This is a genomic window from Helicobacter sp. MIT 05-5293 (genome assembly GCF_000765665.2).
Classification (GTDB): Bacteria; Campylobacterota; Campylobacteria; order Campylobacterales; family Helicobacteraceae; genus Helicobacter_C.
Genome location: NZ_JROZ02000001.1, coordinates 403,701 through 461,371 on the forward strand (window position 1 = coordinate 403,701; position 57,671 = coordinate 461,371).

At 38.3% G+C, this 57,671-nt stretch carries 50 protein-coding genes and 1 tRNA gene (2 of these 51 cut by a window edge); 35 read left to right on the forward strand and 16 right to left on the reverse strand.

What is annotated here, in order from left to right:
- The 9 genes in view from leuS to LS68_RS02125 are tightly spaced (at most 27 nt apart) and all read left to right on the forward strand, a layout consistent with a single transcriptional unit that may run on beyond the window.
- Window positions 1-2,102: the 3' portion of a leucine--tRNA ligase gene (leuS, locus tag LS68_RS02085; protein WP_052100205.1), read on the forward strand. It extends 436 nt beyond the left edge of the window; 2,102 of the gene's 2,538 nt are visible here — the last part of the coding sequence; the start codon falls outside the window, past its left edge; the stop codon is at window positions 2,100-2,102.
- A 1-nt stretch (window position 2,103) separates the two neighbouring features.
- Window positions 2,104-2,607: an LPS assembly lipoprotein LptE gene (lptE, locus tag LS68_RS02090; RefSeq protein WP_052100206.1), complete on the forward strand. Its 504-nt coding sequence runs from the start codon at window positions 2,104-2,106 to the stop codon at window positions 2,605-2,607.
- Window positions 2,607-3,653, forward strand: coding sequence for a hypothetical protein (locus tag LS68_RS02095; protein WP_034370118.1), 1,047 nt, complete (start codon window positions 2,607-2,609; stop codon window positions 3,651-3,653). Before lptE ends, LS68_RS02095 begins: the two co-directional genes overlap by 1 nt.
- Window positions 3,647-4,837, forward strand: coding sequence for a Mur ligase family protein (locus LS68_RS02100; protein WP_034370121.1), 1,191 nt, complete (start codon window positions 3,647-3,649; stop codon window positions 4,835-4,837). Before LS68_RS02095 ends, LS68_RS02100 begins: the two co-directional genes overlap by 7 nt.
- Window positions 4,828-5,724 carry a M23 family metallopeptidase gene (locus LS68_RS02105; protein ID WP_241993647.1) on the forward strand — a complete coding sequence of 299 codons (897 nt, stop codon included), beginning with the start codon at window positions 4,828-4,830 and terminating at the stop codon, window positions 5,722-5,724. Before LS68_RS02100 ends, LS68_RS02105 begins: the two co-directional genes overlap by 10 nt.
- A 27-nt stretch (window positions 5,725-5,751) precedes the next feature.
- Complete coding sequence (locus tag LS68_RS02110) at window positions 5,752-6,657, forward strand: M23 family metallopeptidase (RefSeq protein ID WP_034371124.1); 906 nt, start codon at window positions 5,752-5,754, stop codon at window positions 6,655-6,657.
- Window positions 6,615-7,040 carry a polymer-forming cytoskeletal protein gene (locus LS68_RS02115; protein WP_034370124.1) on the forward strand — a complete coding sequence of 142 codons (426 nt, stop codon included), beginning with the start codon at window positions 6,615-6,617 and terminating at the stop codon, window positions 7,038-7,040. The genes LS68_RS02110 and LS68_RS02115 overlap by 43 nt, the downstream gene beginning before the upstream one ends.
- 18 nt (window positions 7,041-7,058) lie before the next feature.
- A complete protein-coding gene (mfd, locus tag LS68_RS02120) occupies window positions 7,059-10,088 on the forward strand; it encodes a transcription-repair coupling factor (protein WP_034370126.1) in 3,030 nt (1,009 codons plus the stop codon).
- Window positions 10,060-10,278, forward strand: coding sequence for a hypothetical protein (locus LS68_RS02125; RefSeq protein WP_034370129.1), 219 nt, complete (start codon window positions 10,060-10,062; stop codon window positions 10,276-10,278). The genes mfd and LS68_RS02125 overlap by 29 nt, the downstream gene beginning before the upstream one ends.
- 19 nt (window positions 10,279-10,297) lie before the next feature.
- Here LS68_RS02125 and LS68_RS02130 read toward each other — a convergent pair whose 3' ends face one another.
- From LS68_RS02130 to LS68_RS02140, 3 genes are read right to left on the reverse strand one after another with little or no spacing between them, the layout of a single operon-like run.
- Entirely contained in the window at window positions 10,298-11,119 is an 822-nt protein-coding gene (locus LS68_RS02130; protein WP_034370132.1) for a ferritin-like domain-containing protein, read from the reverse strand.
- A complete protein-coding gene (locus tag LS68_RS02135) occupies window positions 11,119-12,252 on the reverse strand; it encodes an MFS transporter (RefSeq protein WP_034370135.1) in 1,134 nt (377 codons plus the stop codon). Before LS68_RS02135 ends, LS68_RS02130 begins: the two co-directional genes overlap by 1 nt.
- A 19-nt stretch (window positions 12,253-12,271) precedes the next feature.
- Entirely contained in the window at window positions 12,272-13,480 is a 1,209-nt protein-coding gene (locus LS68_RS02140) for a phosphoglycerate kinase (RefSeq protein ID WP_138090804.1), read from the reverse strand.
- 97 nt (window positions 13,481-13,577) lie between these two features.
- Here LS68_RS02140 and hypF point away from each other — a divergent pair, with 97 nt between their 5' ends.
- The 7 genes from hypF to hypE are packed head-to-tail and all read left to right on the forward strand — an operon-like array spanning window position 13,578 to window position 21,669.
- A complete protein-coding gene (gene hypF, locus LS68_RS02145) occupies window positions 13,578-16,037 on the forward strand; it encodes a carbamoyltransferase HypF (RefSeq protein ID WP_138090807.1) in 2,460 nt (819 codons plus the stop codon).
- Complete coding sequence (hypB, locus tag LS68_RS02150; protein WP_034370141.1) at window positions 16,037-16,786, forward strand: hydrogenase nickel incorporation protein HypB; 750 nt, start codon at window positions 16,037-16,039, stop codon at window positions 16,784-16,786. The genes hypF and hypB overlap by 1 nt, the downstream gene beginning before the upstream one ends.
- A 9-nt stretch (window positions 16,787-16,795) precedes the next feature.
- A complete protein-coding gene (locus LS68_RS02155) occupies window positions 16,796-17,059 on the forward strand; it encodes a HypC/HybG/HupF family hydrogenase formation chaperone (protein ID WP_034370145.1) in 264 nt (87 codons plus the stop codon).
- A complete protein-coding gene (locus tag LS68_RS02160) occupies window positions 17,056-17,823 on the forward strand; it encodes a glycosyltransferase family 25 protein (RefSeq protein ID WP_158621812.1) in 768 nt (255 codons plus the stop codon). The genes LS68_RS02155 and LS68_RS02160 overlap by 4 nt, the downstream gene beginning before the upstream one ends.
- A complete protein-coding gene (gene hypD, locus LS68_RS02165; RefSeq protein WP_034371524.1) occupies window positions 17,817-18,944 on the forward strand; it encodes a hydrogenase formation protein HypD in 1,128 nt (375 codons plus the stop codon). Before LS68_RS02160 ends, hypD begins: the two co-directional genes overlap by 7 nt.
- Complete coding sequence (locus LS68_RS02170) at window positions 18,944-20,653, forward strand: AAA domain-containing protein (RefSeq protein ID WP_034371521.1); 1,710 nt, start codon at window positions 18,944-18,946, stop codon at window positions 20,651-20,653. Before hypD ends, LS68_RS02170 begins: the two co-directional genes overlap by 1 nt.
- A complete protein-coding gene (hypE, locus tag LS68_RS02175; protein WP_034372489.1) occupies window positions 20,653-21,669 on the forward strand; it encodes a hydrogenase expression/formation protein HypE in 1,017 nt (338 codons plus the stop codon). The genes LS68_RS02170 and hypE overlap by 1 nt, the downstream gene beginning before the upstream one ends.
- A 74-nt stretch (window positions 21,670-21,743) precedes the next feature.
- On the opposite strand, the gene LS68_RS02180 is transcribed toward hypE, so the two are convergent.
- The 3 genes from LS68_RS02180 to secA all read right to left on the reverse strand — a co-directional run bounded on the left by LS68_RS02180 (window position 21,744) and on the right by secA (window position 25,924).
- On the reverse strand, window positions 21,744-21,989 hold the full coding sequence (locus LS68_RS02180) for an RNA-binding protein (protein ID WP_034371518.1): 246 nt from the start codon (window positions 21,987-21,989) through the stop codon (window positions 21,744-21,746).
- A gap of 93 nt (window positions 21,990-22,082) precedes the next feature.
- Entirely contained in the window at window positions 22,083-23,363 is a 1,281-nt protein-coding gene (locus LS68_RS02185) for an ABC transporter permease (RefSeq protein ID WP_034371515.1), read from the reverse strand.
- Window positions 23,363-25,924 (reverse strand): preprotein translocase subunit SecA, encoded by a 2,562-nt coding sequence (secA, locus tag LS68_RS02190; RefSeq protein ID WP_034371512.1) that lies wholly within the window; start codon window positions 25,922-25,924, stop codon window positions 23,363-23,365. The genes LS68_RS02185 and secA overlap by 1 nt, the downstream gene beginning before the upstream one ends.
- A 125-nt stretch (window positions 25,925-26,049) precedes the next feature.
- Here secA and lolA point away from each other — a divergent pair, with 125 nt between their 5' ends.
- The 3 genes from lolA to LS68_RS02205 are packed head-to-tail and all read left to right on the forward strand — an operon-like array spanning window position 26,050 to window position 29,690.
- The gene (gene lolA / locus LS68_RS02195; RefSeq protein WP_034371509.1) at window positions 26,050-26,583 is read left to right on the forward strand and encodes a LolA-like outer membrane lipoprotein chaperone; all 534 of its coding nucleotides are present in this window, start codon (window positions 26,050-26,052) and stop codon (window positions 26,581-26,583) included.
- Window positions 26,584-26,609: 26 nt separating this feature from the next.
- Window positions 26,610-28,085, forward strand: coding sequence for a chorismate-binding protein (locus LS68_RS02200; protein ID WP_241993648.1), 1,476 nt, complete (start codon window positions 26,610-26,612; stop codon window positions 28,083-28,085).
- A 3-nt stretch (window positions 28,086-28,088) separates the two neighbouring features.
- On the forward strand, window positions 28,089-29,690 hold the full coding sequence (locus LS68_RS02205) for a bifunctional anthranilate synthase component II/anthranilate phosphoribosyltransferase (RefSeq protein ID WP_034371506.1): 1,602 nt from the start codon (window positions 28,089-28,091) through the stop codon (window positions 29,688-29,690).
- 74 nt (window positions 29,691-29,764) lie between these two features.
- Here LS68_RS02205 and traF read toward each other — a convergent pair whose 3' ends face one another.
- Window positions 29,765-31,531, reverse strand: a complete 1,767-nt coding sequence (traF, locus tag LS68_RS02210) for a conjugal transfer protein TraF (RefSeq protein ID WP_138090813.1) — start codon at window positions 31,529-31,531, stop codon at window positions 29,765-29,767.
- Between the two features lie 184 nt (window positions 31,532-31,715).
- Here traF and LS68_RS02215 point away from each other — a divergent pair, with 184 nt between their 5' ends.
- Both LS68_RS02215 and LS68_RS02220 read left to right on the forward strand, forming a co-directional pair.
- On the forward strand, window positions 31,716-32,333 hold the full coding sequence (locus LS68_RS02215) for a tetratricopeptide repeat protein (RefSeq protein ID WP_138090816.1): 618 nt from the start codon (window positions 31,716-31,718) through the stop codon (window positions 32,331-32,333).
- Window positions 32,330-32,941, forward strand: coding sequence for a tetratricopeptide repeat protein (locus tag LS68_RS02220; protein ID WP_034369632.1), 612 nt, complete (start codon window positions 32,330-32,332; stop codon window positions 32,939-32,941). Before LS68_RS02215 ends, LS68_RS02220 begins: the two co-directional genes overlap by 4 nt.
- A gap of 26 nt (window positions 32,942-32,967) precedes the next feature.
- Here the strand turns inward: LS68_RS02220 and purH are convergent, their stop codons facing one another.
- Window positions 32,968-34,503 carry a bifunctional phosphoribosylaminoimidazolecarboxamide formyltransferase/IMP cyclohydrolase gene (purH, locus tag LS68_RS02225; protein WP_138090819.1) on the reverse strand — a complete coding sequence of 512 codons (1,536 nt, stop codon included), beginning with the start codon at window positions 34,501-34,503 and terminating at the stop codon, window positions 32,968-32,970.
- A 63-nt stretch (window positions 34,504-34,566) separates the two neighbouring features.
- Here purH and LS68_RS02230 point away from each other — a divergent pair, with 63 nt between their 5' ends.
- From LS68_RS02230 to LS68_RS02265, 8 genes are all read left to right on the forward strand, one after another.
- A complete protein-coding gene (locus LS68_RS02230) occupies window positions 34,567-35,436 on the forward strand; it encodes a 3'-5' exonuclease (RefSeq protein ID WP_034369901.1) in 870 nt (289 codons plus the stop codon).
- Window positions 35,437-35,676: a hypothetical protein gene (locus LS68_RS02235; protein ID WP_034369898.1), complete on the forward strand. Its 240-nt coding sequence runs from the start codon at window positions 35,437-35,439 to the stop codon at window positions 35,674-35,676.
- Window positions 35,677-35,686: 10 nt separating this feature from the next.
- Window positions 35,687-36,325, forward strand: a complete 639-nt coding sequence (gene hisH / locus LS68_RS02240) for an imidazole glycerol phosphate synthase subunit HisH (protein ID WP_034369896.1) — start codon at window positions 35,687-35,689, stop codon at window positions 36,323-36,325.
- A 125-nt stretch (window positions 36,326-36,450) separates the two neighbouring features.
- On the forward strand, window positions 36,451-37,896 hold the full coding sequence (locus tag LS68_RS02245) for a catalase (RefSeq protein WP_034369894.1): 1,446 nt from the start codon (window positions 36,451-36,453) through the stop codon (window positions 37,894-37,896).
- 154 nt (window positions 37,897-38,050) lie between these two features.
- On the forward strand, window positions 38,051-38,986 hold the full coding sequence (gene trxB, locus LS68_RS02250) for a thioredoxin-disulfide reductase (RefSeq protein ID WP_034369893.1): 936 nt from the start codon (window positions 38,051-38,053) through the stop codon (window positions 38,984-38,986).
- A 9-nt stretch (window positions 38,987-38,995) separates the two neighbouring features.
- Window positions 38,996-39,769, forward strand: a complete 774-nt coding sequence (gene dapB, locus LS68_RS02255; RefSeq protein WP_034369891.1) for a 4-hydroxy-tetrahydrodipicolinate reductase — start codon at window positions 38,996-38,998, stop codon at window positions 39,767-39,769.
- Between the two features lie 60 nt (window positions 39,770-39,829).
- Window positions 39,830-41,239: an amidophosphoribosyltransferase gene (gene purF, locus LS68_RS02260; RefSeq protein ID WP_034369889.1), complete on the forward strand. Its 1,410-nt coding sequence runs from the start codon at window positions 39,830-39,832 to the stop codon at window positions 41,237-41,239.
- On the forward strand, window positions 41,239-42,201 hold the full coding sequence (locus LS68_RS02265) for a TIGR01212 family radical SAM protein (protein ID WP_034369887.1): 963 nt from the start codon (window positions 41,239-41,241) through the stop codon (window positions 42,199-42,201). Before purF ends, LS68_RS02265 begins: the two co-directional genes overlap by 1 nt.
- On the opposite strand, the gene LS68_RS02270 is transcribed toward LS68_RS02265, so the two are convergent.
- Both LS68_RS02270 and gap read right to left on the reverse strand, forming a co-directional pair.
- Window positions 42,198-43,454, reverse strand: coding sequence for a glucose-6-phosphate isomerase (locus LS68_RS02270; RefSeq protein WP_034369885.1), 1,257 nt, complete (start codon window positions 43,452-43,454; stop codon window positions 42,198-42,200). The two genes, LS68_RS02265 and LS68_RS02270, sit on opposite strands and share 4 nt — an antisense overlap.
- A 9-nt stretch (window positions 43,455-43,463) precedes the next feature.
- On the reverse strand, window positions 43,464-44,450 hold the full coding sequence (gene gap, locus LS68_RS02275) for a type I glyceraldehyde-3-phosphate dehydrogenase (protein WP_034369882.1): 987 nt from the start codon (window positions 44,448-44,450) through the stop codon (window positions 43,464-43,466).
- 112 nt (window positions 44,451-44,562) lie between these two features.
- Here gap and LS68_RS02280 point away from each other — a divergent pair.
- Window positions 44,563-44,639, forward strand: a tRNA-Arg gene (locus tag LS68_RS02280).
- Window positions 44,640-44,679: 40 nt separating this feature from the next.
- Here the strand turns inward: LS68_RS02280 and LS68_RS02285 are convergent.
- From LS68_RS02285 to nrfH, 4 genes are all read right to left on the reverse strand, one after another.
- Window positions 44,680-45,078 carry a diacylglycerol kinase gene (locus LS68_RS02285; protein ID WP_034369881.1) on the reverse strand — a complete coding sequence of 133 codons (399 nt, stop codon included), beginning with the start codon at window positions 45,076-45,078 and terminating at the stop codon, window positions 44,680-44,682.
- A gap of 4 nt (window positions 45,079-45,082) precedes the next feature.
- On the reverse strand, window positions 45,083-46,096 hold the full coding sequence (locus LS68_RS02290; RefSeq protein ID WP_034369879.1) for a hypothetical protein: 1,014 nt from the start codon (window positions 46,094-46,096) through the stop codon (window positions 45,083-45,085).
- A 120-nt stretch (window positions 46,097-46,216) separates the two neighbouring features.
- A complete protein-coding gene (locus LS68_RS02295) occupies window positions 46,217-48,067 on the reverse strand; it encodes an ammonia-forming cytochrome c nitrite reductase subunit c552 (protein ID WP_034369876.1) in 1,851 nt (616 codons plus the stop codon).
- A gap of 17 nt (window positions 48,068-48,084) precedes the next feature.
- Window positions 48,085-48,594 (reverse strand): cytochrome c nitrite reductase small subunit, encoded by a 510-nt coding sequence (nrfH, locus tag LS68_RS02300; protein ID WP_034369874.1) that lies wholly within the window; start codon window positions 48,592-48,594, stop codon window positions 48,085-48,087.
- A gap of 157 nt (window positions 48,595-48,751) precedes the next feature.
- Between nrfH and pgeF the strand changes: the two genes are divergently transcribed.
- Complete coding sequence (gene pgeF / locus LS68_RS02305; protein WP_034369872.1) at window positions 48,752-49,543, forward strand: peptidoglycan editing factor PgeF; 792 nt, start codon at window positions 48,752-48,754, stop codon at window positions 49,541-49,543.
- Window positions 49,544-49,592: 49 nt separating this feature from the next.
- Here the strand turns inward: pgeF and LS68_RS02310 are convergent, their stop codons facing one another.
- Window positions 49,593-50,951, reverse strand: a complete 1,359-nt coding sequence (locus tag LS68_RS02310) for an MATE family efflux transporter (RefSeq protein ID WP_034369870.1) — start codon at window positions 50,949-50,951, stop codon at window positions 49,593-49,595.
- Window positions 50,952-51,010: 59 nt separating this feature from the next.
- Window positions 51,011-51,343: a histidine triad nucleotide-binding protein gene (locus LS68_RS02315; protein ID WP_199741462.1), complete on the reverse strand. Its 333-nt coding sequence runs from the start codon at window positions 51,341-51,343 to the stop codon at window positions 51,011-51,013.
- Between the two features lie 129 nt (window positions 51,344-51,472).
- On the opposite strand from LS68_RS02315, the gene pheS reads away from it, so the two are divergent.
- The 4 genes from pheS to LS68_RS02335 all read left to right on the forward strand — a co-directional run.
- Complete coding sequence (gene pheS, locus LS68_RS02320) at window positions 51,473-52,474, forward strand: phenylalanine--tRNA ligase subunit alpha (RefSeq protein ID WP_081950869.1); 1,002 nt, start codon at window positions 51,473-51,475, stop codon at window positions 52,472-52,474.
- On the forward strand, window positions 52,474-54,876 hold the full coding sequence (pheT, locus tag LS68_RS02325; protein WP_138090825.1) for a phenylalanine--tRNA ligase subunit beta: 2,403 nt from the start codon (window positions 52,474-52,476) through the stop codon (window positions 54,874-54,876). The genes pheS and pheT overlap by 1 nt, the downstream gene beginning before the upstream one ends.
- A 146-nt stretch (window positions 54,877-55,022) precedes the next feature.
- Entirely contained in the window at window positions 55,023-56,984 is a 1,962-nt protein-coding gene (tkt, locus tag LS68_RS02330) for a transketolase (RefSeq protein WP_052100115.1), read from the forward strand.
- Window positions 56,981-57,671: the beginning of a PD-(D/E)XK nuclease family protein gene (locus tag LS68_RS02335; RefSeq protein ID WP_034369385.1), read on the forward strand. The gene runs 1,595 nt beyond the window's last position; the window shows 691 of its 2,286 coding nt (coding positions 1-691); it begins with the start codon at window positions 56,981-56,983; the stop codon falls past the right edge of the window. The genes tkt and LS68_RS02335 overlap by 4 nt, the downstream gene beginning before the upstream one ends.

Here is a 57,671-nt window from a genome sequence, read left to right on the forward strand (position 1 = left end):
GATTTGAGCAAGAATTTTTTATCAAAATGTGGGAAAAAGGTCTCATCTATCGTAAAGAAGCTTATTTGAATTGGTGTCCTAAAGACCAGACCGTGCTTGCTAATGAGCAAGTGATTGAGGGGAAATGTTGGCGTTGTGATACGCCTGTGGTGCAAAAACAAATGTTTCAATATTATATTAAAATCACAGATTATGCTGACGAACTTTTAGAAGATTTGGAGAGTTTAGAGGGGCATTGGCCTACACAAGTGATTACTATGCAAAAAAATTGGATTGGTAGGTCAAGAGGTTTGAATTTTCGTTTCGAGCTAGATTCTCATACTAAAGAACAATTGGATCATCAAATCACGCATCTTGAAGTCTTTACAACACGCGCCGATACGATTTATGGCGCGACTTATTGTGCTATCGCTCCAGAACACCCGATTGTGCAAAAAATTTGTGAAAAAGGGATTTTAGAATCTGATGTATTGAGTGCAATTAAAGCAATGCAGAATAGCTCAATTAAAGAGAGGGCTTTGAGTGAAAAAAGCGGTGTGCCTTTGAATCTGTTTGTGATTCACCCTTTGACGCAAGAGCGTTTGCCAATATGGGTGGCGAATTTTGTCTTAATGGACTATGGAAGTGGGGCGGTGATGAGTGTGCCAGCCTATGATGAAAGAGATTTTGAATTTGCTAAAAAATATCACTTGCCTATTAAACTCGTGCTTGCTACACCCGAAATGCAAGGAATGGATTCTTATCGTATTGATAACGATTTACAAAAAGCCATCATACATGAAGGGGCAATGATAGGAGGGAGATTCAATGGATTAATCGGCGATGAGGCGAGAGAACAAGTCATTAAATATTTTGAGGAACAACAATGGGGAGAAGGTGTCATTAATTATCGTTTGCGTGATTGGGGCGTATCTCGTCAGCGATATTGGGGTGCGCCTATTCCTATGGTGCATTGTGAAGAGTGTGGCATTGTGCCTGAAAAAATAGAGAATCTGCCTATTGTTTTGCCTGAAGATGTAAATATTGATGGTGAGGGTAATCCTCTTGACAAACACCCTGCTTGGAAGCAATGTCTTTGTCCAAAATGTGGCAAACCTGCGCAAAGGGAAAGTGATACAATGGATACTTTTGTGCAATCAAGCTGGTATTTTTTGCGTTATAGCACGCCACCATCATTGTGGGAGAAACAAGCCTTTGATGAGGCAAGTTTGCGTTATTGGCTTAATGTCGATGAATACATTGGCGGCATTGAACATGCCATTTTGCATTTGCTTTATGCGCGATTTTTTACAAAAGTGTTGCGAGATTTGGGTTATATTCATATTGATGAACCTTTTGCAAATCTTCTTACACAAGGTATGGTGCTTAAAAATGGTGCAAAAATGAGTAAGAGTAAGGGTAATGTTGTCGATCCTAATAGTTTGGTCGCTCAATATGGTGCGGATACAGCAAGGTTGTTTGTGTTATTTGCTGCACCGCCAACACGAGAGCTTGAATGGAATGATAGTGCTGTGGAGGGTTCGTTTAGATTCTTAAAGCGTCTGTGGGATCGTTCGATGTATATTTTGCCTGATTTTGCCCAGTCTGATGCTTCGGCATTGATAGATTCTCAAACTTGCAGTCTTAACAAAGAAGAAAAAGAGGCGCGTAAGAAAGTCTATGAAGCTTTGCAAAAAAGTCATGAAATTTTTAGTAAGAAACAAAGTGGCTACGCATTTAATACGCTGATTGCTGCAAGTATGGAAGCTTTTAATGCTTTGAGTAAGCAAGATAATCCACGAGTGTGGAGTGAGGGCTATTATATTTTATTGCATATTTTAGAACCCATTGTGCCTCATATTTGTTGGGAATTGAGTGAGCGATACTTTATGTGCAAAAATTTTCAATCTATTCCTGTGGATAAAACGGCTTTGGAGAGTCAAAGTGTGGTTTATGCTATTACGATTAATGGTAAAAAACGCGCAGAAGTGGAAATGACATTAGATTTAGATCAAGGACAAATCTTAGAAAACGCACGCGCAAGTGTGGCTAAATGGCTCAAAGATGCAAATATCAAAAAAGAGATAGTTGTGCCTTTTAAGCTTGTAAATTTTGTGATTTGATATGCGTGTATTGATTGTATGGTTTGTATTGATAGTATTTGCAGGTTGTGGTTATAAACCTGTAAGTGCTTATACAAAAAATATCTTTGAGGGTGGAGTGTATGTAGATATTGATGTGTCTGCTTTCATTCCAGAATCAAGCGTAAGTATTAAAGACGCTGTCAATGATGCAATTGTGAAGAGATTTCATAGTAAATTAATGAAAAAGGAAGAGGCTCAAAGTTATTTTAAAATCATTGTCCAATCTATCACGCAATCCCCGATTGCCTACAATCAAGATGGGTTTGTGAGTTTTTATCGCACAACGGTGGTGCTTGATATTCATTTTCATAACAATGCAAATGTTAGCTTTGATGTAACCAATACGGGGTATTATGATTATAGTGCGGATTATACTTCTACGGTTGCTTTGGAAAATTATCGTTTAGAATCTATCTCTAATGCCGCTGCTCAAGCTTTGGATAAATTTATTTCACAAGTTGCTTATTATGGAGAATTTTATTAATGGGTGTTCGCAAAATTTCTCAAAAGGCTTTGGAAAAGTTACGACTTAAAAATACACCACCGACACCTAATGCGTATTTTGAAGCATTTTATGAAGTCGCAAAAGCTGAAGGTGAGAAAGAATTTGATTGGCGTTTATCGTGGCTTAAAAAATTTGACAAAGACACACAGAATCGACTAAAAAATGCCAAAAATCCTAATGAATTTATTGAGACACTTGCTAAGATTCTTAAAGAACATAAAGAATCTGACATAACAAGGCATGAGCATTATCTTAAAGCTTTATCTCAAGTATTATTAAGTGCTATTACAGATGTGCTTTCAGCAAGTGCGAAAAATCGATACCATGTGCTGTTTAAACAAAATGCACTCAACAGCTCCAAGGCAACACAAAGGCTTTATCGGTATTGGGAGGCTTTTCGAAAGTCTCAACTGCATACGAATGTGCTAAAAAAAATCGTAGGGATTATTGTCAAAAGTTTGCGCATTTCTGGGTTTCATAAAGTCGCAAACAAAGATACTTCTAAGATTCTTGCTAATCTTGCGATGCACCCTGAAAGCTTGACTGATTTGCGTATGCTTGAGTATTTGGAAACACAATTAAATCTTTTTTCTCCCCAAACTTTAAGTGAGCAAAAGCTTGATTCTGAAATTTCAGAGAATCTTTCTGCGTGCGAATCGAAGACACAAACTTATTGTGTAGTGATTTTTCAAGTGGATTATCAAGATTCACAAGATAGCTCATTTTTTGAATATGTCGATGCGCAGGAAAAAGCAATCAAGATTCTTAAAACCATGTGTGTGCAAAAACTTGGTGAGAGCATTTTACTTAAACATCAAGGCAATCGATTTGCATTTTTATTCCCATTCACGACCGATGCCGAGTTATTGGATAAAATCACACCCATTCAACAACAGCTCCAAGCTCAAAAATTTTCTTATAAGGGTGTGATGTTTAGTTTTCGATTCAGTATTAAGATTTTGCAACGCAAAAATTTTGAAAGTTTTGAAAAAATGAGCGAAGAATTGCGTAAAGAATTATGCTAAAGCACGAAAAAACCCCACCAGCTCTCCAAGAATGGCTTATTTCAAAAGGAGAAGAATATGCGCCTTTTGATCCTTTGCGCGCAAAAAGGATTTATGATTTTCTCAAACCTTATTTGAATCTGAAGTGTCGCATCATTCATTTGATTGGCACAAATGGCAAGGGAAGCACAGGGCGTTTTATTGCAATGGGATTGGAGCAGCATCATAAAAAGGTTTTGCATTTTAGCTCCCCGCATCTTTTTGATTTTACAGAGCGATTTTATTGCAATGGCAAAGAAATTGACGCGTGGCAATTGGAGCAAGCACATCAAGAGTTGTGGCAATTTGATATTGTGCATCAGGCAAGTTATTTTGAATATGCGACTTTTCTAGCTTTGATTCTTGCGCGTGAATGTGAGTATTTGGTATTTGAGGCAGGGCTTGGTGGCGAATTTGATTCGACAAGTGTCGTAGAATCTGATGTGAGTGTTTTTACATTGATTGGCACAGATCATCAAGAAATCTTAGGAGAGAGTATTGAACAAATTGCTCAAACAAAGTTTCGTGCAATGGGTCAAAATGTGATTTTAGCGCAACAATATGATGATAGAGTGTATCGCATTGCGTATGAGATTGCGCAAGAAAAAGGAGCATCAATGCGTAAGGTTTTAGGGAAACAGCATTATGCGGATTTAGCCTTTCAAGAGTATGTCCAAAGGTATGATTTGCCGACTTTTTTGCAAGACAATCTTTGTAGTGCGATTGAAGTTTTGCATTTTTTTGGAATGAAATTTGATTTTGAGAATCTTAAAAAGCTGTCATTGCGTGGGCGTTTTGAGATGATTACCCCCCGCATTATCGTTGATGTGGGGCATAATATTGATGGAGCAAGGGCAATAAGGGCTAAATTTAGGGAAAAATCGGTGATTTTAGTGTATAATAGCTACAGGGAAAAGAATATTGAAGCAATCTTAAGGGAACTTTTACCAATTATTAAGAAAGTTTTAATAATATCTGTAGAAAATTTTCGCATTTGTCCTCGATATGAAATCACCAAGATTCTTGAAAAATACAAGATTGATTATGGAGAGTTTTGTATTAAAAAGATGAGAGATGATGAAAGTTATTTAGTTTTTGGCTCTTTTAGCGTAGTGCAAGAGTTTTTGAAGAAATACCAAGAAACAAGGAATACAAAGTGGAAATAAAAGATAAACTAACAATTTCTATTATTGATGATAATGGTTCAAGACAATTTGACATTCATCGTTTAGTGCAGAGGATATTATTATTTGCATGTATCGGGTTTATTTCAATTATTATTTTATATTTTGTAACTGCACAATTTTTAATCAATGAACTTGATAAGATTCTCCAAAATAATAATCAAGCTAGAGAAAACTTCCAAAGTATTTATGAAAAAAATAGTGAATTAGAACGCAATATTGATTATAAGACAAATGAATTATTGAAAGTCAGTAGTAAGGTAAATGAATTAGAGACAATCGCAAACATCAAAGAGCGAGGTAATGAATTGTTTAATAATCAAGCCATTGATTTAGATGCTCTTACACCTTTGCAAAAAGATATGATTCTTAAAATTATCCCTAATGGCAATCCTGTAGATGATTTTGCTTCACGCGATTTATCTAGCAAACATGCTACGAGTTGTAACTATACTCTTGAGAGGGTAACACCTGTTTATGCTACGGCTAATGGCATTATTGATTCTGTGCGGGCTGTTGCTTCTGAAAATAATTATGTCCAGATTCAACATTCTTATGGCTTTATCTCAAACTACGGGCGGTTGCGTAAAGTAGTGGTTCAAAAGGGTGATTTTGTAACAAAAGGACAAGTAATTGGTTATAGTGGTAATGCAAATGGTAATGCAAGCTTGTATTATGATTTGCGTTTTTTAGATTCTTCGCTTGAAGTGGCAAGTTACACAGATTGGAATAGCGATAATTTTGTTCAAGTGGTGGGAGTAAATAGTGCCATTGATTGGAAAAGTTTGGTTTGGGCGCTTGATGATATTATCCAGCTAAAAAATTATCGTGTAAGTTATCAAACTGATGAGCATCTTAAAAACTATTAAATTTAGCTCGGTAATGATTGGTTTGTGATGCGTTCTGGGGATAGTCGTCTTATATTAATGATAACTGACCAAAATGGGTCAAGGTATTTAAATGTCCATGCGATATTTAAGCAAGTCAGTCTGTATGTGGTTGTTTTTATCGTTACTTTGGTGATTTTTGGGATTGTTTCAATCAAAACTTTAGGGGCAGAGATTCGCAAAATGTCTGTTTTAAATGAAATGATTGCGAAAAAATATGAAAGAATGCTTGCAAAAAATGAAGCACTAAACGAACAGATTGAGCAAAGGATTGAAGAAATCTCTCAAGTCGATGATCGTGTAGGTGATTTGGAACATATTATTGGTGTTACATTAGATAACCATGAATTGGAGAGAGAAGAGTCAAGCCTTGAACATCGTATTGATGTCGCATCACTTACAGGTACTCAAAGGGCTTTTGTAATGAAATTTGTCCCTAATGGTTATCCAATGAAACGTTATAATCGCATCTCTGCTGATTATGGCTACCGTGTGCATCCGCTTTTCTTTACAAGACATCTCCATACGGGCGTTGATTTTGCTACCGAGATAGGGACACCTGTATATGCGACTGCTGATGGTGTCGTCAATGCAGCAGGTTTTTCTACAGGGGGATATGGAAATTTAGTAAAAGTCGATCATTCATTAGGTTTTATGACTTACTATGCGCATCTTAACAAGATTGTTGTTAAAAAGGGTATGTTTGTTAAGCGTGGGCAGCTTATCGCTTATAGTGGAAATACGGGTCAAAGCACAGGACCTCATTTGCATTATGAAGTAAGATTTTTGGGTAATGTCATCAATCCAAAAAACTTTATGGAATGGACGATGAGTGATTTTGATTCAATCTTTACAAAAGAAAGGAGTATAGCATGGCAATCTTTGTTAGCGACAATAAACAGTTTGATGGAGTAAATTCTTCAGGAGGTGCTGCGACAATCATCGCACAAGGCACAAGAATCAAGGGCGAGATTAACACAGATTGTCGTCTTCACATTGATGGGGAATTTGAGGGTAATATTAATTCTAAAGATACCGTGATGATAGGTAAAAGCGGCATAGTGCGTGGTGAGATTCAGACAAATTCTTTGATTGTTAGCGGTCGTTTTGTAGGAAATATCTCATCAAGTATTTTAGAAATCAAACCTCAAGGAAGAGTTGAAGGAACGGTAGCAACAAATGAATTTGTGATTGAGCGCAAAGGTCTCTTTGTCGGTGAAAGCAAAATCAAAGATTCTAAGAATAAAGTAGAAAAAGTTGATGTTGGCAGTTTAGATCTCTCAAAAAAAGATAAATAATATCCGCGAGAAAAGCACTTGATACAATCTTGTTTGTATAGGCTTTTCAAGCAAGGTGGCTTTCCTTACGAGCTTATCTTGACAAAAGATTCTAAAGAAGCTCAAGATGCTTATGAGGTTTTAAAGCTCTTTGATGAGTTTAAGCCTTTTTTATTATCGGAGCTTCGGTTTCATTATGGCGATGATTTGCGCTCGTTTCGTGAAGAGTTTTTATCTTCGCTTGATGTTTTGCGTTCATTTTATCGTTCTTCTTCTCCTAAGGTGCTTGTCGCTCCTATTTCGAGCGTTTTATATCCTTTACCTAAAGATCAGATTCTGCAAAGTTTTGTCTTAAAACATTCTCAATCTATCTCTTATCATTCTTTTAAAGATCGGATTCTGCAATATGGTTATGAATGCGTGGAGGTTGTGGAGCTAGAGGGAGAGGTAAGTTTTCGTGGAGATATTGTAGATATTTTTATGCCAAATGCTCCAATGCCGCATCGTATCGTGTTTTTTGATGATGAGGTAGAGAGCATTCGTGTGTTTGATACGCAAACACAAATGAGCAACCCCGCAGAATTGCAAGAAATCGAGATTATACCCGCACTTTTTGCTCTTGATGCACAAGAAAGCAGTCGGCTAGAGAATGAGATTCAAGAAAGTGATTTTGAGGGATTTGATAAAAATATTGCATCTTTTGGTTTTTGGCTTTTGGGCGATAAGGCAGCATTTTTGACTTCTTTTTTAAAACCCTTGCTAACCTTGCAAGCAAAGGAAGAAGCGCAAGAAATTTATAGTCTTAGCACAATGGAAAATGCCCTAAGTCTTGAGACTATCTTGCAATTTGATGTGTGTGAAAGGCAGGAAGGATATGAGGATATTGTCTTTCAACGCGCAAATTTGCTTTCAATGATAAGTGTGCATCATCAGCGACACATTACAATTCTTAGTCATAATGGGATTGCCCTTAAAGATTTGCAGATTGACACACATAAAGTCAATATCAAAATATGCGATAGCGTAGTGAATCTGATTACTCCCGATGAATTGATTGTCTCGCTTAACACCCTAAACACAAAGCACAAACACAAAAAACCCAAATTGAAACTCAATGAAATTGCATTGGGAGAATATGTCGTGCATATTGATTATGGTGTAGGAGTATTTGAGGGTATCAAGCAGACAAGTGTCGCAGGAGTTGTGAGAGACTTTATCCAAATCGCCTATCAAGGAGAAGACAAGCTTTTGCTCCCAGTTGAAAATCTCAATATGATTGATCGTTATGTGGCAGATTCTGGATATTTGCCAATGATTGATCGATTGGGCAAGGGTAGTTTTGCAAAACTCAAACAAAAAGTTCGCACAAAGCTTTTAGAAATCGCACAAGGCATCATTGAGCTTGCGGCTAAACGCAATTTGCTTGAGGGGATTAAGATTGATACGAATGACCCCAAACTTCCGAATTTTCAAAATGCTTGTGATTTTGTGCTGACAGCCGATCAGCAGCGTAGTATTGAAGAGATTTTTGCTGATTTACATTCAGGAAAAGTGATGGATCGTCTGTTAAGCGGTGATGTGGGCTTTGGGAAAACAGAAGTAGCGATGAATGCGATTTATGCGACTTATCTTTCGGGCTATCAATCTGCTATGATTGTGCCTACTACACTTTTGGCTTCACAACATTTTCATTCACTTAAGCAACGTTTAGAATCTTTTGGTGTCAAGGTGGCGCGATGCGATAGATTCTTAAGCACAAAAGAAAAGAAATCCTTGCAGGAATTGCTCAAAGCTGGCGACATTGATGTCGTTGTAGGGACGCATATACTTTTTGGTATGGAATTTAATGCGCTAGGATTGATTGTTGTTGATGAAGAGCATAAATTTGGCGTCAAACAAAAAGAAAAGATTAAAGAGCTTTGCGCCCACACGCACTTGCTTTCAATGAGTGCGACACCAATCCCGCGAACACTTAATATGGCACTTTCTCAAATCAAATCCATGAGTTCTTTGCGCACACCACCAATAGACAGAATCCCCGTGCGCACTTTAGTCAAAGTCAGCACAGATGCTTTGCTCAAGGAAGTGATTTTGCGTGAAATTCGTAGAGGCGGACAGGTCTTTTATATTCATAACAATATCGCAAGTATTCAAAAGAAAAAAGATGAGATTCTAAGGCTCTTGCCACATTTAAAAATCGCCATTTTGCACTCTCAAATCGATAATGCCGAAAGTGAAAGCATTATGATTGATTTTGCTAATAATGCTTACAATTTGCTGCTTTGCACAAGCATTGTTGAATCGGGCATTCATCTCCCTAATGCCAACACAATCATTGTAGCAGGTTCAGACAGATTCGGTATTGCAGATTTGCACCAATTGCGGGGACGAGTAGGGCGCAGTAATAAAGAGGGATTTTGTTATTTTTTGGTGGAAAATATGGATTCTATCACGCCAGAGGCAAAAAAGAGGCTTATGGCGTTAGAGAAAAATTCTTATCTAGGAAGTGGTGAGAATCTAGCATATTATGATTTAGAGATTCGTGGTGGTGGGAATCTGCTTGGTGAAGCACAAAGCGGACATATCAAAAATATTGGCTATGGTTTGTATTTGCGAATGCTTGAAGAGTGTATTAATTATTTGAGCGGAAAAGGCAACATACAGAAGACGCAGTGCGATTTGAAACTAAATCTCAATGCTTATCTCAATCCAGAGCTTATACCCAGTGATCAGTTGCGTTTGGAGCTTTATCGTAGGCTATCACTTTGCAAGGAGTTGAGCGAGGTTTCTGATATTGAATCTGAAATTTTTGATCGCTTTGGCAAACTTGACCCAACGAGTTTAGCGTTTATGGAGTTGATACGCATTAAAGTATTGGCAAATGCTTTAGGATTAAAGCAGCTTAGTCAATATGGTCAAAATATTACGATTACCTATGAAGATATGACTAAAGAAAGTCTTTATGCACCCAGCAAGGATTGGGACGATGTGATGAATACGATTATGGTATTTTTGCGTCAAAAATCTAAGGAGGTAACTCATGGCTTGTCGAGTATGTCAAAGGCTTAAAAACCTTCGTGCAATTGATGTCATTCTGATTTTATTCATTTGTGTGGTGATGTATGTTGCTAATCATTTTCAAATGAAGCAATACAGGCAAGAAAAGCAAGAGACACTGAAAGAATTTGAACGATTACAAAGAGAATGCCATTTTGAGCAAAAGACAGAATCCTGCAAGAAACTTGAGAATTTTAAATGATGAGTGATAAAGCTTAATATCAAAACATTGAGGAAGATTCTAAAAGTTCTAGTTCAGATTGTGAGAATCCAGCCTGCAGACGCGCTTGATGATTGAGGATTCTTGGTATAGGGTGAAATGCACTGAATCGTTTGAGGATAGCGATAAAGTCTTGTGGTGTTGTGTTTTGGCTTGAAAATCGCCACCAATAATCCCCCTTTTTGACATGGCTAATCTCATCATTCAAGATGATGTCTAGGGATTTGAGAATCTCATCACACAAAGGGTGGTCATAAAGCTTGATTTTTTGTGTAACAAAGGGATTTGCATCAAGTCCATTTGCTTCCATACCACGATGAAGTAATGCCATGCGGTCTTTGAGATTTTCACTCGCACATTGTGCGTCAAAGAGATTAGAATGCACAGGAAAATCCCCATAGTCAAAGCCCAAATGCTGCATTGAATCTAAAAGCAATGAAAAATGAAGTGATTCTTCAAAGGCGACTTCTAGCCAATCTTGATAGAATCCAAAGGGGAGATTCCGAAATCGATACAAGGCATCAAGTGCAAGATCAATCGCGCTGTATTCAATATGCACGATTGAATGCAAGACTTTTGCAAGGGATTGTTCGCTTTGTATATGCTTAGGGCGGCGGATTTTTGTCGGATGTGTGATATGGCAAAAATGTGCGTAAGAAGGGCGTGTGAGGGAGTGGATTTTTGATTGAGAAGATTCAAAGATTCTGTGTGGGTCTGATTGAAAAATTGATTTGCTCATATCACGCAATTTCGCAATCCCATTAAGTTTGAGCGCGGGTGATGGGGCATTTATCGTCTCAAAAAGAAGCTCAAAAAATGTCATTATTTTTTCGTGCCTATATAGAAAATAATTGAAGTGAGACACAACAAAACAGCAAGAAAAATAACAAGGGCATTCCACCCTAAAATACTAAAAATAAAAGATGACAGATACGAACCTAAAGCACCACCTGTGTAATAAAAAGTCAGATACAAGCCACTTAGCACACCCTTATGAGAAGCACTTAGGGAGCTATTGAAGGCATTAAGCACAGAATGAGCAATAAAAGAACCCATACACATTACAAACATACCGATATACAGCCAAGCTAAGTTTTCAATCAAGAATCCACACAAACCTAAAGCAAAAAGATTGAGGCTAAGAGTAATCGTTTTTTCCCTACCCCCGATGATTTTTGTGATAAATCCGGCAAGTAAAGAAACGACAATCCCGATGCTGTAACCCAAATAAAGCCGACCTATTTGGTTTTGTGAAATATCTGGGAACATATCTCTAGCGTGGAAAGGGAGTGTGTTAAGAATAGCTTGAAAGCTAAAAAACATCACAAACACACTACCAAGAATAATGAGCGATTTTTTGTTTGTCAAGAAAGGCAACATTTGAGAGAAGAGAATCTTTGAGAGGTGATGAGGGGCAGAGACAATCCATATCATTGCCACAAGTCCGCCGATAATTAATGATATGCCTAGCACTATAAAGCATGTCTCCCACGAGAAAATTTCCGTGAGCCATGCACCTCCCATTCGTCCAATCAATCCGCCAGCAATCGTAGAGGCAATATAGACACTCACATTAAATTGTAAAGAGTGCGTTTGTATGCGTGTAAGGATCGTTAAAAGTGTGGTAAGAATTGCCGGAAAGAATAGCGATTGCACAAATCTCAAAATTAAAAATAATTCGAAATTATGACACCAAGTCAAGAGAATCTGAAAGATTCCTGCAATAAATAAAGAGAAACTTAGGATTATTTTAGGCTGGTGATTCTCTAAAAAATACCCATAAAAGAGCGGGGCAAAAGCCATAGGCAAAAGTGTGATAGAAATAATGAGCGAGGCATTATGTGCGGAAGTCTGAAATTCAGAAGCTAAAAGTGGCAAAAGCGGTTGAGGAATATAAACACTTGAAAGTGTTACGATGGCAATATAGACAATCCCTATAATCGCTTTTGCGCCCATGGATAGCTCCTTATGATGATTATTTGCGTTCTAACACCTCAAATGCAGGCAAAATTTTACCCTCTAAGAGTTCGAGGCTTGCTCCACCACCTGTAGAGATAAAGCTCATATTGTCTCTTTCGCCTGCTTTATCGATCGCATCGGCTGTATCACCACCACCAATCAAACTAAAAGCATAGGTATCACTGACAGCATGGGCGAGATTAAATGTGCCACGAGAGAATGCTCCAATTTCATAGATTCCCAAAGGTCCATTCCAAATAATCGTTTGAGAATCGCGCACGACTTCGCTAAAAAGCTTGCTTGTCGCAGGTCCCATATCGACAGCCATAAATCCTTCAGGTATATCTTGAGCGGGCGTGATTTTGATATTTGCGTGTGTCTTAATATCATCTGTGCTGACAACATCGACAGGCAAGTAAATTTTTACCTTTTTTTCTTTGGCGTGTTCGAGAATCTTCCGTGCCTCATCGACAAGCTCATTTTCTACGAGTGATTTTTGCATATCAAACCCTAAAGCCTTGAGAAAAGTATTACTCATCGCCCCGCCGATAATGATTTTATCCACCACATCAAGAATATTATAAAGCAAGGCTAGTTTAGAGCTTACCTTGCTCCCACCGACAATGAGCAATACCGGCTTTAGGGGATTTGCCATTGCTTTAGCAAATGAATCAATCTCTTTTTTTAGTAGCAGTCCAGCCACGCGTTCTTTGGCATATTTGGCAATCCCATAAGTGCTAGAGTGCGCTCTGTGGCTTGTCCCAAAAGCATCATTGACATACACATCACATAAATCTGCAAGTTTGGAGGAAAGCTCATCACTATTTTTTTCCTCACCCTCATAGAATCTAATATTTTCAATGAGAATCACACCGCCATTGCCGATTTTATTTTGCATTTCGCTTACGCTTTCAATCGTTTCTGCAAATGCGACATCGCGTCCTAGTAATCGCTCAATTCGTTTCAATACATGCTTTAGTGAAAATTCCATTGAACGCGTTTTAGGGCGTCCCAAATGGCTAACTAATAAAATATTTTGCGCTTGATTGTCGATGCAATAATTGATAGTAGGCAACGCTTCACGAATGCGCGTATCATCTGAAATATCAAAGTCTTCGTCCATAGGGACATTGAAATCGACACGGATAAGAATCCTTTTGTCTCTCACATCAATATCTTTGATGCTTTTCGTATTTTTCATAAGCTCGATATTGCTTTCTTTCATTGACTACTCCTTTAGCGTTTAAAAAATTTTTAACTATTTTAGCATACTTTTGGCTTACTTGCACGATAGTTTGGGGAGATATGCTATACTTTAAGGTATGAAAATTTTTCAAATAGAGCTTTTTGGTATTATTCAAGGAGTGGGATTTCGCCCTTTTGTCTATACTTTAGCGCATCAGTGGGGATTAAAGGGCTATGTGCAGAATCGCTATTCAAAGCTTTTGATTATTTTGGTAGTAGAAAATGAGCAGATTTTAGAATCTTTCCTCCAAGAGCTTTTTCAAAATATCCCCAAAAACGCCTCCATACACACTTCAAAGATTCAAGAAATCATTCAAAAAAACGAGATTCTAAGCATTCAACAAAATCTTAGAGAATCTTTTTATATTCTTAGCTCACCTACGGGTGATGATGAGCTACAACCGACAAGTTTGCCTTATGATACGAGAATCTGCGAACAATGCTTAAAAGAGATGTTTGAAGAAAAGGGCAGATTCGCTCATTATGCTTTTACTACTTGTGCGCATTGTGGTGTGCGATACAGCATTTTAAAACATCTGCCCTATGACAGAATCCATACTTCAATGAGTGCTTTTCAAATGTGCCTACAATGTCAAGAATCATACAATAATCCCTTTGACAGACGCTTTCATGCCCAGCCTAATTCTTGTTTGCAGTGTGCGATTAGGTTGCGTTTGTTTGATGAGAATGATTGTATTGTTACCTTTCCTACTCCGAGCGAAGATGACAAACTTATCACTCAAGTGGCACAAATGCTAAAAAAAGGTAAAATTGTCGCAATGAAGGGCGTAGGTGGGTTTAATTTGATTGCTGATGCGAGCAATCAAGAGGCTATTAAAACTTTAAGACAACGCAAAAATCGTCCTTTTAAGCCTTTTGCGGTGATGTTTAAGTCTTTGGAGCAGATTCAGAGTATTGCCTCTGTCTCTGCTTTAGAATCTGAAGCATTGCTTTCTCCTGCAGCCCCGATAGTCTTGCTTGAAAAACTTCGTCAAAATCACACATCACAAGTTTTGACCCAAGAATGCTTGGAGCTTTTAGCACCACAAGTCAGCACAATAGGAGCTATTTTACCCTACAATGGTTTGATGTATTTGCTTTTTGAGAAGCTCACAAGCCCTTTGATTTTTACAAGTGCAAATATTCCTCACGAATCAATTATTGCTGATGTGGATATATTGAGAAATAAGCTTGGCAGGGAAGGGCAAAAGATTTATGATGCGATTTTGGATTATAATCGCGAGATTGTTAATCCTATTGATGATAGTATTGTGCGTTTGATTGCAGGTAAAATGCGTCCTTTGCGTTTGGCTAGAGGATTCGCACCTAAAAGTTTGCGTCAAATATCATCTAAGAATCAACATCACACACAAAATTGTGAGCGTAGCTATACGATTCTTGCTCTAGGAGCGCATCAAAAAGCAAGCCTTACCTTTTTGGCTTGTGATGACAAAAAGGCATTTTCTGAAGCATTGATTTCTGCATATATCGGGGATTTAGAAAGTAAAGATTCTATTGAGCGTTATTATCACACTTATACTTTTTTATCACATTTTTATGCTAGAAATACTGGATTTAAGCCTCGTATTGTGGCTTGTGATGCGAATCCACGATATGTCTCTACACAGATTGCAAAAGAAATAGCCAAAGCGGCAGATTCTGACATATTACCCTTAGCACATCATAAGGCGCATTTTTATGCGATTTTAGGAGAATATGAGGCGTTATCGCAACGAGCTTTGGGCATTGTATGGGACGGCACGGGATTAGGAGAAGATGGTCATATTTGGGGCGGTGAAGCCTTTATCTATAATCCTTCGAATCCTTGCTTTAATAAGGATTCTCTTGTCGATAATAAAATGGAGCGTGTGGCGCATTTTGAAGAATTTACCTTATTGGGTGGGGAGAGTGCGACTAAAGAAATTGCAAAGGTCGCCTTGAGCCTCATATGGTCTTTTGTGCCTTATCCGGATTCTTACCTGTATCTTTTTGAAAAAACTTTTACGCCTCAAGCATTGAATTTGTTGCGACATTCGTTTGATAAGAAATTAGATTTGCCGACAAGCTCGGTAGGAAGGCTTTTTGATGGTGTTGCTTATTTGCTTGGAATCTTATCAAGGCAAAGCTATGAGGGGCAAAGCGGAGCAATGATAGAATCTTTAGCCTTAGAGCATCTTTATAGGCATTCTGATTGTGAATCTCCCTATGAATTTTGCATTCATCAAGGCGTCATCAGCCTAAAAGGCATTGTGTGTGGTGTGATTGGGGATATGCTTGCGGGAGAGATTCTAAAGGCGTGCGATCGATTTTTAGAAACCCTTGCTCATATTGCCTTATCTTTAAGTCAAGAATTTAAGACAGAAAATGTGTATTTTAGCGGAGGGGTTTTCCAAAATAAGCTTCTTTGTGATAAAATCCATCGGTTATTTTCTCAAAACCATATTGCTTATCAGATGCACACGATTTTGCCTACCAATGATGCAAATATCAGTTTTGGGCAAGCGATTTATACCCGAGAAATACTAAAGGAGCGATGATGCAAGATCAAGGATTTTCCACGCAGACGCGTGAGCAGCGGTTGAATGATAATCCGAATTTGAGCAAAAAGTCTGTTCAAATTGTCCAAAAGATTCTCTCTAAAAACGATATGAAAGCTCAAGAGTTGCGTGAGTTTTATGCCAAAGCAGGTCTTTATGTGGTCAATCTTATGAGTTCTCCGGGCAGTGGCAAAACGACACTTTTAGAATCTTTAGCATTGTCAGCTAAATCTTTTAGATTCTGTGTGTTAGAGGGGGATTTGCAGACAAATCGTGATGCGCAAAGACTGCAAGCTAAAGGTATCAGTGCGTATCAAATCACCACAGGCGAAGCATGTCATCTTGATGCTTTTATGATTGAGCAAGGTTTGGAATCTTTGCAAAAACAATGTGATTTTGGACAAATAGATTATCTTTTTATCGAAAATGTTGGGAATCTTGTGTGCCCAGCAAGCTATGATTTGGGTGCACATCTGAATATTGTTCTGCTTTCTACGCCTGAAGGTGATGATAAGATTCTCAAATATCCGAGTATGTTTTTATGTGCTGATGCTGTGGTGGTGAGCAAGGCAGATATGATGGAATATTTTGACTTTAAACTCTCTAGTATTAGAGAGGATTTGGATAAGCTAAAAAGCCAAGTCCCCTTATTTCTTTTAAGCTCTAAAGATGAGCAAAGCGTAGCGCAATTACGAGATTTTATCACACAAAAATGCGCGGAAAATTATCAATCCAAACATCAATTTTAAGGAGAAAGTATGTGTCTAGCGATCCCTTCTAAAGTAGTAGAGATTAAAGAAGATAAGAATCTAGCAATCGTTGATACAATGGGTGTGAGACGCGAGGCAAGTTTAGATTTGCTTGATGAAGAAGTAAGCGTAGGCGAGTGGGTATTGCTCCATATTGGATATGTGATGAGTAAAATTGATGAGCAAAGTGCGCAAGAAAGTCTCAAGCTTTATGATGAGATTCTTCAAGCAATGCAAGAAGAAGAGCAGGAATTACGCGAGGCAAATGCGTGAAGGTTTTTATCATCAATCTCTTGCGCGCCAAAGAGCGTAGAGAAGCAATCAAAAAGCAAATGCAAGATGTGCCACAGGATTTTGAAGTCATCTTTTTTGATGCGATTGATGCAAAAAATGGTGAGCATTTAGCCTTTAAAAATTATTCAAATTACTTGAGTTATCTTTTTCGTGGCAAGAAGACGAGTGATGGTGAAAGAGCGTGTTTTGCTAGTCATTATGCCTTATGGCTTGAGTGTGTAAAAGGTGCAGAGCCTATCGTTGTGCTTGAAGACGATGTGAGTTTAAAGGCAGAATTTTGGACAAAACTTAGGCATATCGCACAAAGTCCTTATGAGTATGTGCGATTGATGTATTTGTCTCAAAAAGCGACTTTTTTGCCCCTTGAAAATGATTTTTTAATCAGTTTTGATTCTCTTATGGGCACACAAGGTTATTATTTGACACCTAAGGGTGCAAGTGCTTTTATCTTGCATGCTAAGTCGTGGTTTTGCCCTGTCGATGATTATATGGATATGTTTTATATCCATTATGTGCCAAATGTCTGCATCAAGCCTATTATTCAAGAAAATATTGAGGAGATTCCCACGACCATAGAAGGACGATGGAAAAAACCACCTCTATGGCTCAAAATCATTCGTGAGTTTTCGCGTTTGTGTTTTCAAATACGCAAATGGGTTTTTGTGCGGTGTTTTTTATCAAGGCTTTATTTGCCTAAAAATATGTTGGATTGTCTAAAGAAAAGAAGAGGGGAAAAATGTTAGATTCTGCAGTCAAATCATTTGATCTTATTGATAGTTTTCGTGATAAAGATGTGATTTTGGCATTGAAAAATCGCATTGAATCACTCGCTACCAATCTTAAAAATCCTCTGTATGTGATGGAAGTGTGCGGAGGACATACACATACGATTATGCGTTATGGGTTGCAGCATTTGATGCCTGAAAATATTGTTTTTATTCACGGACCGGGCTGTCCCGTATGTGTGATGCCTAAAAATCGTATTAATCAAGCCTATGAAATTGCAATGCAAAAAGATGTGATTTTACTCACACTTGGTGATATGATTAAAGTTCCGGGTTCAAAAGGGAGCTTGCAAAATGCAAGAGCATTAGGCGCAGATGTGCGCTTTGTCTATTCTCCTCTTGAAGTGCTTAAAATCGCAAAAGACAACCCCACAAAACGCATTGTGTATTTTGCTATTGGTTTTGAGACGACTACACCGATGAGTGCGGCTTTGATTCAAAGGGTGCTTGAAGATGAGGTGAAGAATGTTTTGTTTCATGTCAATCATTTGTTGATACCGCCGCCTTTGAGGGCTATTTTGGATTCTGATGATACACTTGTGAATGCGTTGATTGCGCCATCGCATGTAAGTGTGATTACTGGGGCGAAAATTTATGAAGAGATTCTGAAAACTTACAGAATCCCGATTGTTGTGAGCGGTTTTGAGCCGGTGGATATGATGGAAAGCCTTTATCTTTTAACTAAACAAGCTGTTTGTGGAGAGCCAAAGCTTGAAGTGCAATATAGCCGTGTCGTCAATTATGAAGGGAATCTCAAAGCACAATCTTTGATTGATAAATATTTTGAGCCAAGGAAAAGTTTTGAATGGCGTGGATTGGGAGAGATTGCGTATTCGGCATTAAAACTTCGAGAATCTTATCAATTTTTAGATGCAGAGGTTGCTTTTGATTCTGTTTTAAGCAAAGAAAAGATTGCAGATAATAAAGCTTGTCGTTGTGGCGATATTCTAAGGGGTGTTGCAAAGCCTTATGATTGTAAGGTCTTTGGCAAGGCTTGCACTCCTAGTAATCCTTTAGGCAGCTGTATGGTGAGTAGTGAAGGGGCTTGTGCGGCGTATTATAAATACGGGAGCAGATAATGGAATCCTCCGACATAAGTTTGCAAGAAGCATTGGTGCAAGGTGCGGATAGCTATTACCAATACTTAGTAGCAAATGATTTGGGGCTTGATGAGATGGGCATTAATGCCTATGAGATTAAGGGGGAAGAATTAATCCTTGAGCTTAAAGGCAGAGTCTTTGATATGGATTTGAAAATCTCTTCTGCCTTGTTTTTGCGAGTAGGAGAGAAACTTTATCCCATAGGAGAAAATGAAAACATAGAATCTGCATTTTATGATGAAACTTCCAAAAAGCTTTATTTGTCTTTTGCATCTGATTTTGCACCTTTGATTCAAAAAGCTCATAAAGAATCTTTGCCTTTAGCACTTTTTAGTGATTTAAAATTTTTGGTTTCAAATGTCCAGACATTTTTTGAAAGATTCGGTGATAGGGTAGCATTGCCTACCCATATTGATTTTAATGAATTAGAATATATAGAACGTTTGAGTGAAGAACAAAACGAAGCATTAAAAATAGTGCTACAATCACCTTTAAGCTATGTGTGGGGACCTCCAGGCACAGGAAAAACGCAAGCAGTGCTTTTTGAGGCATTGTTGTATTATATCAAACAAGGCAAAAAAGTATGCGTTGTAGCAACGACAAACAATGCTTTAGAGCAAGTCCTTTCGACTTTAATTAAGCAGTTTGATACGCTCGGTTTTGAGCGCAGTATGATTTTGAGACTCGGCACTCCTACTTTAAAATTTATGAATGCCTTTTCTGAAGTGTGCGACCCAAGCATTTTAATGCAAAAAGGTGCAATGACACTTTTTAATTTTCAAAATGATCTCAAAACGCGCCTTAAATCCTCCCTTGTTGTCGGTGTAACGCTTGATGGTTTTATCAAGCGTTATGAGAGTTTGGAGCTAAGATTCTCGCATATTTTTTTAGATGAGTGTGCGTTTGCTCCTCTTATCAAAACTTGCGCTTTGTGTGTGGATAATACACCTTTGGGATTCTTTGGTGATCATAAGCAACTCACGCCTGTTTGTGAGATGCCTCACAATGAGCTGAATAAACCCGAAAATCTTTATGCCAATTTATGGAATCTTTCTTCTTTATACCTTGAATTATTTTTACAAGACTATCAAGATTCTCATTTTTATCAGACGCGTTTGTCAAGTGAGCCAAAGTTTGAACACACACAAATGATTAAGCTAAGCAAAACGCATCGTTATGGTAATAATCTTGCAAGTATTTTGGATCAATATATTTATCATATCGGTTTAAAGGGGAATGACAAGCAAACAGAGCTTTTTGTGCTTGATAGTGGGGTAAAGAGTGAAAGTGATACACACATTAGCGAGAATGAAGCAAGGCTTTGTGCGAATCTGTGTGCTTATTTGGAAAATGAAGATTATGCGGTGATTACGCCTTTTGTCAAGCAGCGTCAAAGGCTTTTTACCCATAGGATTAATCGTGAGAGAATCTTTACAATTCACAGCTCACAAGGGCAAGAGTTTGATAATGTTATTTTTTCACCTGTGGGTTTGCATTATCATCTTACCAATTCTCGACAACTTCACGCTTTATATGCGTTAAATGTGGCAATTTCTCGCATTAAAAAGCGATTGTTTATTGTATGTGATTATGCGTTTTGGACACATCAGCATGGACAACTCATTCGTGCTATCATAGAGCAATCTACAAAGATTGATATTAGCGATATTGCAAGGAGATTAAAATGATTAAACAAGAATATATTACTTTATCTCATGGTAGTGGAGGAGTAGAATCAAGCGAGCTGATAGAACATTTATTTTATAAGATTCTCGGAGATTCTGTAATGGAGAGCAATGAAGATGCGGGAGTATTTGTCAGCCCATATTCACTTGCAATGAGCACGGATTCTTATGTCGTTAATCCCATTTTTTTTCCGGGTGGGGATATTGGTAAGCTTTGTGTGTGTGGCTCAAGTAATGATGTTGCAATGCGTGGAGCAAAGCCGAAGTATCTTAGTCTGGCGTTGATTCTTGAAGAAGGAATGCTCGTAGAAGATTTATCAAAAATTTTGCATTCTATACAAAGTCAGCTTTTGTTGGGCGGGCAGAAGATTCTCACAGGTGATACAAAAGTCGTGCCTAAAGGATTTGCAGATAGAATCTATATCAATACGACAGCGATTGGAGAGATTCAAACGCATCGGAATGTGAGTGTAAAGAATCTGCAAGAGGGTGATGTGATTATCGTCAGTGCGCCGGTGGGGACGCATGGAGCGGTGATTTTTTGTGCGAGAAATGAAATAGCTTTGCAAAGTGATTTGCAAAGTGATTGTGCGCAACTTTATCCGATGCTAGAGAGTGTTTTAGAATCTTCGCTAGAAATACATGCAATGCGAGATGCGACTCGTGGAGGACTTGCTGCAGTGCTTAATGAATGGGCTAGGGCTTGTCATGTGGAGATTGTTTTACAAGAAGATGCGATACCTATTTTGCCACAAGTGCGAGGTGTGTGCGAAATATTAGGATTAGAAGCATTGAATCTTGCTAATGAAGGTGTGTGTGTGCTTTGTGTCCCTAAAAATCAAGCAAATCAGATTCTATCTTTACTGCAATCTCACCCTTTGGGGCAACAAGCACAAATCATCGGTGAAGTCAGCAGACAAACGACACTCGCACAAGCGCGTGTGATTATGCGTAGCGCTTGGGGAAGCGAACGCTATCTGGAATATCCGCAAGGCGAATTATTGCCACGCATTTGCTGATGTCTTCAATGCCAAAATACTAATAGAATCTTATATTTAAGAATGTGAATAGCTTTCTTGAATAAGAGTTTGTATTATTCTTTAGGACGAGCTTCATTGACGCGCAAATTGCGTCCTCGAAAATCCTTTTCATTGAGTGCTTCGATTGCTTTAAGAGCGGCTTCATCTTCCATATCTACAAAACCAAACCCTTTGGGTTTCCCACTTTCTCGATCATTGATAAGTTTGACAGAAATAACTTCTCCAAATTGACTAAAAAGTTCTTTTAGCTCATCACGCGTTACTGCATAAACTAGGTTTCCTACATAAAGTGTTTTCAAATAATTCCTCCAATTTTTTTCGCCCTTATTTGGGGCTATTTGTATGTTATAGCTTTATTGTTTAAAGATTACTTAAATATAGGAGATGCGAGGCTATTCATTGCGTAAAACTTGCAAGGTATCTATCGAAGAAGCTTTTTTGGCTGGATAATAAGACGAAAGACACACAATAACAATTGCTCCAATGATTGTGAGAATAAAATCTACTAAAGAAAGCTCAAGAGGGAGTTTGGAGCTGCCATACACATCAGCAGGCAATGTGATAATAGGAAATGTTTGCAAAATATATATAGCAATGCCTGTGAGAATGACACCAAAAATAATACCACTTAAACCAATTGTATTGCCCACCCAAAAAAATACTTTTTTAATCTCTGCCTTACTTGCTCCAAGTGAAAGTAAAAGTGCAATTTCTTTGCGACGATTCATTACAACCATTAAGAGCGAGCTGATAATATTGAGGCTTGCCATAACGATAATAAGCATTAGCACGATAAAAAGTGCGCGTTTTTCGAGTTCGATTGCCGAGAAAAAGTTACCATTTTGCTGCCACCAGCCTTCAACTCCTGTCTGTAAAGGAAAATTTTTCTCTAAAAAAGCGTTTAATGTGTGAATATCTTGCATTGGATTAGGTGTATAAACATGGATACCATCATAAATCCCTACTTGCAAACGGCGTATTTTTTGCAACGCACTAAGATTTGTGTAAATATAGGCTTCATCATAAGCCCTTAACCCAGAGCTAAAAAACCCTGCAATACTAAAGCGTTTGCTAATAGGTGTATAGCCAAAGCCAGAAGGCTCAAGCTGTGTGAAAAATAAATCAAGTTTATCGCCAGATTCTAATAAAAAATTTTCTTTGAAGCCTTTGCCCACAAGAATAGAAAATTCTTTGCTCATAAAATCTTGGATTTTTTCTTGAGGTGAGCGAGAATCTTGTGGGTGTGCGTCATTAAAATCACTACTATCTGCTGATTCAAAGGCTTCTCTTACAACAGCATTGATACGAGATTCTGCTTCCATATCTACGCCAAACACCATTGAGGCATTCATCATATTGCCAATTTTCCCTACTGCTTGATAGCGCAAATAAGGGCTAAACAGAAATTGTGGGTATTGCGTTTTGAGACTTTGGAGAATCTCATCGGTTACGCCTTCATAAGTTGTCGCATAAATGCTTAGGGGATAATTCATCACAAAAAGTTTGCGCTCAAATTCTTTTGCCATACCATTCATAATTGCCATTGCTACACACAGCACCATAACCCCCACTCCTACTCCCAAAAATGCTAGTAAGGCAGTGATTGAGATAAAAGGTTGGGTTTTATCAAAGCGTAAGTATCGCGGCAAAAGATAGAGAATGAGCGTTTTCATTAGGCTAAAAGACCCTTTTTAGGACCACTTTTACCATGGCAAAGTTTGTATTTTTTGCCACTTCCACAAGGACAAGGATCATTGCGCGAAATTTTTGGTTTTTTGCTATTCGAAGCGTTTGGCGTATCGCTGTCTTTATTAAACTGAATCTCTTGAGATTCTTCTTCCATTTCTTCTAACACTTTTTGCGCCATTTCTTCTTCACTTTTTTCGCGTAGTTGGATAATTTGAAGTGTTTTGGTGGTTTCTATTTTAAGATTCTCGACAAATTCTAAAAACAAATTGTAGCTTTCTTTTTTGTATTCAATCAGCGGATCTTTTTGGTTATACCCACGCAAACCTATGCCGGTTTTAAGATGATCCATAGTGTATAAATGTTCTCGCCAAGAGTTATCAAGCACTTGTAAATAAATGATGCGCTCAATCTCGTTGCGTTGAGATTCTCCTAGTCGGGACATTTTTTGTTCGTATTCTTCTTGCATCTGAAGAATGATTTGCTCATACAATTCATCATATTCGAGATTCTCATAATTTCTAAGTTCTATGCCCAATTCTTCACTGATTTGTGCCTTAAGAGCATCAAGGTTGAAATTTCCTTTTTCATCACCGGGCAAAATTTGAGCTTTATAAAGCATAGATTGTGCGGTAAGTTCTCGGTTGTTCTTAATGCGTTCTTGTAAGGAGCATTCCGGGTCTAAAAGCTCATTACGCAATTTATAAACTGCCTTTCTTTGTTCATTGGCGACATCATCATATTCAAGCAAATGTTTGCGCGATTCAAAATGGAGATTCTCAATTTTCTTTTGTGCGTTTTCTACGGAGCGCGTAACAAGGCTAGATTCTATATGTTCGCCTTCTTTTAAGCCTAATTTTTCCATAATGCCCTTGATTTTATCACTACCAAAAATCCGTAAAAGCGAATCTTCAAGGCTTAAATAAAATTGACTGACGCCCGGATCGCCCTGTCTTCCGCTTCTTCCTCGCAATTGATTATCAATGCGCCGACTTTCATGTCGCTCTGTGCCGATGATATATAATCCTCCCAGTGCGCGAATCTCGTCATTAATCTTAATATCAACGCCTCTTCCTGCCATATTTGTAGCAATCGTAACTGCCCCTTTGACACCGGCATCTTTAATGATTTCTGCTTCCTTGCTGTGTTGCTTTGCGTTAAGCACCGTGTGCGGGATTCTCTCTTTTTTAAGCAAAGCATGTAAAACTTCACTTTTTTCAATACTTGCTGTTCCCACAAGCACAGGCTGACCTTTTTGATAGAGTGTTTTGATTTTGGCAATGACTGCATCGAATTTTTCTTTTTCGCTTTTATAAATCAAATCATCTAAATCTTTGCGTTGCACAGGAATATTGGTAGGGATACTCACCACTTCAAGATTATAGATTTGCAAAAATTCACTTGCTTCAGTCTGCGCTGTCCCTGTCATACCTGCAAGTTTGCCATAAAGTCGGAAGTAATTTTGAAAGGTAATGTCTGCTAAAGTTTGGCTTTCTTCTTTAATATCAACCATTTCTTTAGCCTCAATAGCTTGATGCAAACCTTCGCTAAAGCGTCTGCCTTCGCTTAGGCGACCTGTAAATTCATCAACGATAACGACTTCGTTATTTTGCACGACATAATCTTTATCCTTGATAAAAAGATAGTTTGCCTTAAGGGCTTGGTCAAGATGATGAGAGAGGGCGGCGTTTTCAATGCTGTATAAGTTATCGACTTTAAAAAGAGCTTCTGCTTTTTTGATACCTTCTTCTGTGAGCAGAATCACGCGATTTTTTTCATCAATACTAAAATCTTCTGCCTCTTGCAGTTTTTGTGCTACGGTGTTGGCAAGCTGATAATTTTCCAAAGTGCGATTGACTGGTCCTGAAATGATAAGTGGCGTTCTTGCTTCATCAATGAGGATTGAATCCACTTCATCGATGATTGCAAAGTAGTGTTCTCGCTGCACTTTTTGCGCCAAATCATATTTCATATTATCACGCAGATAGTCAAAGCCAAATTCATTATTTGTGCCATATACAATATCTTTAGAATAAGATTCTAGACGTTGCTCATCATCACGAATATTGCCAGTAATTACGCCGACTTCAAAACCGAGAAAATTATACAAAGGCTCTAAATCCCCCGCATCGCGTTGGGCAAGATAGTCATTGACGGTTACGACATGCACACCTTTGCCACAAAGTGCATTAAGACATACTGCAAGTGTTGCTACCAGCGTTTTGCCTTCACCTGTTTTCATTTCTGCGATACGCCCGTCATTGAGCACCATACCGCCGATAAGCTGCACATCAAAATGTCGCATTCCTAATACTCTTTTGCTTGCTTCTCTTGTGATAGCAAAGCTTTGTTCAAGAACACTATCTAAATCTTTGTTTTCTTGTTGGATAGCAAGTTTAAGCATTGAAAATTGCTCTTGAAGTTGTGTATCACTCATTGATGCGTAAGTATTTTCAAGTGCATTGATGGCTTCTACTCTGCGGGTGTATTGCTTGATAAGCTTTGCATTGCGCGAACCAAGCACTTTAGATATAATCGTTTTAATCATGGATAACCTTTGTGTGTGGCTTTAAAATAAATTGAAAAATTGGCAGTAATTTTAACATACTTTCGGTAAAATCAACATTTGAATTTACACAGAGGCAAAAGAAAACATCAATTTTAAGGGAAACTATGCGTTCAATTATTATCATCAGCTTATTACTTAGCAGTTTATGCAGTATTTCTTTGGGTTGGGGTGAGGATATACAAAGCATTCAAGCAGATTTTGTGCAAAATATCATTAGTGAAGAGGGTATCCCTGCGCGTTATGAGGGTAAAATCATCGGCAAAGCACCCAGCAAGGTTAAATGGATTTATAAAACACCTTTGGACAAAACGATTTATATGAGTAACAAAGAAGTTTTTATTTATGAACCCTTACTTGCGCAAGTCAGCCATTCCTATCTCAAGTCAGAATCTGATTTTATCTCTGTTATCCGATCTGCTAAAGAACAAAAAGATGGCACTTATCATGCTAAAGTCGATGGCGTTACTTATGTCATTCATTTAGACGATACCAAAAAGCCAAAGCTTATTGAATTTACAGATTCTACAGGGACAAAGACAGCATTGAATCTGCGCAATGTCAAACTCAATGTCAAGCTTTCGGATAAAGAGTTTGAATTTACAATCCCTAAAGATGTCGATGTTGTCGAATTAAGATAAAAATTAAAGCATTTAAGGATTAAAGAATGATGTTTGATTTTACCAATACGATAAGGGCGCAAATTGCTCATAAAGAAATTTTGTGTGATAATCTCACACCCTTGAATGTGCTTGACCAGCTCGGTGCAAAGGTGCTTTTAGAATCAGCCTACAATGAAACCGGCAAGGATCGCTATTCGATTCTTATACTCAATGAGGCTTTTAGAATCTACAAAGAAAATAGCGGTTATTATCTTGTGTGCGCAGGGGAGAAAAAAGCCTTGCAAGAGGTTTTGGCAGGTTTGGGAGAAGCTCAAAAGAATGAGCAGCTTGACTTTCTTTCCTGTCTTGCCTATTTTAGAGAATTTGCCCCAAAAGTAGAGAATCTCCCTCAAGGATTGCCCTTGCCACTCGGTGGAGCGGGGTATTTAGGATATGAGTTTTTTTCTGAAATTGAAGATATTACTTTTAAGAATCCCGCACTTTATGATGCTCCAGAATGTGCGTTTATTTTTGGTAGAGATTTTTTGATTTTTGATCATCTTTTTGATAGGCTACATATTGTAAGTGTGAGCTATGAGTATGAAAAAGAAGAGGTAAATGTCCAAGAAAAGGTTGAGAAAATCTCCCTTGCACTTGATTTGATTCATATCTCCAAAACACAGATGCCTACAAATACAGAATCTCATATTACTTCGGCTGCCAAACAAGAAACTTATGAAAAAATGGTTTTGACTATTCAAGATGAGATTTATAAGGGTAATCTATTGCAATGTGTGCCAAGTCAAAGTATGCAAGTGGCTTCAAATCTTACACCCTTGCAAGCTTATCGGAATCTCCGACATCAGAATCCTAGCCCTTATATGTTTTATTATGATTTTGATGATTTTATTATTTTGGGTGCAAGTCCTGAAATTATGGTGCGACTAAAGAGTGTCAATGATAAAAGTATCTTCACAATCCGACCTATCGCAGGCACTTCTCCACGAGGGGCGAATGTCGCTCAAGATTTGGAATTAGAGCAGAAGCTTTTAGCTGACCCCAAAGAAAATGCCGAACATTTAATGCTTGTCGATCTTGCGCGTAATGATGCGGGCAAAGTGAGTGTGGGCGGAGGTGTGCGCGTGGTAGCACAGAATCAAATAGAGCGATATTCGCGTGTGATGCACATTGTTTCAGAAGTGCAAGGTGAGCTTGACACAAAGCGTTTCAAAAAACGCGATGTGCTAAAGGCGGTTTTCCCTGCGGGGACGCTTAGCGGAGCACCAAAGATTCAGGCAATTAAAACGATAGAATCTCTTGAAAGCCATAAAAGAGGTATTTATGGTGGAGCTATTGGGTATTTTAATCGTGATGAGGATATGGATTTTGCCATTACTATTCGCACAAGCGTGTATCAAAACGGCGTGTATTACTTGCAATCAGGAGGAGGTATTGTCTATGATTCAATCCCTCATACTGAATTTATCGAAACGCAAAATAAAGTCCGCTCTATGCTTGATATGCTCGGTATAAAGGAGTAAGCAATGATACTATTAATTGATAATTATGATTCATTTACCTATAACATTTATCAAGCGTTTTATCGATTTGGTTTTCCTATCAAAGTCGTGCGAAGTGATAAAATCACGATTGAAGATATTAGGCTTTTACAGCCGCGTTATATTATCATTGGTCCGGGTCCTAAAACCCCACAAGAAGCGGGAATCTCCATTCAAATTGTGAAAGAATTACAAGGTGTTTATCCGATATTGGGTATTTGTCTTGGACATCAAGCTATTATGGCGGCTTTTGGTGTGGAGATTATCAATGCTAAGAATATTGTGCATGGCAAAGTCGAGCCCTTACATCACAATCAAAAAGGTATTTTTAGGCATATTACACCCAATACACCCATTGTGCGTTATCATTCTTTGGCAGGGTCAATCACGCAGATTCCCGATTGTTTTATTGTGAGTGCGCGGAGTGGTGATGGCGAGGTGATGGCGATTGAGCATAAGTCGCATCATTTGGTTGGTCTGCAATTCCACCCAGAATCTATCGGCACAAAAGAGGGTGAAAAAATGCTCCTCAATTTTTTGCATTATGTGCGTGAAAATATCCCGATTAAAGACTATCTCAAGCAGACCTTGCAAGGTCAGAATCTTAATTTCAAACAAGCCTATGATGTGATGGACGAAATCACAGAGGGGAATCTAAGTGATGCACAAATCGGCTCGATTCTCACAAGTCTTGAGATTAAGGGCGTAAATGAAGAGGAGTTGGCAGGATTTGCGAGTGTGTTAAAGAAAAAAGCCATTTCATTTCCATTACCTCAAAGTGATGAAAAGCGTTTAGATATGGTTGGCACAGGCGGAAGCCCTAGTAAGACTTTTAATGTTTCTACTACGAGTGCTTTGCTTTTGGCGGCTGCAGGAGTGAAAATCATCAAGCATGGCAATAAAGCAATCACCTCTCAATCAGGTTCGGCAGACTTGCTTAGGGCTTTAGGGGTGAATGTCGATATGAGCGTGCAAACTTGTGCAGAAGTGTATCGCCGCATAGGCATTACCTTTTTATTTGCGCAAAAATTCCACGCTGCGATGCGTTTTGCCGCACCAGCTCGTGCGTCTCTTGGATTTAAAACTGCCTTTAATCTCATCGGTCCTCTTGCCAATCCTGCAAGCGTTACGCATCAGTTTATCGGTGTGTTTGATAAGTCTTATACTGAAATTATGGCACGGGCTTTAGATATTTTAGGGATTAAAAAAGCAATGGTGGTGAGTGGATTTGATCATTATGATGAGATTTCGCTTTGTGCGCCGACAAAGATTACAGAGCTTGATAATGGCTCAATCAAAAGCTATGTGTTTAATCCCATTGAGATAGGCTTAGATTTTGTCCCACATTCCGAGCTTGTTGGAGGAAATGCTCAAGAAAATAAGGCAATCACGCTTGATATTTTTAGTAATAAACCCTCACCCAAAGCTGACCTTGTCGCGCTCAATGTCGGAGCGGGATTGTATCTAAGCCAAAAGGCATCAAGCATCAAAGAGGGATATTTCTTAGCAAAAGAAGTGATAAAGTCGCAAAAAGTTTTTGAATTATTAGAATCTTTTATCACGTTTTCAAATCAGGAGGATTTATAGAATCTTAATCACTATTATATATTTAGAATAAGATTCTAGCTTTTGCCATTTAAGAATCTTAAAGTAGTTTGATGTCAAAAGCTAAACGAACCACCCAGTTTGACGCTTAAATAATTAGGCAGATTGATGGTGTCTTGTATCGTGTAAGTTTTGCCTAGCCCATATTGCACGGCTAAGTCTAAGAATCCAAAGAGATTAAATCCACCGGTGAGGATTAGTCCCTCTCCCGCTTGGGATTTTATATCTTGCATCACACCCACGCGCAAGTCAATCCATTTAAAATTAGCCATTGCCCCCCCCCCTATTGTTTGACTTTTCGGGCTATAAAATGAGAGCGTGTCATTAGGCACAAGGTCTGCATCAAATGCGAGAGTTAAGAAATCTTTTATCGTATAGCTTGCCCCCACGCGAAATTGGGGCTTAAGCGTGAAATCACCCGAGCCGCTTTTAGAGAGCTTGATCATCGGGGCGTTGAGATTCTTTGCGACTAAGCCGATGTGGAGGTTTTTCAAAAAAGTCGGCGTGTAGAGTAACCCCATATCTAACCCAGCAGTTTGAGAGATGTCAAAATCATCAGGGAAAGTAGGGCTAGGCATATCGATTTTAGGATTATCAAAGTTGATATTATCTTGCATATAACCATAAGAGAGCATTTGGATAAATTTCACCGCAAAGCCAAAATTCACATCTCCCGCTTTGGTAAAAAAGGTATGCCCATAGCCGATAGGGATTTCAACAAGGCTTAGCGTGCGGGCTTGGAGTGTGTGTTTTGCATTAGGGCTTAGAATCGAGCTATTGTTATAATCATTTTGGTTGCTTGATTCTAAACTGATATTATTCCCGCTGATGCTTGCTTGGTAGTAGTTTCCTCCTCCCACATCAAAAATGAGCTGATTGTGTGTAGGATCAATGATCGCACTTGCATTGGCATAAACTGATGCAAAAAGCCCAAAGCCTACCGCGCCTCTCCCGCCTACAGATTCTTTAATCGTGATTTGCCCGAGTTTGTCATCATTAATCGTGCGCGTTTTCCTTGCACCTGCGATTTGAAAGACAAATCCATTTTGCGAGGAGAGATTCATATCATTGCCTTTAAGCGCGCCATCGACAAGCTTAAAATCATTTAAAAATTTATCAATCACAGAATCTGTGCCTTTTGCAATCGTGATTTTCCCTGCGGTTGTCAAAATCTCATCAGCACTTGTTTTGCCCTGTGAAAAGTCATCAATAATGCTACCTAATTTATTTGCATCAATGCTGCCGATAATGCTCCCTATCAGTGGGCTTCCCCCTTCAGTCGCTGCGCTTTGGAGCTTGTCTTTAAACTTAGCGGCAAGGTCGGGATTGCTGGCGATTTCAGTTGCGCAATTTGTAAAACTATTACAAGTGTTTGTGCTACCGAGACTTTGAAGTAGGCTTGACATATCGGTAGCATTAATTTGTCCGGGCGTTTGGGTAGTGGGGAAAAGAGCATTCAGCATACCGCCAATCGCACCATCAACTTGCTTCCCACCAATTGTTACTGATGCTCCGCCTACACCTGTGAGCTGGTCATTTAAGCTTTGCTGCATATTTGTGATGCTTTCTGTATCAAGCTCGAGCATTTGCAAGAGATTCTGCTCTTTCATCGTTAGCCCAAAGCTATAGCCAAATTTCGCGCGTCTATCTGCCCCCAAAAGTGCGGGGTTATAATACAATCCCCATGCAGAATCTTTGACTGCTACACCTGCGCCACCTATACTTGCGGAAGTATTACCCATAGAGCCAAATTCTAGTCCATAGCTTAGCCCTAACGCACACCCCAAAAGAAGAGTGATTTTTTCTATTTTTCGTTTTGTCATAGGCTGTAAAGAATCCTTATATTTCTAAAATCATCATTAAAATCACTTTAACAAAAATCGTGCCATTTTTTGAGAATCTTTAGAAAAATAATTTTTTTCTCTAATTTTAATCAAATTTTTATAAAATAAGGAACACTTTTCGCATAGTGATTTTGTAATACATAATAAATAAAGGTCAAAAGCAATGATAAGAATCTGTTGTTTGGGGTTGCTTTGTATGGGATTATGGGCTTCGACACATGAGGCGTATGAGGCGTGGCGTGATGGCGATATGCTAAAGGCTGTGCGAAAATACGAAGCGACTTGTTATAGCGGTGATATGAGTGGTTGTCATGCGCTAGGGACATTGTATTTTCAAGGGAGTGGTGTGCCACAAAACTATTCGATGAGTGCGAGTTTTTATGCTAAAGCATGTAATGGTGGATTCGAGCCTTCGTGCAGTTCTTTAGGTGTATTGCACCAATATGGTTTAGGTGTGAGGCAGGATTTGGAATTTGCTTTAGTGCTTTATGATAAGTCTTGTAAGTCAGGCTATCCGCGGGGTTGTAATAACTTAGGTGTGATGTTTGAAGAGGGTTTAAGCGTCAAACGCGACTATAAACAAGCCGGGCTTTATTATTCTGATGCGTGTTTGGCACAAGATAATCGAGCGTGTTTTAATCTCGCCGAGCTTTTGATGCAAGGTAAGGGGCTTAAGAAAAATAAACAACAGGCTTTAGAATATTATGGGCTTTCTTGTGATTTGGGATTCCAAGAGGGCTGTGATGCGTATAAAAATCTCAAAGCAAAAGGAAAGAAATGAGAAGTATTTTATTAGGGCTTTGCTTGAGTGTGAATTTGATGTTTGGTGCGTATTTGGCAGATGAAAATATGAATGACTATGAAAGCCCGAATCTAAGGGCAAAGATCGCGCCTTATTTACAAAACTGCTACAATGGCTTGTTTGATGATTGCTATTTAGCCGCTCATGAGTATATGAGGGGCGAAGATGGTGTGCAATGGTATGCAAAAGCGGCATATTTTTATCAAATGGCTTGTAATGGTGGCGTTTTGAAAGCTTGTAGTAATTTGGGCATCTTATATCAAAATGGCTTAGGTGTGAAGCAAAGCTATGTTACTGCGGCGAGATTGTATCAATTCAGCTGTTCGAATTTTGAACCTGATGGTTGTAATAACTTAGGCGTGATGTCTCAAGAGGGCATTTATGTCAGTAAAGATTATTATAATGCGATGAGACTTTATGAGCGAGCGTGTATAGGAGGCAGTGCGGCGGGTTGTATGAATCTAGGGCATTGCTATGCTAAAGGCATAGGTATATCAAGAGACAAAACAAGCGCGCTTGCCTTTTACGGACAAGCGTGTAATTTGGGATTCCAAGAGGGTTGCGATGCGTTTCGTGAGTTACAATAAATGACAGAATCTGCCATTATTAAGCATTAATGTAAAAAGTGGCGCGTATGTGTGAAATACATTGCGATGCCATACTCATCACAAGCCTTTATCACTTCATCATCGCGGATACTTCCACCGGGCTGTATAATCGCACTCACACCGATTTGATGTGCTAAATCCACACTATCTCTGAAAGGGAAAAACGCTTCTGATGCAAGCACACAGCCTTGTAAATCAAGCCCCATATCTTTTGCTTTAGCAATCGCTGCTCTTGAAGCATCAACACGACTTGTCATACCCATACCCATACCTACAAGCGCACCTTCTTTGACATAGGCGACACAATTTGACTTGCTAAGTGCTGCGATTATATATGCGATATGCAAATCTTTGAGCTGGGTTTGCGTAGCGTTCTTTTTGCTTACAAGTGTGGCATTTTTGATTTCTTGCTCACTGATAGTATCATTCTCTTGGAATGTGAATCCACCTTGAATGTGTTTAAAATCATAAGTATCTTGCACAGAAAGCAGATAGGGAGAATTTTGTGTAAAGATTTTCATACGCTTTTTGGACGCAAAGACCTCTAAGGCTTTAGGCGTGATGTCTCCAGCGACAAGCACCTCGATAAAGATTTGATTAATCACTTGCGCGAGATTCTCATCGACAACGCCATTTAACGCTACCACTCCACCATAGGCACTCACACTATCGCATTGAAGTGCGGATTGATAGGATTGTAAAAGAGTATCTTTAATAGCAAATCCGCAAGGGTTATTGTGCTTGACAATACATACTGCTTTTGCATCTTGCCCAAAGCTTGAGGCGATTTTGATTGCAGAGTGAATATCGGTGAGATTATTAAAGCTTGGTTCGCCTTTTTTGATGATAAAATGCTTTTGCCAAAAGTCTCCAAAGGTGTATAGTGCGCCTTTTTGGTGAGGATTCTCACCATATCGCGTTTGTAAGACTTTATCTCCTACAATAAATGCTTTTTGTCCGAATCCCTCGTTAAAGCGTTTGTTCATATAATTTGCGATAATCGCATCATATTGCGCGGTATGTTCAAAAGCTTTAATCATCAATTTTTGGCGAAATTCTAGTGTGTTTTGGTGGTTTTTGAGAATCTCAATGATAGGCTGGTAGTCGTTTTTATCTGTAACGACAAGGACATTGTGATGATTTTTTGCTGCTGAACGAATCATCGCTGGACCGCCAATATCGATGTTTTCAATAATACAATCAAAATCATCAGTTTTTTCAATCGTGGCTTTAAAGGGATAAAGATTCACACATACAATATCAATCGCATTAATACCTTTTTCTTGTGCTATTTGCGCATCTTGTGGGTGATCTCTCCGATACAAAATACCGCCGTGAATCTTAGGGTGTAAGGTTTTCACACGCCCATCAAACATTTCTTCGCTTTGCGTGTATGTGCCAATGTCAATGGATTCAATATGAGAATCTTTTAAGAGCTTGAGTGTCCCGCCTGTGCTTAGAATCTTATAGCCTAAAGCTACGAGATTATGTGCAAATTCTACAATACCTTCTTTATCGCTTACGCTTAGTAACGCATACATATTAAACCTTCTTTGTGGAAATTTTGGTAGTATTATCCACAAAGTTTCTAAGAAGGCAATAAAATGATTTGTGTATTTGATGTCGAAAGTATTCCTGATTTTCATCTTTTAGCGCGTCAATTTGGTTATGAGGGCGATGCGCTTGAAATTATCAAAAGTGCCTTTGAAGCGCAGATGCAAAAAAGCGGGAGCGAATTTTTGCCTCCTTGTTTTCATCGTATTGTGAGTATTGCAAGTGTGGTGTGTGATGAATATGGGCATTTTATCAAAGTTGGGCATTTTGGGCAAAAGTTTATAGATTCTCTTTCTTCTCAAAGTGATTTTTTGTCTTTGGATTTTTTGGATCATTTAGAATCTACTCTTCTTCATGAGTTTTGGTCTTTTTTTAACCAAAAACAGCCTAAGCTTGTGAGTTTTAACGGACGAGGCTTTGATTTGATTGCGCTTACTTTGCGCGCGATGCGTTATAATATCAGTGCTTATGGTTATTTTGAGCAAGACAATCCTGCTTTTAATAAAAACAAATGGGAAAATTATCGTCAGCGATATGCCGAACGCTTTCACACGGATTTGCTCGATGCTTTGGGTGCGTTTGGCGCGGTAAGGAATCTCAATCTCGATAGTGTGTGTCAAATGCTGAATCTTGTCGGTAAATACGATATGAGCGGGGATCAAGTGCATCGTCTTTATCTTGGCAGTGAGGATAAAAAACAGGCTTTAATGACAATTAATCATTATTGTCATAGTGATGTGCTTAATACTTATTGGCTTTATTTGAAATATGAGTTACTGAAAGGTGAGCTTTTAGAATCTGATTATTATACGATATTGCAAGGCTTTTTAGAAAAGTTGCCTAGTGATAAGCCTTATTCAGACATTTTTAAATCAACGATTCAAGCGCATCTTGATTCTTATACAGCTAAGGGGCATTAGATGCAAGAAACTTATATCACGAAAAATGGTGAAATCACGAGCAAAGAAGAGCTCATTGCAGAGATTGAGAATCTGCTCAATCACATTCCAAGCCAGAATCACACTTTTTTATCGCCAGAGGTAATGAGTGCATTGACATTGAAAGATTTAGAAAGTGTGCGTGATTCGCTTTTAGAGAAGCAAAATGATGCGGTTTTGCCACATCGGCAGTGGCTTTTTGATTTAGCTCATAAAGAATAAGGGATTGGTGATGAAAGTAGGGATTGTTGATTATCAAGTAGGTAACTTAGGAAGTGTGCAAAATGCGTTTAGTAAGATTGAGCGAGATTCTAAAAAGTCTCTTGATGTGTGTATAGAATCTGATCCTTGCAAGCTTAGATTCTATGATAAGCTTTTATTGCCCGGGGTTGGTGCATTTGGCGATGCAATGAAGCATTTGTATGATTCTCAAATGATAGAGAGTTTGAATGAGTTTGCCCGAAGTGGCAAGGCATTATTAGGAATCTGCTTGGGAATGCAGTTATTGTTTGATAGCAGTGAAGAGTTTGGCTTTCATCAAGGTTTGGGGTTGATTGAAGGCAAGGTCATAGGTTTTGATAAAGCACGAACACAGAATCTTAAAATCCCCCATATGGGTTGGAATCGTTGTATTCTTACACCTCAAGGTAAAGCTAGTGCTTTATTTGAGCAAACCAATGAGCCATATTTCTTTTATTTTGTGCATAGTTTTCACGCAAAGACACAAGAACAATATGTTTTGGCTTATTGTGAATATGGTTATACTTTTCCTGCTATTGTCAATAAAGAGAATATTTTTGGGATTCAAGCACACCCTGAAAAAAGCCATGATATGGGACTTAAACTATTAGAAAATTTTTTAAAATTATGAGATTCTATCATTTGATAAAAGTTTTCTAACAATAATAAAAATATTTAATTGATAAAAATTATTAATAAAGTGTTTGCTTTTGTGTTTCATAATATTTTTTCAAATTTAACAAAAAAGGATCGAATATGAAACATTCATTATTGACTTCTAGTGTAGGAAGACCTATTGGCGATAACCAAAATACACAAAGCGTAGGTGCAAGAGGACCATTACTCCTTCAAGACACATGGTTTTTGGAAAAATTAGCGCATTTTGACCGAGAACGTATTCCTGAACGCGTTGTGCATGCTAAAGGAAGCGGAGCTTATGGAGAACTTACAATCACTAATGACATTAGCTCTTATAGTTGCGCAAAGATTTTTGCTCAAGTAGGAAAGAAAATCCCTTTATTTATTCGATTTTCTACCGTTGCGGGTGAGCGAGGTTCGTCTGATAGCGAACGCGATCCACGCGGATTTGCAGTCAAGTTTTATACTGAAGAGGGAAATTGGGATTTGGTTGGCAATAACACACCGGTATTTTTTATCCGTGATCCTTTAAAATTCCCTGATTTTATTCACACACAAAAACGCGATCCACGCACAAATCTTAAGAATCCTACTGCACAATGGGATTTTTGGAGCTTAACTCCTGAAGCTTTGCATCAAATTACTACATTGATGAGTGATCGTGGGATACCTCGCACTTTTCGTCATATGCACGGATTTGGTAGTCATACTTTCAGCTTTATTAATGCAAAAAATGAGCGATTTTGGGTGAAATTTCACTTTAAAACAATGCAAGGAATTGAGAATCTTTCTGCTAAAGAAGCACAAAGATTAAGTGGAGAAGACCCAGATTCACATCAAAGAGATTTGTATGAGTCAATTCAAAAAGGTGATTTTCCAAAATGGCGATTCTGCGTGCAGATTATGCCTGAATCTGATGCTAAAACTTATCGATTCCACCCCTTTGATGTTACAAAAGTGTGGAGTCATAAGGATTATCCATTGATTGAAGTTGGTATCGTTGAGCTTAATAAAAATCCGGAAAATTATTTTGCCGAAGTAGAGCAAGCTGCTTTTAATCCTGCTAACATCATTCCGGGCATCGGTTATAGCCCCGATCGTTTGTTGCAAGGGCGATTATTTGCTTATGGCGATACACAAAGGTATCGTTTGGGTATCAATCACACTCAACTTCCTGTGAATGCTCCAAAATGTCCATTTGCGACCACGCATCGTGATGGTTTGATGCAAAATGGCGAAGCAGGCAGTAAATTAAACTACAATCCTAGCTCACTTCCGGGATATGCCGATGATGGAGCATTCAAAGAGCCTACACTTGATACGCATAAGTTTCAAGAAAGCTCAATGATTGCGCATTGGGATTATCGTGCTGATGATGCGGATTATTATACACAGCCGCGTGATTTGTATCATCTTATGAGTGAGAAACAAAAAGATGAACTATGCGAAAATATCGCCAATAGTATGGTAGGCGTGCCAAAAGACATTATTGATTTGGCGATTTCTCATTTCCGTAAGGTTGATGAAGATTATGCAAATAGAATCTTGAGATTCTCTAAGTAATATTAATATCGTTGTAGTTTCAAAGCTGCAATGATTTTCTTGATACAAAAACTTGGTAGGTTTTATGTCAAGAATAGTCTTTAATGGGTTTGTTATTTTAGGAAGATTATAATACAGCAAAGTATTTTTTTGCAAGAATAGATAAGGATACAAAATGATAGATTTGGCAATTATTGGTGGAGGTCCAGCTGGATTAAGTGCAGGACTATATGCGACAAGAGGCGGCATTAAAAATGTTGTTTTATTTGAAAAAGGTATGCCCGGTGGGCAAATCACAGGCAGCAGTGAGATTGAAAATTATCCGGGCGTGAAAGATATTGTAAGCGGTATGGAATTTATGGAACCATGGCAAGAGCAATGTTTTCGCTTTGGACTTACGCACAAAATGGCAGAAGTTAGTAAAATCAGCAAAAAAGATGATGTTTTTTATATTCATCAAGCTGATGGCAGTGTCGATGAAGCGAAAGCAGTGATTTTTGCTGCTGGTGGGAGACCTAAGCGTTCAGGTGTCAAAGGAGAAGATGAATATTGGGGTAAAGGTGTGAGCACTTGTGCGACTTGCGATGGATTCTTTTATAAAAATAAAGAAGTCGTTGTGCTTGGTGGCGGTGATACAGCTTTAGAAGAGGCTGTTTATCTAAGCAGAATTTGCTCTAAGGTTTATCTAGTGCATCGAAGAGATACATTTCGTGCCGCACCAAGCACGATTGAACATGTGAAACAAAATGATAAGATTGAGATCATTACTCCTGCAGTTGTAGAAGAAATTAAAGGCGATGCTTCAGGTGTGAATGCTATCGTGATCAAAAAAACCCAATCCGGAGAGATTCTCACGCTTAATGTGTTAGGGATTTTTATCTTTGTCGGATATGATGTGAATACAGGAATTTTAAAACAAGATGATGATTCAATGCTTTGTGAATGTGATGCTTATAATAGTATCAAGGTGGATTTATCAATGAAGACAAATATACCCGGTTTATTTGCTGCGGGTGATGTGCGTATCAATGCACCTAAACAAGTTGTTTGTGCAGCGGGCGATGGGGCTACTGCAGCTTTGCAAGCAATTGCATATCTCGAACATAAATAAGGATTAAAAATGCTAAAGGTTGGTGTTTTTGGAGCGACAGGACGTGTGGGTAAAATGCTTATCGAAGAGATTCTCAATCATCATAAACATTTTGCTTTATCAAGTGTTTATGTGCGTAATGAGCTTCATTATTCACTACCTTCTAGCACAATGGTTACAGATAGCTTGGAAGTATTGCTGCAGTCTAGTGATGTGGTGATTGACTTTTCCTCACCGCAAGCGACTAAATCTTTACTCGAACAAGCTCTTTTGCAACCCAAACCTATTGTGATTGGCACAACGGGGCTTGATTCTTCGATTTATCATTTGATCGAAGAAGCCTCTGTTAAAATGCCTGTTTTGTATGCGACCAATATGAGTAGAGGTGTGGCGATTCTTAATAAAATTGCCGCTTCAGTTGCTGCAATCCTTGAAGAAAGCGATATTGAAATCAGCGAGATTCATCATCGTTATAAGAAAGATTCTCCATCGGGCACAGCACTTACACTTGCGAAAAGCTGTGCAAAAGCTAGGGGACTAAATCTCGATAATATTCGTATCAGTGGTCGAGATGGCAATATTGGCGCGAGAAGTAAAGAAGAAATTGCGGTGATGAGTTTGCGCGGAGGAGATGTCGTAGGGAGACACACGGTGGGATTCTATCTCGATGGTGAATATTTGGAGCTTACGCATAATGCTACTTCTCGCCTTACTTTTGCTAAAGGCGCGTTAGAAGTGGCGAGTTGGTTGGCGCATCAAAAAAATGGTTTATATAGTATTGAAGACGCATTGGGATTACATTAAGAACTTTTTATGTTAGCTTTCTATACAATCACAATTATCTAAGACATAAGGCAAGGATAAATGGAAAGCTGGAATGAAGAGTGTGCTGTTGTAGGGGTATATAATGTCGATAACGCGAGCGTTTTAAGTTATTACGCTCTTTTTGCAATGCAACATCGTGGGCAAGAGGCGAGTGGCATTTCTGCTTCTAACGGAAGCAAAATCACAACAATCAAAAACAATGGATTGGTTACAAAAATTTTCACTGATCGGCGATTAGCAAAATTACAGGGACGCTCGGCTATTGGGCATAATCGTTATTCTACTGCAGGCGAAGATTCTATCAATGATGCACAACCTATATTTGCACGATATGATTTGGGTGAAATTGCCATTGCCCATAATGGTAATCTTACCAATGCTAAGGAAATCCGTGAGGGGCTAATCAAAGAAGGAGCAATCTTTCAAAGCCATCTTGATACTGAAAATCTCATACATCTTATTGCGCGTAGTCAAAAAGAACATCTTAAAGACAGAATCATTGATGCTTTGCATTATGTCGATGGGGCGTATAGTTTTGTTTTCCTTTCGCGTAGCAAGATGTTTGTAGTCCGTGATCGCTATGGTTTGCGACCTTTGAGTTTGGGTAAGATTCATAATGAAGATGGAAGTATAGGATATATGGTCGCAAGTGAGACTTGCGCTTTTGATCTTGCGGGCGTAGAATTTGTGAGGGATATTGAACCCGGTGAGATGTTGATTTTTGATGGAGCTTATAGTTTTCAAAATTCCCAACCTCAAAGTATCAAAGTATTTGAATCTTCCCCTTTTTCTTGTGTGTTTGAATATGTGTATTTTGCGCGCCCTGATAGTAATGTTTTTGGACGCAATGTTTATCAAGCACGCAAACAAATGGGTATTGAGCTAGCAAAAGAGCATCAGATTCAAGCAGATATGGTGATCCCTGTCCCAGATTCTGGAGTGGCTGCTGCGATTGGTTATAGTAAGGAAAGCGGTGTTGATTTTGAGCTAGGAATCATTCGGAATCACTATGTCGGACGCACTTTTATCGAGCCTACTCAAAAAATGCGCGAAATCAAAGTGCGCTTGAAGCTTAATCCTATTAAAGAACTTATCAAGGGTAAAAGTATTATTGTTATTGATGATTCTGTTGTGCGAGGGACAACAAGCAAGCAGATTATCAAAATTTTGCGTCAAGCAGGTGCAAAACAGATTCATTTATTGATAAGCTCTCCTCCTACAATTTCACCTTGTTATTATGGCGTGGATACGCCTGATAAAGAATCGCTGATTTGTGCAAATAAAAGTATCGAAGAGGTGCGGAATTTTATTGGTGCGGATTCTTTAGGATTCTTATCTATAGAAGGCTTGCTTAGAAGCATAGCAGGAGATAAGCAAACATTTTGTAAGGCTTGTTTTGATGGGAAGTATATTGACACATATACGCTTACGCATACTAAAGGGTGCTGATGCGCGTTGTATTAAGTGTAGGGCGATATTTTAAAAAACGATTTGGTTTGCGTGTGCGAAAGATTCCTATTTCATTGCAGGGTTTTACTTGTCCCAATATTGATGGGTTTCTTGCAAAGGGCGGGTGTATTTATTGTGATAATGAGAGTTTCTCGCCAAGTCTTGTGAAGATTGATAAAATTTCTCAAACAAAGATGAATTTTTCACTCCAGCATAATCCTTTGTTAGACAGACAGATTCAGCAACTTGAAGAGCAGTTTCATTGGCACGCAGATTTTCATCAAGAAAAATTTGGCGTAAGCAAGTATATGATTTATTTTCAATCTTATACAAACACCTATGCGCCTTTTGACACACTTAAAACGCTTTATGATAGGGCTTTAAGTCTGCCTAATGTCGTAGGAATGAGTATTGGCACGCGTATTGATAGTGTGCAAGATTCTGTTTTGGAGCTTTTAGGAGAATATGTCAAGCAGGGTAAGGAAATTTGGCTTGAGTATGGTATCCAATCTGTTTATAATGAGACTTTGGCACTTACTAATCGTGCGCATAAGATTGAGGGTGCAAAAGAAATGTTTGAAAAAACTCGTGCCTTAGGTATTAAAGTGTGCGCTCATCTTATATATGGTCTTCCTAAAGAAACGCCCGATATGATGCTTCATTCTTTAGATTCTGTTTTGGAATGGGGGATTGATGGGATTAAAATCCACCCTTTGTATGTTGTTAATGGCACAAGACTTGCCAAAATGTATAAAGAAGGACAATATGAGCCTATCACTATGGAATGCTTTAGTGATTTAATTGTCAAATCTTTGCAAAAAATCCCTCCTGATATTGTGATTCAACGCATTAGTGCAGGGGCTCATGATGATACATTACTTGCACCTAAGTGGTGTTTTGATAAAAATATTCAAATGCGATATTTGAGGGATCGTTTAAGGGAAGTAGGGATTGAATACTAAAGGAGTTTTTTAAGTCTTTGTTTGCCAAACTCTACTGCAGGCTGGTCGTAAGTATTGATTTCAAAGAGATGTCCTACACAAGAGGTTAGAAGCTCAAAGTATGCAATGAGCATACCTACACTTTCTTCGCAAAGATGTGTGATACTGATTTCATCAGTCATAATCCCCTCATATTGTATCGTTTGCATGGTTGCTAATTGTTGTTTGTTAAGCAGGGTTGAGAAACCTTGCCCATTTACAAAATCCGTTGCTTCAAGGTATTTTAAGGAGATATTTGGAATGCGTGGCTCACGGCTATAAGTAGGATTTATACCGAGAAAAGTTACACTTTTGTCCATTATCCCTTGCACGATAAGCTGCAAAAAAGAATGTTGATCAATGCTTCCAATCAGAGCAATAGGAGTTAGACCTGTTTTTTCTCCTTTTGTATTGATTTTGCCAAGACTTTCGCCCCATAGCTGCACATACCAAGCATTAAAATCTTGAAACAAGCTTGAATAAGAAAACAATACATTTATCGGTGTTTGATTCTTGCGAGATGCAAATACTAAGGCTTTTTGCAAGATATGGTCTTCGGAGCGTTTAAAGAATCCTTGCATCATATTTTTTGCCCCATGAAGAAGAGCTTTTGTATCAAATCCGAGAATCCCTAGCGGCAGTATCCCTACAATACTTAAAATTGAAAAACGACCGCCAATGTTTGGGCAGAGTTTAAAATGCGTAAGATTCTCTGATGTTGCCCAATTTTCCAAAGGAGAATCTTGATCGGTGATAATAAGCAAATGTTTTTTGCTTGTTTCATTGCGTAGCAAATCATATTTTTGCAAAATAAATTTGAGCAATGAGGAAGTTTCGATTGTTGTGCCGGATTTAGAAATAACGATAAAGAGACTTTTTTGCATATCAATATTTTGAAGTGCGCAAGTGGTGTAAATGGGGTCAGTGTGTTCTAAAAATATAACTTGCATTGCTTTGCGTGCAGGCAAGTGTTTCAGAAGCGAATCAATTGCTTTAAGCCCTAGAGAACTCCCACCAATACCAACAATAATAAGATGAGAAATATTGCTCAAAAAGTCTTGATGATATTTAAGATAGTCTGCTGTCTCTTCAATCGCATTTTGTTCAAAAGGCAGATGATAATAGCCGCTTTTTTGAGAAAGCTTTTCTTGATAGATTCCCTCAAAAAGCGCATCTTGAAAGGAAGTAAGAGAATCTAGAAGCTCTTTATCAAAATGCAGTTTGAATTCAATCATTGTTTAGACTTAGTGTTGGCATACATATACACTCATATCAATCAAGCGATGAGTATAGCCCATTTCATTGTCATACCATGCAAGCACTTTAGCACTTTTTTCACCCACAACGATGGTTTTATCGGGCACGACAATTGCGCTAAAATTCGATCCGATAAAGTCGCTTGAAACGCGTTGTTCATCATCAACAAGAATTAGCCCCTTCATTGATGTATTCTGTGCGTCATAAAAAGCTTGATTGATAGAATCTTTGCTCACAGCTTTTTTGAGATTCACACTTAAATCCACCAAGCTGACATCGGGCGTAGGGACGCGTATCGCAATACCATTGAGTTTGCCGCTCAAGTGAGGCAATACAAGACCAATCGCTTTTGCTGCGCCTGTGCTTGTTGGAATCATATTAAGTGCTGCTGCGCGTGCGCGTCTTAAATCTTTGTGTTTGACATCAAGGAGATTCTGATCATTAGTATAGCTGTGTATTGTGCTCATTAGACCATCTTCGATACCAAAAGTATCATCAAGCACTTTGGCAATTGGAGCAAGGCAATTTGTCGTGCATGAAGCATTGGATATGACATTTTCACCTTTATAAGCAGTATGATTGACACCATAAACAAAAGTCGGTGTTTGGTCTGCGGGTGCAGAGATGACGACTTTTTTGACATTGCCCTTAAGATGCGCACTTGATTTTTCTGATGAATTAAATTTCCCTGTGCATTCAATGACACATATTGCTTCGCCAAAATCAAGATTGTTTGGATCTCTATCACTCAAGATTCTTACTTTTTGGCTTTTTCCAATGCGCAATGTGTGTTCATCAATTTTTTGCACTTCGCAAGAGCTATGCACAGAATCGTATCGGAGCAAATGCACTAAGGTGTCAATGTTTGTTGTCGTATTGATTGCTACTAATTCCACATCATCGCGTTTGCTTATAATTCTTATTGCGCAAAGCCCAATTCTGCCTGTGCCATTAACTGCCATTTTGAATGCCATAATATTCTCCTTCTCAAATCAAACAATGAAGCTAATATTTTAGCATAAATTAGGTGAATTCGCCTTAGAATCTTGATTTATCTCGTAAATGAATGTAGAATTTCAGATTAGAGTCCTTGTAGCTCAGCTGGATAGAGCACACGATTCCTAATCGTGAGGTCATGCGTTCAAATCGCATCAGGGACACCAAATTCTCATTATGTAATAGATTCTGTATGGTTTGTGTAAATCAGACTGATAGCACAAAACGATCAATCACATACCCTATCCACACAAATGCAATAAACAAACAAGCAATCAATTGGACAGCACTGCCCATATCTTTAGCTTTTTTAGCAAGTGGGTGAATCTCAAGACTTGTAAAATCAATCGCATTTTCAATCGCGGAATTGACTAATTCAGCAATGACAGAAATCACACAAGGTAGGATTAAAAGGATAAGTTCTTGCCAACTTTGTGCTAAGAAACAAGCCACAATACTCAAAATGATACTGATACTGAAAACTTGACGAAATCCCTCTTCTTCTTTCCACGCAGATTTGATGCCGTCAAGCGAGTAGAAAAAGGCATTATAGAGGCGTTTGAAGCCTCTTTTTCCTTTTTTATCGTTGCGTTTAATATCTTCCATTGTATTATTGATTTGCAGACACGATCAATTCGTAATTATCTTTGAGCAAAGCAGGGTTCTGCAAGAAATCATCAATACTAAGGAATTGCACTTCTTGCCCGCCTTTGACTTGGAATATCAAACTAATATCTTTTTTCTCACCTTTTAAAAGCAATACTAGATTATCAGCAAATGTCAGAATCTCCTCTTGATAGGGTAGCTCACCAAGAGCTAAGGTTACACCAAACAATGCTGCAGAGATAGCATTAGCAATATCACGCTCAAATTCTTCTTTTTTATAAGACAAGCCTTGTTTTTCTCGCTCTAACTTAGCGATATTGAAAAGATTTTCGCCTAAGCCTTTGTCTTTGATATGGAGATTGAAGTTTGAAAGTCGATAAAGTGTGTTTTTGTAATTTTCTTGTAGTTCTTCAATGTTTTCTACATCTGCAGCAAGTGCTTTGATATAGAAGTTTTCTACAATGTCTGCAATGTTAGATTCAGAAAATGATGGATCTTTGTAGCTTTCACTCCCACCAAATGTATAAGACGCGTTCCCAGCTTCTAATTCGCAATGTGAATCTTCGTCTAACTGATCTTGATTGGTATTAAGTTTAATTTTACATGACAAAGAGCGGGGGATAAAAGGTGTTGCTAACGCAGTATTTTCGATGATTGCATTATTAGCATTTTGAAGAGCATTGATGTGCATAGCTTTGATTTTTGTATCAATTTGCAATGCAGAACGATCCATGCTGATGATTTCAAATCCAGCATCTTGCATTATGAATTCGATTGGGGTTTGATCTTCACCCAAAACGATTTCTTTACTGAAACAGCTTACATTGATTAAACCGCTACATTCAAAGGGTTTATATGATTTAAGTAAAGGATATTCTTTTGCCATTTTCTCCATTGTTTGATTCAAACTCGTTTGGAGATGTGATTTGATTTCTTTGCTCTTAGAGGACAATATAACCCCTAAACCTACGGCTAAAATAGCCCCTATTACCAATATAATAACAACGATTTTTTTCATTTGTTGATCCTTTTGAATGTGAAAATTAGTAGGAATTATAGAATAAAAATAATAAATTTTGCCAAAGATTCTGTAGAAAATGAGAGAAAGTATCTCTAGCCTAAGGGCTAGAGACTAAAATTATTTTGCAGGTTTTGCTTCGTTGGAGATTTGATCAATTACCTTGAAATTATAAGGTTTGGTATTTTTGTCTAAATCAAGCAATTCTTGTGGAGCAGCACCATTGATTTCTTGATGCTTGTAGTAGCGTTCTCCTGCAGAATGCCCATTCACATCGACTTTATAAGTGATCTCACCCGGATTGAATTTTTGAATATCTTCAAATCCAAGATTCGAAGTCTTAAAGCCTTTGATACCATTTTGATTGGCGATTTCAACGAGTTTAGTTTGACCCATTCTTGCCATTTCAACAGCTTGAAGAAGCATTCGGCTTGCTTCTCGAGGATTGTGGAATCCTGTAGAGTTTTCTGCACCGACAAAATCTCCCCTCATTTGACCTTTTCTGTGGAGTTCTAGTGGTTCGTGAAGAGCTTTTGAAATCTTCGCATCATCAGGTTTTCCATCAGTTTGATACGCAGGAAGTTTGCCTAATTCTTCTCTCATTTTTTTGATGTCAAAAATAAGACTCACTGTCGCATATTCTGCACTTCTTAAGTCAAATGCAACTGATTTTTGAATATCTGCAATTTGCTTTTTGAGATACTCTTCGGGTTGAGTGTGGCAAGTCTTACAAGCTGAATTAATATCAAACAAAGGTGAAGTTACATTGTGTTGAGTGATTTTCTTGCCGCCTGCTCCTTTGATATAAGGCATATGACAATCTGCACAGCTCACACCATTAGCTGCATGCACACCACCGCTGAAAAGCTCAAATTCTGGGTGTTGAATTTTAATCATTGATGCTTTTGTTTCTTTATGTGTCCAATCTTGTTCGAATATTGCTCTTGCATTATCGTAATGTTCATCAAACATTTCGATTCTGAATGGTTGATCTTTTTTCCAAGCACTCCAAGGGAAAACTAAATCAATACCATCGACCTCGATTTCAGTCGCTTTATTGCCATCTCTCCAATGTTCAAATTCGTCATAGGTTTTTTGTGTGCCATTCCACCATTTTTGACTTGGGTCTGATGCAATGGTTTCTCCCATGACTTTTACCTTTGAGCCAGTAGGTTTAAAGTAATATTCGACATGGCATTGTGCGCACACTAGAGTTCGCATTTCTTTTCTGTCTGCTTTAATTCCTTGAGAATCGTCTTTTTGATAACCTCTATTGACAAGTGCATTGATCAATGCGGGGCGCACGATTCTTAAACTCATATCATCAGGATTATGACAATCTGCACAAGTTACACCCATTCTTTTGCCGCCATGAGGACCACCATGTGCTTCAGAACCTTCTTCGATACCATTTCTTGTGGGGACATTTTTGATCATTGTCCAATATTTTGTGCTGTTAAAGGCTACAAAATCATCTTTGGCGACATTTTTGATAAGCCAAGGTGTCCAGCCACTATGACAATTCATACATGCTGCAGGTTGTCCGCCAAATTTTGCAAATCCATGAGCGTTGAGGAAATCTTTGTTGTTTCGTGCAGTATCCATTTGATCTACTTGAATCCAAAAATGCCCTCTTTCTTCATTTGCGTCAATACTGAAAGGATAGCCTGCCCATAAGATTGTAAGCTGTGGATAACGAATGAGCTTTGAATAGGACAGATTCCCTCCAAAATTTGTGTATTTTGGTTGTTCTGTTTCGACTTTGAGATACATATCAAGATATTCTGGAAAATTTTTACCCCAAAAGTCAAATGTTGGATTCTCATCAGTGAGTTCAACAAGCTGTTTAGAGATCACCCCTGTATTGTTTGCTTGTTTTGATGAAATATCCCGATTGAGCCATATAAGACCCACGATAACGATTATAGCTACAACAGTGAGTATAGGTAGCGTTCCTGATTTTTTCTGCATTATTTCCTCCTTATTTTCTAGAATCCTCGTTTGTGTCCTACACCCTCATGACATGATACGCAACTCAAAGCATTGTTATGTCCGGGTATTGTTGTGGGATTAACCGCATTTTGTGCATAGTCGATATGACATCGCACGCAGTTTTCTTGCACCATTTCTTTACTTTTTTGATTAGCATTCAAATTTGTCGGTAGAGAATCTAAGTTAAAAGTAAAAGCGTAGGCATGTCCAACACCACTTTGAGCTTTTGCAATCCATTTTGATACAAAACTACTAGGCAAATGGCAATCATTACAAGTCGCGCGTGGGTGTCCCGCAATTTTTTGAGAGTGGGGAGCACTAAGATAGTCGTGATACACCTCGTTCATTATATGGCAGTTATTACACGCTTCTGAATTATTGCTAAAGTAGGATATGCCCTTAGCATTATAAAATGTATAGCATAATCCCACAATGATTACAATCACAAGAATCGTGAAAACGCTTGATAGAACGGAGGACGACTTTTGCTGTCTGCTCTTTCTCAATAAACCCTCCTTAATTTGTTGTTGCCGAGTGAGAAACTTTAAGAATACACTCGATAGAATTTTACCCATTTTTTCATAAAAGTTTTTTTGATTTATATCAAATACAATCATAAAATGAGAAAGTATTTATTTGTAAATTATTATATAGGAGATTTGTGTGTTTGTGTATCAAAGCTCGGAAAGTCTTACATTTGCAAATCAACCTGTATTTTTTGCTGTTACTGATCGTTTCGGAGGAGTGAGCAACAAGCCTTTTGATACACTTAATCTCGCTTATCATGTGAATGATGATAAGACTTTGGTTGATATTAATCGTAAGCGTGTTTTGCAAGAAATATCTTTATGCTCTCAATCTCGCTCACCTCTTGCTTCATTATATTATTTGACGCAGATTCATAGTAATAGAAGCATTGTTTTAGATCAGATGCTTGCAGAATCTCTCCCTCATGCAGATAGTATTCATTTAGGCGAAGCTGATGCGATTATTACTGCACTTCCACAACGACTTTGTATGGTAATGGTGGCAGATTGTAATCCTATCTTGCTTTATGATACTTTTCATCATATTTTGGCAGTCGTGCATGCAGGTCGTTTAGGGGTATTTGAGGAAATTATCCCCCATACTTTGGAGCAAATGTCTGCACTTTATCACACGCAAGCTAAAGATATTTTAATGTATATAGGTCCTTCTATACGAGCGTGTTGTTATGAAGTAGGCGAAGATGTGAAAAAAGAAGCATTCAAAAAGGGATTTGGGGCTATGATTAATGATACTTCCCGACTTGATTTGATAGCGTGTCTTAAACAGCAATACAAACAATTAGGGGTAGCCGATGCTCAAGTTGAGATTGATCCCCGTTGTTCGTGTTGTTCGCCAATGTTGTATTCTTATCGGAGAGAATCTCACACAGGTCGATTTGCACTTATCGCAATGCTTCAGCAGCATTGATTAGAATCGCAATTTAGCCCAAAGCACAAGTTATTTTGACTTATAGAATCTATAATCGTGCAATATAATGTTTCCATATACCTTTTTTAAATACTATACTAAAGATTGCACCGCGGATAAAAGTTTCGGCACAAATGATGGCAAAAATTAATTCTGCATTGAGATTGAATCTTGTGCAAAGCCACATTGGTAAAATACGCAGAATCCAAATGCTTAGGGTGTTTATCCATAGCGAAAGCTTTGTCGCTCCACACCCTCGCAATGCTCCATCAAGGACAAAAATAGCAATCAAAGGTATTTGTGAGATTCCCACAGCAAGTAAATAATAAAATGAATATCGGATAACTGCAGAATCTTCGCTAAAGATTTGGGATAATTCTACGCCAAATATACAAAGTAATATACCCAAGATTCCCATTGTGATGCATGAAAGCCATAAAATAGTTTTAACAAACGATTCTGCTAAGTCTATGCGTTTAGCCCCAAGCATTTGCCCTACTAAAGCCATTGCTGCGACTTGAAAGCCAAAGCCGGGCATAAGGATAAAGCTCTCTACTCTTGAGCCGATTTGAAAGCCTGTGATGACTTCTAAACCATAATCTGCCATAAATTTTGTAATAAGTGTCAAAGACAAAATTGTGAATCCTCGTTCAAGCCCAGAGGGTATGCCGATTTTGAGTGCATTTTTGAGGAAGTTTTGAGAAAAACAAAAGCGTAACTGCAAGTGTTTATGGAATCTGCACAAGATGACCCCTAGAATCAATGTCTCAAAATAGGTGATTATCATATTGCTCATTCCAGCACCCACGATTCCGTATTGAGCAATGCCTAAAGTAGGGTAACCAAAAATCAAAAGATAGTTCAAAAAGATATTTAATAGCGTAGCAAAAATTTTAATATAAAATGCTGTCTTTGTGTCCCCAGTAGCTGAAAGTGCAGAAATAAAAATCGTCTTTAAAAATAAAGCAGGAATACCACAAAGAATCCATTTGAGATAGAGCATACCAAGTTCTTTGGTCGTCTCTCCCAAGTCCATCCAATCAAAAAAACTCTCACTCAAAAAACGAGCAAGAAGATAAATGGGTAAAGAACACACCAAGACACCCAGCGTCATCGTGCCAAGAATCTTGTTTGCCTTAGAAATATTTTTTTCTCCAAAAGCTCTTGAAATTTGTGCGTTTGTGCCAATATAAGCAATTGTTGTCAAGGCAAATAAAAACATCCAAAAATTCATTCCTAGCCCTAAGGCTGCTAAGTGTTCTTTAGCTGTTTGTGGGTCAGATGAAATTTGTGAAATGAAATACATTCCTATAGCGATATTAAGAATATCAAGTAGAGAGTTTCCGCCTGCAGGAAGGGCAATTTTTAGGATTTTTCTACTTTTTTGAGAAAAACTATAAGAACTCATTTGTAAAACTTTTTGGATTGAATTTTGAGGTTATGATATTTTTTGCAAGATTCAAAGCCTTATGCTAATGTCGGAAATGCAAGCTTGCCGCCACCAAGTATATGAAAATGCAAATGAGGCACTTCTTGCCCACCATCATCGCCGATATTGGTAATGACACGATACCCACTTTTATCAAGCCCCACATGTTTGGCGACTTCTTGCGTAAAAGCACAAAGTTCTCCTAAAAGCGTAGGAGAGGCAAGATGAAAATCTTTAACACAAATTTTAGGAATTGCCAAAATATGCACAGGAGCTTTCGGATTAATATCATAAAAAGCAAGAAAAGAATCGTTTTCAAGCACTTTTTTGCAAGGAATCTCACCCGCAACAATTTTTTCAAAAATTGTCATCATTCTCTCCTTTAGATTTTAGTCATCAAAATATCATTTATTATAGCTTTTTAAATCTGATAGAATCCATAATTTATGATACAATCACATATTTGTTTTCTTTGATTTGTATTTAAGAAAGGAAGAGTATTGAAAGAGCAAATACAGGCGTTGGTAGATAGGGTAAAAGCAGTGCAGAATCTTTCTGATTTGGAGAATTTGCGCATTGAGGCAATAGGCAAAAAAGGGATTCTTACCCAGCAATTTGCCACATTAAAGAATCTTGAGGGTGAGGCTAAAAAGGCTTTTGCTAAAGAGATTAACGAGCTAAAAGAACTTTTTGAAAATGCTTTGTCAGAAGCAAAAACACAGATTCTGCAAAAAGATATTCAAGAAAAACTTGCAAAAGAATCCATTGATGCGAGCTTGTTTAGCACATTGCGTAAAACAAGCTATGGACACCCGATTCATCAAACAATGGATAAAATTATCGATTTTTTTGTGGGTATGAATTTTTCACTTTGCACAGGTCCATTAGTAGAAGATGATTTTCATAATTTTGAAGCACTCAATCTCCCTAAATCACACCCTGCAAGGGATATGGCAGACACTTTTTATTTTAAAGATTCTATGCTTTTGCGCACACATACTTCGCCGGTGCAGATTCGTGCGATGAAAAGTAAAAGTTTGCCTATTGCGATGATTGCACCCGGAAATGTTTTCCGGAGGGATTATGATTTGACACATTCACCGATGTTTCATCAAGTCGAGGGGCTTGTCGTGGAGCAAAAAGATAAAGTCAGTTTCGTGCATTTAAAGTTTATCCTTGAGGATTTTTTGCATTATATGTTTGGCGATGTGAAAATTCGTTTTCGCTCAAGTTTTTTCCCTTTTACAGAACCTAGTGCGGAAGTAGATATTAGCTGCGTATTTTGTGAGGGTGCAGGTTGTCGTGTGTGTTCTCATACGGGTTGGTTAGAAGTGCTTGGTTGCGGTATTGTCAATCAAAAAGTTTTTGAGGCGGTTGATTATAAAGATGTGAGCGGATATGCTTTTGGTTTGGGTGTAGAGCGATTTGCTATGCTGATTCACCGAGTCAATGATTTGCGTAGTTTTTTTGAGACAGATTTGAGAGTATTGGAGCAGTTTTAATGATTTTTACAAAGTATTTGTTATCACATTTTATTGATATATCTCATTTAGATATGGAAGAAGTATGTGTTAAGCTTAGCAGTATTGGTTTAGAAGTCGAATCCTCAAATCGCATTTGTATCCCTTCTAAGGTTGTTGTCGGTAAGGTTATTAGCAAGACTTTGCACCCCGATGCTGATAAACTTAGTGTGTGTCAAGTCGATGTGGGAGATGAAGTGTTGCAGATTGTATGTGGGGCAAAAAATGTGCAAACCGAGCAATATGTCGCTGTAGCTCTTGAGGGTGCATTGATTCCACATACAAAAAGCGGCGAACTTTTGATACAAAAAACAAATTTAAGGGGCGTAGAAAGTTGCGGAATGCTTTGTTCAAGTCAAGAGTTGGGATTGCCTGCGATTAATGATGGCATTATGATATTAGATCAAACCGCCGGCAGGTTAGAGTTAGGCAAGGAAGTGGGTCAATTGCCACTTTTTGATGATTATATCATTGATGTTGCCGTAACGCCTAATCGTGGAGATTGTCTAAGTGTATTGGGTATTGCACGAGAACTTGCGACTTGCTACGACTTGCGTTTAAAGCTTGAGATTGATATGGATAATGTCATTACATTGGGCTTAGGAAGAGTGTTGCAGATTCTTACTGATGAGAAAATTGATGCGTATTTGCTTTATCGTGTGATTGAAGTCAAACAAGCACATATACCGCTTGATGTCGCTCTTATATTGGCTTATAATGGACGCTTAAATAAAGACATAATTCACAATTTCCTTGAATATGGCACTTATATGACAGGTGTGATTCTCAATGCTTACAGACTTAGAGATTGTGAAAGTAAAGATTTAGTGCTTGATAATGGTTTGGTTGCTCAATTGCGTATCAAAAAAGATGAAAATGGTTTGGAAGCGGTATTTAGTGATAAAAAACTTTCTGTGATTGGCGTGTATCATGGGGATAAAGATTTTGCGACAAAATCAGAAATTTTTATTATCGAAGCAAGTTATGCTAATCCAAATATCATCGCAGAAGCACTTTATGAACATCGTATTGAAAACGATCCTCAATTGGTTTATCGCACTTCTCGAGGAAGCAATCCCGATTTGGAGCAAGGGATTGATTTCTTATGTAAAAAAATGGTTGATACTGCCGATGTGTTAGTATATTCAGGCACACATAGTATTATGCAACGCAGTGAAGAGGTCAGTATTAAAACAACCTTTAGAGCAATCAATCAAATCATTGGTATACAGCTTGACAGACAAGAGATTGCCTCTATTTTAAAGCGATTAAACTTTAAGCTTGATGTAACTTGCGATGAAAATTTCTTTATGATTTCAGTGCCTCACTATCGCCATGATATTCATAGTATTCAAGATATTGCCGAAGAAGTGCTAAGAATCTATGGGATTGATAATATCTCTTCTCAACCTTTAGAATCTGCAGAAGGTAATCGTCTTGATGAAGTGTATTTTACCTATAAGAATACTCGCAAACTTGCACAAAGATTTATCACTCATCGATTTAGCGAGTGTATTCATTATGTCTTTACTTCAAAAAGTAAGCTTCAAGCATTAGGTTTGCAAACACTTGATGAGAATCTTGATTTGCTTAATCCTATTACAAATGAGCTTGACACGCTTCGCACAAGCCTTTTGCCTTCTTTGTTAGATTCTATCAAACGCAATGAGAATCTGGGCTTTAAAAATATCGCATTATTTGAAATCGGTAGCACTTATACACCAAAACGAGAAGAGAAAACTCAACTTGCAATGGTTGCAAGTGGCTATATTCAAGATGAATGTTATCCGTATATCAAGTCTGCTAAATGGGATTTCTTTGCTTTTGCAAATGTGTGCAATGCGTGTTTGGGAGATGTGAGTTTAAAAAATATCAGTGATGAAGATAATGCTAATGTGTTGTTAGAGCAATTTGGATTCAGTGATACGCGTTTGTTGCACCCTTATCAAAGTGCATTTGTGTATCAAAAAAATCAGCCTATCGGCATTATTGCAAAGCTTCACCCACAGATAGCGATAGATTTGGATCTCCAAGAGACATTTATTTGTGAAGTGATTCTTGATATGAGTCGTATTTCTCTTGCTCAAGCAAATGAATTTTCGAAATTTCAAAAGAGTTATCGTGATTTGACTATTCTTATTGATCGTCATATTCCCTTTTATAAGGTGCGTGAAACACTCACACAAGAATCGATACAATATCTCAAAAATATTTATCCTATTGATGTGTATTATGATAAGGCATTGGGTGAGCAGATTGCTTTAAGTGTGCGAATGGTGCTTCAATCCGATAAGCACACGCTTCAAGAATCTGAACTCAATGCAGTTGTGCAAAATGTGCTTGAGATTTTGCAGGATCGTTTTGGTGCAAAATTACGCGTGTAGATTCTCAAATCTGTGGCGGGATCATACAAATACCATAGATTCTAAGGTCTCTATTAGCAAGCACAAGGCACAATAAGCTTTATAAATGCTTTTCTTGAATCGTATCAGATATGAGTGCGATTCAATATTTTTTTAAGGATATTAAGATGCCAAGAGATTTACCTAAAATCACACTCGAAGATACAGCAATACTCCAAAAAATGTCTCATACATTGCGATTTTTATGCGCAGATATGGTGCAAGAAGCTAATAGCGGACACCCGGGTGCTCCTATGGGATTAGCTGATATTGCAACGGTGCTAAGTTTTCATCTTCACCTTTCGCCTAAGAATCCTCAATGGCTTAATCGTGATAGACTCATTTTTAGTGGAGGACACGCAAGTGCGCTGCTTTATGCTTTGCTGCATTTATGGGGATTTGATGTGAGTATGCAGGATTTGCGTTCTTTTAGGCAAATACATTCTAAGACGCCCGGACACCCAGAATATCGACATACTCAAGGTGTTGAAATCACGACTGGACCACTAGGGCAAGGTGTAGCAAATGCTGTAGGAATGGCTATGGCAAGTAAATACGCACAGAATCTTTACGGGCGTGAGATTTTTGATCATAAGGTGTATTGTTTGTGCGGTGATGGAGACTTGCAAGAAGGGATTAGTTACGAAGCAGCTTCACTCGCAGGGCATCACAAGCTTTCTAATTTGATTCTGATTTATGATAGTAATCGCATTACTATTGAGGGTGATACTAGTGTCGCAATGAGCGAAGATATTGTAAAGCGTTTCAGTGCGCAAGGTTGGAATGTGCTAGAGTGTGATGGACATCATTTTGTAGAGATTCACGATACTTTGATGCAAGCTTATGAATCTGTATTGCCAACAATTATTATTGCGCATACTACAATTGCTAAAAATGCACTTTCGATGGAAGGAAGTCATAAAGCTCATGGTGCGCCTTTGGGCGAAGAGCTCATATTAAAAGCAAAAGAGGCATTGGGTTTAAGTCAGGAAAAGTTCTTTGTGCCAGAAGATGTAGCTTTTCGCTTTGGAATGATGAAAGAAAATGGAGAGCTTTGGTATCAGCAATGGCATAAAAACTATGAGAATCTCCCTCAAATCACCAAGGAACGTTTTGATGCGATGCAATCACCGGATTTTTCACGCATTGTTTATCCGCAATTTAAAGTAGGGGAATCTTTAGCGACACGCGTAAGCAATGGTAAGATTCTCAATAGCATTTCTCAAGCAATTGAAGGTTTTATTGGGGGAAGTGCAGATCTTGCACCTTCAAATAATACACAGCTTAACGATGAGGGTGATTTCCCACAAGGTAAGAATTGGCATTTTGGTATCAGAGAACACGCAATGGCTGCGATTTGCAATGGTGTGGCAAATTTTGGCTTATTTTTACCCTTTTGCGCAACTTTCTTTGTTTTTAGTGATTATATGTCGCCGAGTGTGCGTGTGGCAAGCTTGATGAAAACACGGGTGTATTATATTTGGACACATGATAGTATCGGCGTGGGTGAAGATGGGGCGACACATCAGCCTATCGAGCAATTGAGTCATTTCCGCGCAATGCCAAATTTGAAAGTTTTCCGCCCTGCTGATGCAAACGAAAATATTGCGTGTTGGCAAATTGCTCTTGAAAGCCACACGCCTTGCGCTTTTGTATTAAGTCGTCAGAATCTGCCTGTTGTTGCGGAGTATTCTTCTTCACTTAAAGAGCAGATTCAAAAAGGCGGATATTTGCTCAAATCTTGTGAGAATCCCCATATTACACTCATGGCGAGTGGTAGTGAAGTGGATTTATCGCTAAGAAGTGCTTATGAACTTGATAAACTTGGCATTAAGACGCAGGTTATCAGCGTGCCTTGTTTTGATTTGCTTCTTGAGCAGCCAAAAGAATACATCAAGACAATGTGTAAGGATTCTCAAGTTATTGCGATTGAGGCTTCAAGGGGATTAGAATGGTATGCTTTTGCGGATAAAGTGATTGGTATGCAAGGATTTGGCGCGTCAGGTAAGGGCGATCAGTTGTTTGAACATTTTGGATTTAGTGTTTCGCGTATTGTCAAAGAAGCAAGTGATCAAGTGAGTTGTGAGTGAATCCTCTCTTAGCACTTTGTGTTTATAGCTCTAAACGCTCATTATTGCAGTCTCTGGAGAGTGAGCGGCTTTTAGCACCTACTATGCTTTTGGGGGAGTTTTTTACTTCCTGTGTGTTGATCAAGGGAGGATACAGAGCCTTGCCTCAATCATTGCGCTTACCTTTGATGATGAGTGTTTTAAAAGAATTTGAATCGGCTTTAGAAAACACAAAATTAGTTTTTGAGAAAAGTTTTTTAGGATTCTTAGAATCATCACAATTTGTGTTTGGATTTTTTGACGAGATTGCTCAATCTCAAGTGCGTATTCAAGATATACCTTTGGCAGATACTTATGGCGATTATGACAATCACCTTGCACTCCTTCAAAAGATTTATGAAGCTTATCTTCAAAAACTTGAGCAATACAAACTTTATGATCGTTTGATTTTGCCTCCTGATGCGGAAATATGTGTTAATGAGGCATTTATCAAGGGTTTTAAGAGCATTGATCTTTATATTGAGGGAATGCTCACTGCATATGAACAAAAGATTCTCGCTCAAATTGCGCAAATCACACCGATAAAAGTGCATTTTGATTTTGATGAGCATTGTTCTCCTTTGTCTTTTGTCGATTTGAAAGCACTTCATTGCCGACCTAATCATCGATACACTCTTGAATTTCCTTCAATGGAGATAATCCAAGAAA

Coding starts and splice junctions, on each gene's coding strand:
- lptE (WP_052100206.1), top strand. CDS start 2,104: ATGCGTGTATTGATTGTATGGTTTGTATTGATAGTATTTGCAGGTTGT.
- LS68_RS02095 (WP_034370118.1), top strand. CDS start 2,607: ATGGGTGTTCGCAAAATTTCTCAAAAGGCTTTGGAAAAGTTACGACTT.
- LS68_RS02100 (WP_034370121.1), top strand. CDS start 3,647: ATGCTAAAGCACGAAAAAACCCCACCAGCTCTCCAAGAATGGCTTATT.
- LS68_RS02110 (WP_034371124.1), top strand. CDS start 5,752: ATGCGTTCTGGGGATAGTCGTCTTATATTAATGATAACTGACCAAAAT.
- LS68_RS02115 (WP_034370124.1), top strand. CDS start 6,615: ATGGCAATCTTTGTTAGCGACAATAAACAGTTTGATGGAGTAAATTCT.
- LS68_RS02125 (WP_034370129.1), top strand. CDS start 10,060: ATGGCTTGTCGAGTATGTCAAAGGCTTAAAAACCTTCGTGCAATTGAT.
- LS68_RS02130 (WP_034370132.1), bottom strand. CDS start 11,119: ATGACATTTTTTGAGCTTCTTTTTGAGACGATAAATGCCCCATCACCC.
- LS68_RS02135 (WP_034370135.1), bottom strand. CDS start 12,252: ATGGGCGCAAAAGCGATTATAGGGATTGTCTATATTGCCATCGTAACA.
- LS68_RS02140 (WP_138090804.1), bottom strand. CDS start 13,480: ATGAAAGAAAGCAATATCGAGCTTATGAAAAATACGAAAAGCATCAAA.
- hypF (WP_138090807.1), top strand. CDS start 13,578: ATGAAAATTTTTCAAATAGAGCTTTTTGGTATTATTCAAGGAGTGGGA.
- hypB (WP_034370141.1), top strand. CDS start 16,037: ATGCAAGATCAAGGATTTTCCACGCAGACGCGTGAGCAGCGGTTGAAT.
- LS68_RS02155 (WP_034370145.1), top strand. CDS start 16,796: ATGTGTCTAGCGATCCCTTCTAAAGTAGTAGAGATTAAAGAAGATAAG.
- hypD (WP_034371524.1), top strand. CDS start 17,817: ATGTTAGATTCTGCAGTCAAATCATTTGATCTTATTGATAGTTTTCGT.
- LS68_RS02170 (WP_034371521.1), top strand. CDS start 18,944: ATGGAATCCTCCGACATAAGTTTGCAAGAAGCATTGGTGCAAGGTGCG.
- LS68_RS02185 (WP_034371515.1), bottom strand. CDS start 23,363: ATGAAAACGCTCATTCTCTATCTTTTGCCGCGATACTTACGCTTTGAT.
- secA (WP_034371512.1), bottom strand. CDS start 25,924: ATGATTAAAACGATTATATCTAAAGTGCTTGGTTCGCGCAATGCAAAG.
- lolA (WP_034371509.1), top strand. CDS start 26,050: ATGCGTTCAATTATTATCATCAGCTTATTACTTAGCAGTTTATGCAGT.
- LS68_RS02200 (WP_241993648.1), top strand. CDS start 26,610: ATGATGTTTGATTTTACCAATACGATAAGGGCGCAAATTGCTCATAAA.
- LS68_RS02205 (WP_034371506.1), top strand. CDS start 28,089: ATGATACTATTAATTGATAATTATGATTCATTTACCTATAACATTTAT.
- traF (WP_138090813.1), bottom strand. CDS start 31,531: ATGACAAAACGAAAAATAGAAAAAATCACTCTTCTTTTGGGGTGTGCG.
- LS68_RS02215 (WP_138090816.1), top strand. CDS start 31,716: ATGATAAGAATCTGTTGTTTGGGGTTGCTTTGTATGGGATTATGGGCT.
- LS68_RS02220 (WP_034369632.1), top strand. CDS start 32,330: ATGAGAAGTATTTTATTAGGGCTTTGCTTGAGTGTGAATTTGATGTTT.
- purH (WP_138090819.1), bottom strand. CDS start 34,503: ATGTATGCGTTACTAAGCGTAAGCGATAAAGAAGGTATTGTAGAATTT.
- LS68_RS02230 (WP_034369901.1), top strand. CDS start 34,567: ATGATTTGTGTATTTGATGTCGAAAGTATTCCTGATTTTCATCTTTTA.
- LS68_RS02235 (WP_034369898.1), top strand. CDS start 35,437: ATGCAAGAAACTTATATCACGAAAAATGGTGAAATCACGAGCAAAGAA.
- hisH (WP_034369896.1), top strand. CDS start 35,687: ATGAAAGTAGGGATTGTTGATTATCAAGTAGGTAACTTAGGAAGTGTG.
- LS68_RS02245 (WP_034369894.1), top strand. CDS start 36,451: ATGAAACATTCATTATTGACTTCTAGTGTAGGAAGACCTATTGGCGAT.
- trxB (WP_034369893.1), top strand. CDS start 38,051: ATGATAGATTTGGCAATTATTGGTGGAGGTCCAGCTGGATTAAGTGCA.
- dapB (WP_034369891.1), top strand. CDS start 38,996: ATGCTAAAGGTTGGTGTTTTTGGAGCGACAGGACGTGTGGGTAAAATG.
- purF (WP_034369889.1), top strand. CDS start 39,830: ATGGAAAGCTGGAATGAAGAGTGTGCTGTTGTAGGGGTATATAATGTC.
- LS68_RS02265 (WP_034369887.1), top strand. CDS start 41,239: ATGCGCGTTGTATTAAGTGTAGGGCGATATTTTAAAAAACGATTTGGT.
- LS68_RS02270 (WP_034369885.1), bottom strand. CDS start 43,454: ATGATTGAATTCAAACTGCATTTTGATAAAGAGCTTCTAGATTCTCTT.
- gap (WP_034369882.1), bottom strand. CDS start 44,450: ATGGCATTCAAAATGGCAGTTAATGGCACAGGCAGAATTGGGCTTTGC.
- LS68_RS02285 (WP_034369881.1), bottom strand. CDS start 45,078: ATGGAAGATATTAAACGCAACGATAAAAAAGGAAAAAGAGGCTTCAAA.
- LS68_RS02290 (WP_034369879.1), bottom strand. CDS start 46,096: ATGAAAAAAATCGTTGTTATTATATTGGTAATAGGGGCTATTTTAGCC.
- LS68_RS02295 (WP_034369876.1), bottom strand. CDS start 48,067: ATGCAGAAAAAATCAGGAACGCTACCTATACTCACTGTTGTAGCTATA.
- LS68_RS02310 (WP_034369870.1), bottom strand. CDS start 50,951: ATGAGTTCTTATAGTTTTTCTCAAAAAAGTAGAAAAATCCTAAAAATT.
- LS68_RS02315 (WP_199741462.1), bottom strand. CDS start 51,343: ATGACAATTTTTGAAAAAATTGTTGCGGGTGAGATTCCTTGCAAAAAA.
- pheT (WP_138090825.1), top strand. CDS start 52,474: ATGATTTTTACAAAGTATTTGTTATCACATTTTATTGATATATCTCAT.
- tkt (WP_052100115.1), top strand. CDS start 55,023: ATGCCAAGAGATTTACCTAAAATCACACTCGAAGATACAGCAATACTC.